Consider the following 55,916-nt stretch of genomic DNA (forward strand, 5'->3'; position numbering starts at 1 on the left):
ACCGTAGGGGCAATTTACGGCATCGACCAGGATAGACAACCTCTGCGCCGTCGTCACCGCCTCGACCGATACGCTACCCAGCAAGACGTTACGCCCCTGCGAGTAGACGTCATAATCCGTGCCTGATGCCAATGCAGGCAACAGGTACAGGTCCAACGTTTTGTCGGCTGTGGGTGCCGTGGCAAACTGAAAATCTATCTGGATCACGCCGCCTATGCTCCCTCTGAAATCCACCTCTTGAGAGAATGTGGCGGCGGCTGTATTAGCCACCGTCTCCGAGCTGGACACTACTACCGTCTGGTTCTCCGTGATCTGGCTCATGTTTTCGTCCTCCTACTTCTCGATGTGTAACTGCCAATGGGACAGTGCTATCGTTCCCGATCCACCCGTAACCTTGCCCTCGATCTTTGCGGACATGATCGCCGAGGGAACTGACGGAAACGGACAATGTATCTCCACCACTCCGCTGAATGCGACCGCCTGCGTCACGCTCTCTGTGCCTATGGTGATACGGATATCGGCTCCTGTAGCGGTCCCCAGGTCCACATCGGCCAGCAGGATCACCCCGCCACGACCGTCCACGTCCAGCCAGGTCGGCAGGAACGTCGAGGTTCCGAGCTCTGCCCATGAGGTCGAGTTTGTGCTGTTGCCTGTACCAGACCCCACCAGTGGGGGCGCAAACTCATTAACAGGATCGGCCATGATCTTGAGCCGGTCTACCGTCACCGTTCCTGTCGTGGACAGAGCCTCGACGGTCAGATCCCAGGCCACGCCGTCGATCAGCGTCGAGGTGTCTAGCGTCAGCTTGTTCGTGCCCACACCGGCAAACACCGACGTCTCCGCCGTGATCGTGGTCGTACCGTCGGATAGAGATAGCCTGACTTGGCCAGATCCAGAGCGACGCAGGAGTACCGATAGCTCAGGCATGTACCAGTCCGACCGCCCTACGATCTGTCCGGTGGCCAATACCTCATAGGCCGTAGCCGTCGTACTGGACGGGATAGTCGTGTGGACCAGGGTGAGCATGACGGAGGAGCCGCCGGAGCCAAGTGCGTCCAGCTTAGTCTTGTCCTCTGCACTCATGAGCCCTTTGCCTGCCTGAGTGGCTACGGGAATCATCCCCGCCAACTGAATCACGGTCAGGTCCTCTGGATCACCAGCCCCAGCACTTACTCTACCCTTGACCGTCTGCGTCGCCATGTCAGCCAACTTGGCATTGGAGACTTTGTTATCCCCTATCACCGTCACGCCATCTCCGGTGCTGGTAACATCACCTGAGTGGTCAGGATGGGCATACTTATTGGCCTCTGCCTCTATGCCGTCCATCTTGACTTTGTCGGCGTAGGACATCAGCCCGTCCTCGGTTAGGGTCGCCACGTCGGTCTCTGCTTTTGCGTTCCAAGCCGTCTTTTCGTCGTCAGTCACAAACCGGTGGTCTGCATCCTCGGTAATCATGGTGGCTGGGTGATCGCTAGGGTGAACGTATTTGTTGGCATCTATATCTATGCCATCCAGCTTGATCTTATCCGTAGCGCTCATTAGCCCATCGTCGGTAACAGTGACAACATCAACCCCGGCCTGACTGCTCCAGGCCGTCCGCTCATCGTCTGTTATGAAGCGATGGTCTGCATCTTCCACAATCATCGTGGCTGGGTGAGTGAGAGGGTGAACGTAGCTACTCCCCCCGCCGCCCCCACCTCCCTTGCGTCTCAAAGGCATTACTCTACCTCCTCTGCCAGCACCCTAAAAGTACCTCCGAGGGCACTGGACAGGGTGAGCTTTGGAGCCCTCCCCCAAGGGATACGCCCCACATAGTCGGCGTGCTCGTCCAAGGGGATAGGATCGCCGCCCATGATAGAGACCGCTCCTACTCCAGCGATGGCGATTACTGACAGGTCGTATAGGTCTCCAACCGGGGAGGGGATAACGATGTCCACCGGTACGCCTCCAGTTATGTCAACGTCCTGACTCACCAGCACCTGAGGGGCAGGGGCCGGATCATCTGAGGTCTTAACCAGCCCGAGGGCCGCAGGCATAAAAAAAGGCACCGGCTTTTCTTCGCCAGGTGCCCAAAGCTTTGCTCCCCATGACACGGGATAGTCTTTGTCGTTTCTGTATGTAGGCATGGCAAGAACACAATCCTTTCCTATCATCTCAGCTTCTCTTCGTGTGCTGACTCCGCCTCTGCTCTGAGCTCGTCAAAATCAGCCGCCTTGACCGGGCCAACCCAGATCATTTTTTCTACCGCAGGGTCATGGTCCCAGTCCCGGTCTCTTCCGTAGGTAGTCCCCTCCAAAAACATCTTGGCCTGAGGAGGATATGTGGCCCCTACGGGTAACGACTCTTCTGGAATGTGCATATTTACTCCATAGTTGTGACCTCCCAGTTCAAAGATCGCCATGTGTGGAGAGAATTTATTCTCTAGGTACGGTAAAACAGGATAGTAGTACGTGGTCTCCATAAAGGGGGCGAACCATCCCACATCACGCCCCGCCACAAGATAACGACTGGTTGACGGACGCTCTATTATTAAAGTGAGGTCGTTCCCCTCGTAGGCCATCGGACCTATCATTTCCTCTTCACTGAAAAGAGTTCTATGGACTCCATTGATACGGAACTCGCCGGGAATCACATAATTTAACCCCGAGAACTTAACACCAAACCATGCGGCAGTAGAAACTATCTTCTCGGGCGCCCATTGCGAAACCTCTTCTAAGGTCACTGGCAAGTATCCCCACGACGCCCTCTTCTCGTTCAAAAGCTCCACTAACCTCGGCAGTTGACTAGCATCCACGGAGAACTCTGCCTTGTCTAGCCTTTTGTCCCATGCAGACCAACACTCCTCCGCAGTGTTGAACTGAACCCCGGGGGCCCATTCCGCAAAATTCATTTGCCATGTTCCTTTGTCCCAATACCACCATGGACAAAGCTCTGGGATTTGGGCATCGATTTTGATAGAGGTTCCACCGAACGCGCCTCCCCAAGCTATCTGTAGCGCCCCAATACGGAGGGACGACCCCCAAGGGATCTTTAATCGTACCTTCGACACACTCCACGAATCAGACTGGAGGACGTTGTTGAGCTTGCCCGTCTTCCACCATCGAATGCCGTCCCGTTCTTCCACAAAGGGGTACAATGTTCGGAAACTTCTACCCTGTTGAGAGGAAAAGGGCCAAGGCGCGGCTGTATTGATGTAAAGGGGCTCCTCTAGGTCGTGGCTATCATAAACAAAGCTAAATGTCTTGGGATGAAAGGTGCTTTTACTATAGGTTCTATGATCGAACTCTAGGTCATGCGACCTAGACATGACTACCCAACACTGTGGTGTGTCTAAGAACTCCTCGCCCCAAGTCCCAGAAAAAACCGCGAAGAAAGAAGGGGGATAGACTCCGCTCCCCCACCTATCCCAATGGGCTCTTACCATCAGAGAAACCGAGGCAGAAGAGGAGTAGAGAGAGTCGGCGCTCGCAGAGACGGTTTTGCTCTCCCACTCGATCTCCCCTTCTTCATCCCGAGAAAGAGAAGACAAAAAAGAGAGTTTGCCCTCCGGGAAGTTGCTTTTTTTCGTCATTCCCACGTGAACAGTCACGGGGTCTCTTGGCAAGTACTTTGATGGTTTAAAAGGGCCTCCAGTCGCCACAATAGGGAGAGGGCCTGATTGTCCAAACGCAAGCGCGTCTCTCCATTCGGGGAGATTGGGCCCTCTGGCTGAAATAACAGGGGATATAGTTGCCATTAGCCGATCAGTCCTCCTCCGGGGTCCTCTGGTTCAGCAGAGCCCCCTACTTCTGTAGATAAAGCCCATCCATCCACGAGGGGGGAGACTAAGACCTTATGAGCCCCGGTCAATACAACCCCGCGCAGTACTGGGTGGCTCGGATCATCTATTTTTTCTATTGGGATTTCGACGGGGTCTCCTACTGGCGGGGGGTTCTCCCCTTCGGCGATGGCGTCATCGGGGACGTTATACCCTAGCCTAAACCCCGAGACGACAAGAACATACCCCAAGATCTTGCTGGCTCCCCTTTTGACCTCCCAATCAAGATCAACTACCATGGGGTAACACTGGGGGTCGCCTCTCGGGGTTATGTTTAGCGGGCCTAGCTCCACTTCTAGAGAGGGATCTCGTGGGGTCCTTTCCACAGAGCCAAAACTGACCGCCGCCTCTTGAGGTCTTTCTAAGATCGTCCAAGTGATCTCCCTTCCTGACGGGCGAGCTAACAAAACGGTAGCGCCAACAGGGATATTATCGCGTCCGGAAGCAAGTCCCCGCTCGGCGCGAACTTTTCTCCCGCCCCCTAGATCTACCAGGTATCTCCCTTGGCTGATAAGCCCTGCCACCTTCCCCCTGTCGACGTTAGTCGTAGTCCGCCCATGTTTTTTGATTAGATCAATAACAGCCTCCGCTACCTTAGGAACTCCAAGTAGGGCTTTTTTTGTTTCTTCTAGCCGGGGTTCTGTTTCCAGTTCAACAAACATAGTGTTCTCTGGTAATCTTACCTCTACGGCAGACACCCACCACTTCCGGTTACGCCAATGAACCTCGTACCCCGGGCAGGTGGAATAGTCTGGGGCCCCTTGCCCCATCGAAATTTCTAACCGAGCCTTTCTGATCCGCGAACACTCCGCCAATTCCCCCCGAGCGTATCGCTTCAACGTCTCCATGTCCGCTATCCCTACCACTGAAATCTCTTTACGAATTTCGCCAAGAGCGCTAATAGATTCACTGTCCTTTGCTGTCGCCTCTAAGTGTACCGAGTGTATCTTTTGTGGAGGCGCTTTTATCAGCGGTTCGACGGATGCCCCCCCGACAGTAGCCCCTCCGTCAGGAACCCACCGCCACGCAATATCTTGGGCACGATTGACCACGTACCAGTCCCATTTCCAATGATCTGAAACAACTCTTTCGTCTGGCAGGACTCCCTCTTTCACCGATCGATAGACACGAGTCCTTGTTTTTGAGACATTAACCATCGGTCGCTGTAGAGGGGACTTTGTTTTCTCTTCCTCTTGGATCGTCGTCGTTACCTCGGAATAACCAGCCAAGTTGACGCTCCCGCTAGTCTCCTCTATTCGTTTTTGAGACAACCCCCATTGCAGGACGTCATCTTCAGGATCATCCACCCACCAATCCCACCGAGACAGGACTACTCTTTTCGTGTAGCTGTACACGTTGTCGCTTGAGACGGAAAAAAGGATTTCGGTTTCTTCTCTCTCTTGCTTGTTCGGGTCTTCGTTGTCTGGAGAGAGGACAATTTTAGTGTACTTGGTGCAATATCCATAATCGTCGTACTCCCACCGCTCCGTCTGGTCGATCCCTGACTCCGAATCTTCTTCCTTCCGGAAAGTCATCTGATCCCCCGTGGCCTCCCACGAGATGGTAAGCCCCCCTAGCTCTTCCTCCCCTGAGGTGGAGGACAGCCCCTGCGTCTGTACCCACTCGTCATGTACAGAAACTGTAACTACATTTGCATACCCCCCGGGGTCGTCCTCGACTGTAGCAGACAGAACCCAGCCGTCGTCTATTTCGACTTGAGAATCAGAAGAGGGAAAAGCCCCCCACCCTGTCCCGTTAAAAAGCAGAACTCCACCAGAAGACAGCAAAACTATTCTCACAAGGTCTTTCCAATTTACCTCTGATTCGGGGGGGTATCCTCTCCCGAAGAAAACCCCCCCATAACTGACTGAGAACCCTGTCCGTTCCAACACGGAGAACATTGTATCAGCAAGATAAAACTCTTCAATTCCCCCGTCAGTCGGCCCGATCAAAACCTCTGCCAGTATAGCCGTTGCAGGGTCTGACACAGAGAGAGTGTAGATCCCCGTCGCTTCGTCAAAGGTTCTCCCTGATACATAGCAAGCATAAGGCAGGGTTATACTTGTCCCTACGGGGATATCTTCCAAAGTCGTAATTTCCCCCGAGATAATCCCGAATCGGTTCGCCCTTGCGTTCAAGGCCAAGCACTTTGACATATTCAGCTCGATTGCCACCGGCTCTCCACCTCCTCCAAGGTGATCTCGTACTCTCCGATTAGCGCCGTCGGTTGGCTTATCTCAGAGATCCCCGTTATGTAGACATTCGCGCGTTCTCCATCCCTGTCGGTAAAGGATATAGGGGTTACCCCCTTGTTCAGGAGTAGGGGCATTATGTCTCCACAGGGGGCGACAACCCTCCATGTCCTTACAATTCGGGCCGTCCCTATCGCCAACAAAGTCCCGTCTAAAGCCCTTTTATAAGAGGTCAAAACCTTGGGGGTCATTGTGCAATTCCCCGGTGTGGGCTGGTACAGGGGGACAAGCTCGTCGAACTGTATCTCCTGCATCACAAGCCTCCCCCTTTCTCGGCCAATTCTTGGGCAAGCGTCCCCGTCGTCCCGCTAGTAGCGGCTTGGGAAGAGCTGTTTTTTATCGACGACTGCATCCCCGCTATTTTTTTCTCTAATCTTGCAAAAGAGGCCGAGAGAGATCTATCTATCCCCTTTGCCATGGCGTTCCCCATTGCAGTTCCCAGTATCGTGCCAGAGGCTTCCAGCGCAGGGGCAGACTTTTGAAGAATCTGATTTATCCCCCTTACAATGGTTTCCCCCATAACTCCGGCAGAAACAGACAGACTTTTTGTGATTCCCGAAAGGGGAATTTCCATAGAGGACAACCCCCGGGATAACACTCCCTGGATCTCTCTCACGACCACGGTTGCCTCTGTTGAAAGAGTGGCCCCGACCGATTTTAGGTTTTTCATGGGCTCTCCTCCATCAAAACCTATTCCTACGGGAGAAGCGGGGCTCGCCGCCCCGTCTGCTTTTTTGGAGGATATGCTGTCAAAAAGATCTACCGACTGCCTCCGTATAGTTGCAAAAGTCTTATCAAAAACCTCGGTAACGGCTTTCCCGTTCTGCGTCCAGGAGGTAACAATTTCTTTCTCGTTCTCTTCGTTCATTTGTCGATATCCTGCCGAGACGAGCGCCTTTATCCTTTGGACCTCCTTGTCTATTTGAGCGAAATCGCCCCCCTGGAAAAGTGTCTTTTTGCCGTCGATCCAGCTCTCTTCCTGCGACGTCTTAGCAATCCCCGAGAGTTCTGCTTCCCCTGCATCTTTCGCCGCTTTCAAAGCCTTTGAAATTTCTTCAAAGAGCTTTCCTCCTCCTCTTTTCCCTGCGTCGGTCAACGCCCGTACAAAGGCGTCTGCCAGATGCGGGTTTTTATTCTTGAGCTCCGATTCCAGATGGGAAGCCTCTTTTATCACCTGCTCCCGGAACGTCTCCATTGCGTTATCTCTTGGGGTCCCAAAGCTGGAAATAGCTTCTTCCGCTTGCTGTCGGGCGACCAGTATATTTTTATCCAGGTTTTTTAGAGCTTGTTTTAACGCCTCTCCATCTGTCATTTCCTCTAAGGGCGTTCCGATTCCACCTCTGAGCTTGGATGAGACTGCCTTTATAAGGGCATCTCCTCCAGACATCCCCATCTTCTCCATAGCAGACACGAAAGCGGTAGCCATATACGGGCTACTTTCTTCGAACTGGTCTTTTATCCCAATGACCGTCTTCAAGAGCTCTTCTTTCATGACGGCCCCAGCCTCAGAAGACGATAGACCAAAGACCTCCATAGCCTTTTTCCCCTTGGCCTGGACCTCTTTGGACATCGCCCGGACCTTTTCCAAGGCGGCCCCCAGCTCGTCTACGCCGAGAGGAGAGAACCCCTTCTGTAGGGCGTCATTTCCTCTCCCCAGCTCCTCGCCCATCAGGTCCACCGCCTGGGCTACGACTTTCCTCGTCGACTCCGGCATATCTCCCAGCCCCTGGAGGACGTAGCTCTTTATGTCTTGCCCTGCTTTTCCGGCTTCCTGGGCCAGTTGCTTTATCTTGTCTCCATAGACCGCCATGACGTTCTCGATCGAGAACGTCCCAGCTTCGGCCTGTTCTTTCATCTTGTCTATGTTGCGCTGAGTCTCTTCTGCCGACTTTTTGGCTTCCTCTTTCGCCTTGATGGACGCATCCGCCATTTCCCGATAGTACGGGGGGAGTTTTGCCAGGGCCTCGGCGTTCCCTTTGACCGCCTCGGTATAATTACGGGCGTTTTCCTCCATCTGGTCGGCGCTCTCTTTTGCGTCCCAGGCTTCGTCTTGAGCTTTGGAGAAGTCATATAGCTTTTTTGTGAGTACCCCCACAGTGACTCCCAGCGCCGCAAACAAGCCGCCCAGAGGGGTGGTCATCAGGGGGATGATAGCCGCATTCAAAAGCCAGATAAGCTTTTCCCCCAACAGGGCAATGTTCCCGCAAACAGTAATAATTTTTCCCGTTGCCCAAAGTCCCGTGATGGCAAGGGCAAGGCCCTTGAAGTTGTTTATCAACCAGCCCCAGGGGATCATGTCTCCTAAATCCTTCAACGCCCCCACGAGCTTTGAGACTCCCTCGCCAAAGTTCTCGAACCCTTTGGAGATCTCTTCAACGTCCAGGCTGTTCAGTTTGTCTTTGAACTCATCGACCGATCCCATGCCGGAGCCGAGCCCGTCGAAGAACGCCTTTACCGAGTCGCCGAGGACTCCGGTCTCTTTCGCCCACGTGTTGAAGGAGTCTATGATCTCCTTCACGGTCCCGATAACGCCCTTGGCGTTTTCCTTCATGCCGTCAAAGGTAATCATCATCGTCTCGCTGAGGGCAGACTGGACCTCTTTCAGCTTGTTGTTCCAGCTCTCCATCTGCTTCGCCAGGAGCTCTTGAGTCGTGCCAGTCTTGCCCATCTGGGCCTCTAGGTCCTTGAGCTTATCGGCCATTCCCGCCAGAGTGAGCCCCGCCGTAGCCCCCTCTGTTCCGAAGATACGCGCGGCATCGGCGGCGTCCATGCCCGAGTCTTTCAGCTGTCTAAAAATCTCGTCCAGGGGGCGGAGCTTCCCTGTCGCCGTGTCGTATGCTTTCACTCCCAACCGACTTAGCACCTTGGCCGCTTCGTCTGTCGGGTCGATCAGTTTCAGCATGACTGACCGGAGGCTCGTCCCTATCTGGGACCCGTCAAGCCCCGCGTCGGCAAGAGTGGACATGGCCGCCGCTGTAGTCTCCAAAGACAGCCCCAGCTTTGACGCCACGGGCCCGACGTATCTTAGCGCGCTCTGGAATTTCTCCATGGTCATCATGGATGATGATATGGAGTTGTTGAACACGTCGGTAACTCTCTCCGACTCCGACGCCTCTAGGCTGTAGCTCTTGAGTGCCATTACCACGGCGTTCGCCGACTCTCCCAGGTCGTAGTTCTGCGCAATGCTAAGGGATACGACGCTCTGGACCGAGTCCATGACCTGCCCGGCGTTGAACCCGGCAGAGGAGAGGGAATACATGGCAGACGCCGCGTCGGAGGCCGAAACAGGAAGGTCGGCCCCCAATTGCCTGGCCACGTCGGTCATGCTCTGGAGCTCCTCCGCAGTCGCGCCGGAGACCCCTTGCACCTTCAACATGGCTTCCTCGAAATCTCCACCGATGGAGAGAGAGGCGGCGGTCAACCCTGCAACGGTGGAGGACACAGCCGCGACTCCGGCGGTGAGCCCCTTCATGAGAGGGTCAAAAACCGTCCCCATGCTCTTGCCCATCCCAGAGATCTTTTTCCCCATGGACCCGACGCTATCGGCGAGCCCGTCCAGGCTCTTGACTGCCCCGGATACTTCCGCACCTATCTTGATCCATATTTCTCCGCCACCCGGCATACCGTCACCTCCCGTCTCCTATCAATCCCATATCCACCAAGTCATCGGAGGACAGCCCCTCCCCTTGGGGCTCTTGTTCGTCCTCGTCCTCCTCTGACACCCCAGACAATGCCAAGAGGACCCGTGGAGCCGCCGAAGCGTAGAGCCAAAATTTCCAGGCCCACCAGCGATTTAACGCCGTGTCCTCGTCGATATGGAACTTGGCCGACAAAAACAACAGCATTTCCACGAGTCCTATGTCGTCTTCTATCCCTGCAACGAGGCGGGGAGCTTGTCCTTGAACCTCTCCGCCAGCTCCGTAAAATTTTTGAGGAGCCCCGGGATGTCGTTTGACTCCCATATCAGCTCGATCATGTAGGGGATCTCCGCTTGAGGGAAGCTCTCCCAGCCATCAAAAGAGGGGAAGGAGGTCCGCAGGATAAAATCCAGGGCCTCCCCCCCCCTCTTCAATATCAGCATAGGCTTTCCGGTCTTCATCGCCTCCGGATCTATCAACCCCACCAGTTCCATGAGATCGCCAAGACTGAGCCGCTTGAGCTCGTGGACCTCCCCGAAAATGTTCTGTTTGATAGCATCAGGCCGGAGGATCTCCCGTACCTTCATGCCTACCAACCTCCATCAGGGGCGGCAGTGGCGTCAAGGTCCATCTGTACTCCCAGCTGTTGCCCTGCTGGTTTCGTGCTGTCCGCCAGGGCCGTCAAGGATACGTCGATGGGGCTGTCTTCCGACTCCTTGAAGGTAACGGAGAAGTTCCCGTCTACCTGACACTTCCAGAGCTTGATACAGCGGTATCGCCCGTCGGTCCTCTTGTGCCAGAACTCCACACGGAACGTCTTATCACTTGATCCGGAGCCGCCGAACCCGATCCCGGAGCCCTCAAAGGTCTCATAGTCGTACGTGACCTTTACGTCTTCCCCGTCCGTGACGGCGGTGGAGGAGCCCACCCTGTAGATCGTGCCAGCCAGACGGTCGATGTAATAGTCCGTCCCCTCGACCAAGGACGTGCTGTCATCGACGGTCACGACCGAGGTTATAGCCGAGATCCTGCCGTGGGCCAGGGCAGAATGGCTCCCCTCGAAAATGGAGACAACCTCGTCCGTAGCCGTGCCCGTCCCCGCGGCCTCCGTAACCTCCGAGTATTCGGGCATAAGTCGGCGTATCGTGTCCAGGTTCGCCTCCAACAGTGCGAACTTGCTCGTGTAGGTCTCCCCGGTCAGCACCTTTTTGACGGTCGTAGCCGGGAACCCGGACTTTTTCTCGAAATACTCCTTCCCGTGTTCAAACTGGAGATCTCCATCCAGCTGTCCCACGTCGTAGCCATCTAGGTAGAGCCGCCCAGTCCCTATCAGGATATCGTTAGCGTTCTTTACGTTTGCCATCCAAAACCACCTCTTCCTATTGAGCTATCGAAACGGAGAAAGTCGCCGTCCAGAGACCGTCTCCGTCGTCCATCTCCAGACCCGCCAAGGTGACGCCCTGGAGCCTCATTCCCCTGTCTCCTCGTCCTGCCGCCTGGTATAAGGTCTCCCCAAAGAGATCCGCCACCGTACAGGCGTCTATTGCAGACAGAGAATCGAATAGCGGGAGGACCAGTATCACGGTTGCCTCGCAGGTGCCCCGTCCCCCGTTCAGGGGATACTCTCCCGCTGAGGGGACAACCACCACGCTAGGCGGGACCGCTTCCCTCGGGTTCGCCGTTATGACCAAGGACTTCCCGCACTTGCCCTCCAGGTAGTCCCTGAGATCGTCCATTTTGGAGATCCCCGCAAGCAGGTACTCCAGAGCCTCTTTCATCATTTCCACGCCGCCTCCTTTACGTGGTGCAGGATAATGCCCCGTATTCTATCCATCCCGGAGTCGGATACCCCAAGGTATGGACGGGCGGGGATGTGCTTTCCCCCTGTTTGGTGGACCTTGGCATAGGAGAGGACCGACCCCACCATGGCCGAGCCGTTGCTGTGTTTCGTGGCGATGGAGGCCCGGAGCTTGCCGGTGTCCATGAGGATCTTGGCCCCGGACTTGGACCGCATAAACGCCTTGGACTGATACCCGTAGATCTTTTTGAGCTTCTTCCTGTATCCTCTCGTCCTGCGATACGCCCGGCTCTTGAGCGTCCCCTCCGACAGCTTCTGCCACGGCGTCCCGTCAGGGGCCCTCTGCTCTCTGAAACATCGCAGAGACTCCGACTTCATCACCTGAGCAACGGCCTTCCAGACCTTTTTTGTCGATGGGGCCTTGGCGATCTCCATAATGTCCTTCCGTACCGCATCCGCTCCGATGACCTCCATGGTTATCTTCATGCCGTCACCAATCCGACATAGCGTCGTCGGTGAAGACCTGCTCCGCCCCGCCCCCTCGGATCAGCCCTCGGGGAGCCTCCTCTTGCTCGCCGGGCAAGACGCCCGATACCTGGAGATCCGTTAGCATTTCCTTGGCCGCCTTGTATTTGTCCTCCGAGAGTTCCTCTGTCTCGGAGAAATGCGCCGTGGCGAAATAAGCCGCCAGCTTAGCCGAAATGGTTACGACCACAGTCGGCGGCCTATCAAACGGCACGGTGAAGCTCCTGGATAGCCGGGCGTCGATATAGTCATCCGCCCTTCGTATATGCCCCTCCAGGTAGGAAGGCAACTCCTCGCCGAACTGCCTTTCCATCTGGGTGACGAGGGGGAGATATAGCTCCCCCCTCACGTCTGCCACCGTGCAATACATAACCCTATCCGCAGACCTTGATGACCATGATTCCCGTGTCGCAGGTCAGGACCGGCAAGGGGTGGGATTCCACGTACAGGCTCTTCGTCTTGCCGTCGGGAGAGACCTTGATCTTGCTGTATAGCTCCACCATCGCCAGGGGATTCTCCCCAAGGTCGAAGTCACTGACAGCCCCATAGTGCATTTCCCAGAGGGAAGGATGGGTCAGAATGACGCAATCCTCCGGGATATAAGGGCTTGCCGGGGTAGCTCCGTCAGCCGGATAGGAGGCCGCATATTCGACCATCGTCCCGACTCCGGGGATCTGAGCGACCGGAGTAACGAGGTCCTCTTTGATGCCCTGGTTGATCTGGAGGAGCTGGACCCCTGCGCTCTTGAGCCAGCTCTTGACGTTGCTGTTGGCTCGGAAAGCATCAGCGGCGGCGGTCCCGGCAATGATTACCGTAGGGTTGACACCGTTCTGGGCCGCAAAGGTGCGCTGGAACTGCGGAAACTGTGTCAGAGGATCGCCAGCACTGGAGGAGGCGTCCCACTTCTCCGATACGGTGAACTTGTTCCCGGCAGGTACGCCGAAGTCCACCGAGAAGGAGCGTCCGGAGGAGGCACACGTATAATCGATCCCGCCAGTGCCGAGAGCCTGAGAGAACATCCACTCGATCCGCCTGGCGATAGACCTTTTTAGGTTCTTCTGTTTCTTGGCGATCATATCGTTAAACGCCGCGACTACGCCGTCACTGTTCCCAGACCCCAGGATGATGGGCGACTGTCCGGCCATGCGAAGCTTGGCCACGTCCGACGCCTTGATGGTATCCTCCAAAAAGATCTGAGGAGGGGTGACGGTGTAGGTCTTGTAGCTTTCCGCAAAGTCGACTTTGGTGGCGGGGTCTCCGTTGTTCCCCATGGGGGCGAGATCCCTTCTGCCGTGTTCGACGTCAAACATAGCCGTCTCGGTAGGAGATTTCACCGAGACTCCCTTGCCGAGGATCTTTGATAGGTACAGATTCTCCGGCTTGATCCTATTGATCGAGTGCGTGAGAGTTGCCGGGGTATAGAGCTCCAAAGGGTCCATAGGTATTCCTCCTTTATCTCTTTATCTCTTTATCGTCCTGGGGATGAGCCCCGACCCAAGCAAGAGATTTTCAACCTTCGCCTGGACAGCGGCTTCAAGCTCCTCGAACGCCGTGGACTCCAAGAGGACCAGATCTTTAGCGATCTCTGCCCTCAAAACTACCTGCGCGCTTACTTCCGACGTAGCGGCGATCGTGACCGGTTCCTCCAGGAGAGCGAAAGTCTCCCCGGGGAAAGCCGCTATAGCCGTGTCGAGATCTGCCACCGCCAGGAGGGTATATTTTCCGTCCGACCCCTTGGCGAGGATGGCTCCCTTCTCGAAGGAGACCTCTGTCTCTCCCGCGTTGGCTACGATGCCAACCGCCCTTGTAGCCGCGTCCAGGGCCCCAACGATCAGGGCCTTGATCCTGGGGGATTCCCCTACTTTTCCGTAGTTCGGTACACCCATGATTATTCCTCCTCCTTCGGCCCGTTCGCGCAAGCCGCTATATTGTCTCCCAGCTCAATCGCTTTCGTAGCCTCGACCTTCGCCTCTGCCGCAGGGTCGCCCATGGCGGATAGGGAGATCTTCGGTACAGATCCCAGGACGTCGTTCAACAGGGTCTTGAGATCCGTCTGCTTGTCATCGGATAGCTTGATAACTTTGCTGTCGTCAGCCATCAGCACAGGACGGATCTTGTCCATGACGACCGGAGGAACGCCTTTCCCCACCCAGCCGTCGCAGAAAGCCTTTACATCTGCCTCGTGCTTTGCCTTCCGGAGCCTTTCCGCTTCCGCCTCCGAAGCGTCCGCCAGCTTTTTGCTCTCCTCCGCCTTATCGGACAGCTCCTTGTTCTTGGCCTCCAGCTCTGCCAGTTTCGCCTCTAGCTCTTTTATCTTCTCCGGGTCCATGTTTTTGCCACCTTTCTCGTTGTCGTCAGGGGCCGGAGCCGGGTCGTTCATCGGTTCCGTAGATTCCCCCTGCTCCCATGCTCCGCTGTCGCTCAAAAATAGGGGCTTCACTCCCGGATGTCCTGGTTGGTTCACCAGTGCGACACCGAGGAGAGCCGCCCCCACCTTCTTGCCCGTCTTCTTGTCCGTATAGTCCGGCGTATATTCGGCGCTCATGTACCGATATCGCCCGTTCCTGATCTCTTCTGCCGCTTTGTCGTCCACCTCCATCCGGAGGTACAAACCATCCGGTTTCGCTATAGCTTCCTTCACCACTCCGGGGCTCGGTGCTCCGTCGCCGTGTCCGATCTTGACAGGAGGAGGATACGAGGGGGCTTTCCCCATGTTTGCCGCCAAGCCTGTCACCAAGTCCGGTGTTATGTTGACCTCCCCATATCTCGGATCGTGAAACTTCCCTATCGGCAAGGCGTTGTACAGCAACTCCTCCGACAGAGATATCGCCTGTGTCGTCAATAGTTCCGGCATATGCCGACCCTCCTTTTTTTTGCACAAAAAAAGAGCCGCCTCTCAAAGAAGAGGAAACAGCTCTTGCGTAATAGATATTTTATTTAGAATCCTGCGAGGATCTGCGTTATATAGCCGATGAGGAATTGTGAAGCAACGTTATCCACCAGCTTTTCTGTCACCTTGCGCAGCTTGTCATATCGGCGAGAAGATCTTTCTATCTCAAAAAGCCTTTCGACGTATTCGATTCCAGCATTGGTTATCTTAACCTTAGAGGTTCGGACGACTACTGGGAACGCTTCCTCCCCCGCAAAAACCATAACAGCGTCCCTGATATACTCCTCATTCTCGAGTTTGCAGATCGCCACGTTAAAAACCTGAGAATCGATCCCAATAGACTCGGGGCTGATGTTCTCCATTTGAGGCAGGTCTTTTTGGTACTCTGCATATATCGCCGCCAGGACAAGCTCTTTCGTTTCAAGCTTCATTGCGACTCCTCCTCTTTAGAACAAAAAAAGCCCCTCATGAAAGAGAGGCTTTATCACTCAGTATGAAAAGGCGTCTATCTCCTTTTTAGAAAGAGAACTCGTAGCCCTCCCTTGACTTTCACACCATCGAGCAAGATCTCGAACTCGTATGTGTGGAGCAGCCCCCCGAGAATCCATGGTTAAACGCCCATCGGCAAGTACTTTGTCCAAAGTACCATATTCTTTTATGTACTTGACAACTTTTGTGTCAATCATCCTGGACCCTCCTTCCATGCATATACGTATCTATCAATTTTCTGGCAGAAGATTCGTCGATAAACATCCGAGTGGAGTTACCGAGCTGCTTCGCCCCCAGCTTATCACGATAATGATCGATAAGATTCGTCTTTGATTCAAACGCAACGAATCCCTCAAATCCTTTTTCTTCGCTCAGCTGAGCCGCTATCGCAAAAAGATGCGCTCCTACCCCTTCCATTTTACCATTTTTACCTATGTTGTGAGGTGCAGACTCAGCCAGATGCACATAAACGCACCCTCCGCTTGGCTGAGGTTCCAAAGAAACTAATCCCTGGATCTCATATTCACCTTCCAACGTGAGCTGAATAACCTCTCGGCCTTCACCAAGTTCCTTTTCCCAATTGAACTTCCAACCTTTTTTCTTCAAAGCCTTCAGGTTAGAAGGGGTCGCCGGGGAGAACTCGGTTTCTACCTTTTTGCCTGTAGCTCTAAACAAAAGACACGACGTCAAGCTATCGATCACGATATCGATATTCTTCATACCAGTCATTTTACCATTAAAACTTAGCACGCTCCTAACTGCCTCTATATCTATCGGTCGCTGTGTGGAATCCGGCAATCTATCTATCCTGGTGTCTTCCTCTATCCCATCCGGGAACTCCTCCGCCGTCAGGGGGAGGAGGACACTCCGACAATTGGGATGGAGAGGCGGCGTGTTGTGTGCAAGCCGTGGGTCATTTATGCGGAAGCGCATTCCTTCCCTGGCGTGGCATATCTCCGAGGTCCGGCTATCCAGTACCGCAGAAAACTCAAATCCAACCACGGCCTCCGAGTCTATCGCCGACCGGAGAGACCCCATGGAATAGGCCCTCATCGCCTCGGTCCTGGATATGCACTCCAGTCGACTTCGGGCGAACCTTGAAAGTTGGCGGTTGACTCTCCCCAGTTCCGTCGCAGTCAAACTATTCGTCACGCCTTCCCGCAAGGATCTGGAGATAACCTCTCGGACCTCTTCCAGGACGGCGTTCTCGTATACTCTCGCCAGCTCTGGAACATACCGGTCAAGCCAAGACAACGCCTCTTCCGGTAACACATCGTTCCAGTCGTCCGACAGGGAGACAGTCTTCGTTATCTCCCGGATTGTTCTTTTGCTTTGTCTGTATCCGGCCTCTACCGCGTTACGCATCCCGGACATGAGAGCTTTCTCTATCTCTGGCCCGTTGTCCCCCATGGGGATGCCTCCGTCTTTACCTTCCTTGACTGCCTTATCTATCCAGGGCTTTACCGCCTTCCATGCTTTCGCCGTGACGTGCTTCCATAGCCTGGCATGGGTTCGCCCTGTCCGTCGGAGGGCCTTTACTCTGGCTTCGAGGGTGTCATTTCGCTCTCCTTGCTTCCAGCGAGAGAGTTGTTCCGCAAAAGTCTGGACCGCCATGGTACCGCCTCACCACCCTCCGGCTCTTCAGGGAAACCAAGACGCTCTCGCATCCATTCGGCATCCCCTTCATCAGGGTAGATGTATCCGCCGTTGACGGCGTTCAAGAACACCTCGGACATGATCTTCTTTTCGTCCGGAGTCCCAGAGTCCGATACATCCAGCTCACCGTAGCTTTCTTGAGGACCAAAGTTCCACTCGATGATCGGACGCCATAGTTGCTCTATCTCCACCTCTGCAAGCTCACGAGCAAGCCAGAGGCAAGCGTCGTTGAACATCCGCCAGTGTATCGCCCCAAGAGAATAAGATCCTCCGCCCTCGCCGCCTTCCAGGAGGGAGGGGAGGAACATCGCTCGGTAGAGCATCTTGTTGCAGAAAGATAGCGCCTGCTCGTATCCTGTCCCCATCGTCGTACCGTTCCCTGAAGTTCCTCCGTTAAGCGTAGAAATCTCGTCTTCCAGCCCTATGGCAAAATGTGATTTTGAATGAGCCCCGCTAAGGATCTTGTCCATCTGCTCCGTATCCTCAGATTTTCCTACAAGCGCGGGCATTCCAAACCTTTCCAGAGCCACCGCCCAAAACTTCGGTATCGCTCGTTTGAAGGCATACCACCTCCAGCACCGTCGAAGCCGAGATCTTCCGTAGGGGGTACTCCCAGTCCCGTGGCGGTAGACAACACATTTTTCGACGGGGATATCCAAGTCCTTGCCCCCCGCCGACTGTCTGATCTTCGCTATTCTGATAGCGTTATCCTCCCCCTTGCCGAAGATAAATTTCAACGTCTGGGGATCGTATGACTGGAGGGACGATAAAGACAAAGCCCCGTTATTCTCAAAAAGAGAAAACTCGGATACGCCGAATCCGTATCCGAGCCCGTTTTCTAAAAGGCTTCGCCTGGCTTCCTCCAATGTCCCCCTGAGTGACATCTGGCAGTTATCTATCAGGTCTTTTATCTTTTCGTCGGGATGGGAGTAGCCCCGGATCTTGCCGACGATGGAATAACATAGGTATTCCATTCCGGTCCCTATGGTCTCGTCGTTCAGCATCTCCTTGTACTGAGATGCCTTGTAGTCGTTGTTCGCCACAGGCTGATCCATAGCGCTCATGAGTTGCATCGCCAGATCGGAATACCCGAACCCAAATACCTTGGATTTCTCTTTCACCTCTGCCAAAAAGACACCTCCTTTCTATCCGAAAAGGTTGGGAGCTATGCGAGAGCCACCGGAGCGAGGTTTACCTTTAGCCTTTCTCCTACGCAGGTCCTCGACGCTGTACCTTAAAGCCGCCATAGCGTCGTCGAAGAACTCCACCGGCTCGTCGGCATAAAGTCCGGTTCTTCCGTCCTTCCTCCATCTCCACGACTGGATCTCCTTCAAGGTCCAGCGACAATCGGGGTGTATGTGGATCTTCAGTCCCTTCAAATAATCTATCTGGGCCCTGACGCTCCCAGACTCCTTCTTTACGGCTAGTGCTTTATATCCAGCCTTCCGCCACATCTTGATCCGATCCGGCTCGGCTGAGTCACACCACATACGAAGATGCTTATCCAATCCCCTTTTGCGGGCTATCTCGATGATCTCCGTCGTGTCGTGCTCGTAGACGTAGATCTCGTCGCAGATATAAAGCTCGCCGTCCCTGAACCCTACCGTCAGGATTGCATTGGCATGGTTGAAACCGAAGTCCTGAGAGTGGACCATAAAGTCGAAACGACCCTTGTCCCGACAGAAATCTTCCACTACGTAACGAGAGAGGATCAGGCCGCCAGTTTCGCCCCACTCGCCCAGCCCATACACCCGATAGCCGTCGGGATCTTGGACCTGACGGAGCTCCATGCGGCGGTGATACGCCTCATCGATGAATCGGTTGTCCAGATACGTAGAATGGTGGGTGAAGATATCCGGCGAGGTGATGTCGAAGTATTTCCGTTTGATCCAGTGAGAGGCACTCACCGGGTTAAAGGTGAAGGTGATCTGATAGTAGAGATTTGGATTATCCAGGAGACCCCTTAGACGGTCGTCCAGAATGTCCACGTCCGACTCCTCCAGCTCTGTTGCCTCCTCGATCCAGATCCAAGTGAGCTTACCTGTCGGAAAGGTAATGGACTTGACCTTCTCCCTCTGTCTGGCGTCGTTCATACCTCGGAAAATGATCCGGCTTCCGGTGATCCGGCAGGTCATCTGGAGAGGGTTTGTGGTGGTGTCCCAGATCAGGTCTGCTTTATCTCCACAGGTGCGAGAGATCGCCCCAAGAAGCTCGGCATAGGTGGAGTCTTTGTTGGAGCCCTCCACCTTCCTGACCACCAACAGGTTCGCTCCCTTGTACCGAGGATCCATCAGTTTTAGGACGTAGTCCTGAGCTATATTGACGGATTTCCCCGACCCGGCTGACCCCTTTAGGACCCGATATCGCTTCCGGCAGTTGTTTGCTACCCGAAAAATCGAATTGAACTCAATCGTTACCCTTTTCATCGCCATAGCTCACATAGATCTCCAGCCCCCCTTCCACGTCTATCTTGGACCGATCCACGAACATCCCCAGGTGCTTGCCGAGCAATTCCAGGGCTCGAATCCTGCCCACGTGCGACGCACCCTTGCCCTTCAACTCAGCCTCCGCTTTGAGTCTGGTGAGGACATAATCCTGCGTAACCTCAACCCGCTCCCGACGCTCCGTCATCGCCTCTTGGATAGCCGCCTGGATATGGGGCAAGGTCAGCAGGTTTGCGCCTATCTTCCTGGCACTTCTCTCAGAGTAACCGGCCCGGATGGCCGCCGCCGTGGCGTTCAGGTCGACGAGATACTCAGAGACAAACGCTTTTTGTTTAGCAGTGAGCTTCTTCTTTGCCACGGCGGTCACCTCCTAAAAATTCTTCTGGAATCGATTTGTTTTTTCCGCAACTACTCCCCTACAATATGCCCATACCCTAATAAGGAGAGGATAAAATGGACAAAGAGTCTTACAGGCAACCTCACGATCGCTGTCTAAGCAACACTAAGGAAGAATGCCTTCCAACATGCGAGCATGCAAAATTTCATGAACCCAAAGGATGTAAAATAAAAGACGCTACCAAATGGGAGTGCGACAATGATTACGAAACTGAGTCATCAATTATTTCTCAAGAACCTTCCTTAGGCGTTTCTAGCGAAGTAAAGGAAGAGGAAGAGAACAGAAAAAAAGAAGATAAGCGTTTAAAAGAAAAACAAGATCAAGAAGGGGCCCAATATCAAGCGACAATCCAACAAAGCATCAGCGATGATCTAGTCAAAAAGAAGAAAAAGACCGTGGAAGAAAGAAACGAAGAGGAAGAAGAGGAATCTCAAAAAAAACAAAAGGACGGCCTAGACGACGCGAATTTGCCAGAGAGAGACGAAGGCCCCTACCTGTGATTGGTAAGGGCCATCTATCGGGCAAGTCGGGCCTGCACTCCCGAGCTGACTTTCACGTTATCATCATACGCCGATATCATGCAATATCAACGCTCCTAGAGAGTACGTATGAAGCATTCTATAGTCACCATTTCATGGCGGCCTGAAACCCGCTGAGGGCGTCACGGGCTATCCTCCTCGGTATCTCTTTGCGCTTCCTGGACACCGTGTTCGGAGATAGCCCCACCCGGCGGGATACTTTCTGAAGGGAAGAGGCGTCGCTTATTCTGGACTCTCCACGAACAAAGCGACAATGGAGACAAAACACCTTCCAGTCCTCGGCGAAGAACTCCTTTATCGCCCTGGCCGCTTCGGTGATGGACTCCCAACCAGTAGCGTCGATAAGCCGGTGGATCTCATCCAGTTTTATGACCTCCGAGAGTATCCGATCAGTGTATGGATTTGTCCGAACCCGAACACCCAGATCATCAGGAGCAACACGAAGCATCTCCAGCCACTCATCGTCGGTCGGAGGAGGCACTACTCCCAGCAAAACATCAGCCGGTCGCGGATGTCTCTGGATCAACAGCTCTATTATTCCAGTCAGCCGTTCGACCTGTCCCATACTGGTCATCGCCTCCTCACAGATAATGCCGCCGCTCGATCATCCCCGATCGCACGGCGGCTTTCGCCACCCCAGGCTAGTGTTACGCTAAATCACCTCGTTCACTTGACATCTGACTACATCCGAATAGGCCTACTTGACATCGATCGTGTAAAGTAGCTCGTATGCTTTCGGGTTTTATGTCAAGTAACGGGGCACCCATCTACATCGCCTCCTCAAACAACCTGCCCTGCAACGCCACGCCTGGGCTCATCCAGATGCACTCGGTTCGCTCCACAGCCCGGTCTGCCATTGTCCTCCGCTGATCCATCGTCCAGCCCTGATACAGATCCTCATAGAGAGGACAACGGTAGCCCGAGACGATCACATTACCCTGCAACCTATGGAGAGCCTCGGCCAATTCCACATGATCGTCGTCGGTCAGCTCATGGCGATAAGCCTTTGTCCCGTTGTCCGTCCTGGTACTGTGAGGATATGGAGGATCGATGTAAAACAAGACATCTGGACCGTCGTATCTATCCAGGATCTCTAAGGCTGGACGGCTCTCTATGACCACGCCTTTCAACCGGCTAACGACCTTCCGGATATGAGGGGGAATACTCACCCAGTCATGTGCCGGGTTCTTATCTCCGCTCCGTTTGGACCGAAACCCGTTGTTCTCGTAGAGGATGCAATATCCCTGCCCCATGAAGGAACGGACCAATAACCTCCTAGCCTTTTCTGCCGGGTCAGCTGCAGTCTCATGAGCCTCGTCGAACTCATCCCGTGCGAATGGCGTAAGCTCCACCTGCCGAATCAACTCCCTGGACATGTCGGACCTGAGGACTCGAAACAGGTTCACCACGTCGGCATCGAGGTCGTTCAATACCTCGCCGTGCTTCGCTCGGGGCTTCCGGAGGAGCACTGATCCGGCCCCTCCGAATGGTTCGACATAGACGTTGTGTCTCGGAAAATGGGAGATGATCCACGGGGCTAACCGCCATTTGCCACCGGGATAGCGGAGGATGGGCCGGTCAGGGGGTGCGGTCATGGCGTAGGTCCTCCTTTTGGATAATCTGCCCCTCGTCATTGACTTTCAGCCCGGTCCATTCGGGAATGTGCTTGGCAAGATGTAGGTAACCATCGTTGTCAATCCCGAGGATCGGCATTATCTCCCCAGAACCATTTTCGAATCCGATCGTTATACCGTTCTTTTGATCTCTCATAACCATGTACAGGAAGTCGCCGTCTGGTGTTGGTCTCTCTATACCGGTCATTCCTCGCCCCTCGCTTTCTTGATGGCATCCTCTATTTTGGAATACCCAGCTACGACAGGGGTCTCTATACGTGTGTCTATAATGCTTTTCGCTATCTCTAGCGCCTCCAGGAGCTCGGCTTTCTCCTTCTTGAGCCGTGCTATCTCGTCTCGCATCTCAAGAGCTGTAACGATGATCTGTGAATTCCCCTCGACAAACTGATCCGACGGCTGAAATGTGCAGATCCTGTGCCCTCCGCTTCCCTCAATCTTCGAGACATGGCCCTTTCTGTTTCTGTAAATTACCCACGGTCCCGGTGTGTGGCTCATCACGCCACCTCCAATCACATAAAATCGCCGAGGTTGTCGTTGACGAAAACCAGGTTGACTGTCTTGGGGTGCCAGTCTGATTCTGGCTTTTTTGTCATTTCAAAGTTAGGCCACATAATCAGAGCGTACCCATTATGTGGGTCGTCCCCATTTTCATCTGGCGGATAGATACTATGCGCCTCCACCTCTGCATCTAGCCAACTCTCATCCTTGTCTATCAGTTTTTGGAGTCGCTCCATCAAGTCCCGTACTGTCTTCATCACGCTACCTCGCTTTCTCTAGTCATCCAGCTCAACATCCGCGCCGAGCTCTCCCCCGGCGATCCGCTTGAACACGATGATCGAGGACTCGTTGAAGCCATTTTTACGGTCCCATTTCCTGGTCTTCCTAGCGCACCTCATAGCCTCTTCCTCAGTATCGAAATCCCCGATAATCTCGCAGTCCAATTCAGCCTCATAGACGATGTATCGCCCGTATCCAGGCACTCGCCTCTTGCCCGAATGTCCACTTTTGTCTATCATTTTGCTCATGAGAACAGCTCCCCCTGTCGCTCCTCGAGGACTCGCCGCTCGGCGGCTAACTGCTCCTCCAGGACGGCGATCTCTCGACGGAGTTCTGCACGTCTGGAATCCATATATTCCTTATCCAGTCTTTCTCTTAAGACGAATATAGAGTCTTTGAGACTGTTAATACTTGTCATTTCAGCGACCTTCCTTCTCGTCTTCTGAATTATTTTTCCCAAGTGATCATGTCAGCCTCCGATACCGTGACCGTGACCGTGACAGCGTGACACCCCTAAAGGGGTGTTGTCACGCTTGTCACGCTACAGGCCGTGACTTGTCACGCTCTTGTCACGCTTGTCACGCTATATTTGACCTCTGTTTTCCTTCAAATACAGGACAATAGTTGAGACCTCAATTTCGTCGGTTGGCCTGTAAAAATCGTTAGATGCGATTAAAATTCCCTTTTTAACAAGCCCGTCTCTACCCCTCGAAAAGGCCTGTCTTTTTGCCGTTGAATTATCTTGAGGCGACCTCTCGTAATAAACCTCTCTCCACTCTTCAAGATGGACGCCGGAAAATCCCTTTGAGGTTAGTCTGCCTTTTTTATAGGCTGCTTCCCTATAGGTATTCATTGCGAAATTCAACGATTCAGGGAGCTTCTTTTTTGGTTCTATGTCCGTTTCTTCTTCTCTCGCCCTCAACACGACCGTAGTAACCTGATCGCCGTCCTCGTCTATCCAACCGGGTACATCGATCTCCTCTTGTTGCAGTTGGATCGGCTGTGCCAACTCGGTATCCTTGGACTTGGTCTGTTCCACGGTGATAGCTCCACTACCCTTGTTACAGACGCTTATTTCGATGTCCTGGGCCCCTTTCCATGCGGAAGACCCCCTAGCCCTCTTTTGAGCTTCCTGGGCCACTCCCGTGTGGTGTACGAGCAACACGGAGCAATCGAACTCCCTCATCAGCCTCGAACAGGCATCCAGCATCGTCTTTGCGTCCTGGGCGGAATTCTCATCGCCCTGAAGGAATCTATGTAGCGTATCTATCACGATCAGGGATACCGGCATTCCAGTTTTGGAGATGTTTTCCACCGTCCGCCGATATCCCTCTGCGGTGTTGAGGTCGCAGCCGTCCCGACTAACCCATAAAGATAGCGTCTTGGGAGCTACTCCGAAGTAGGATAGCCAGCCGGCTATCCTCGCCTTGAGGCCGTAATGCCCTTCTCCTGCCAGATAGATCACCCCTCCATGTCTGACCCTGTTGTCTTGCCAATCATCTATGTCGGAGGCTATACGGAGAGCCATGTCGATGGCCACGAAGGTCTTTCCCGATCCGGAGGGACCGAACATCATCATGCAGGCGTTGGCCTGTACCCATCCCTTTATGAGCCATTTGATGGGAGCTGGCTTCTTTACGAACTCGGAAACGGGAATCAGCCAATCGGGCTTATCCGTTCCCTCGAGGAGCTCTTTCAGATCATGACCGGCCATGTGGTAATCGTTGGCATCCCCGAGTTCCGGAGGGATAATTACCGTCGCTCCCGATCTATCTGCCGCCTCTTTTGCGCATTTTTGCCCCGTCCCGGATTCGTCGTTGTCTCCGACAATCACCAGGGGGTTATTCGGATATGTCTGTCGGATCGACTGAGCTACTGGGATGAGGTTATTGGCGTTATACCCTATGATTACCGAGGCTCCGGTCACCTCGTGGATCGTGGCCGCCGTGGCGTAGCCCTCGGCCATGTAGATTTTGGAACCTTCGCCGGGGATCATGAAGAAGCATCCTGAAACCTTGCCCCCCGGGTGGAACTGTTTGTTACCCTCTTTGTCAATGTACTGGAGAGAGACCATCTCGCCTGTGGAGTCGTAAACAGGGATGATCAAACGCCTATCCCCGTTCGTCATTTTCAAGCCGTGGTTCTTGACTCCCTTTCTGATCAAATAAGGGTGATTCTCGGTCGCATCGGAGGCACCTTCCCAAATCTTTTTGACCGTAGCCGCCGCCATAGCTTGAGACCTAGCAAGCTCCGCCTCTCTGATCTCTCTGGCTTTCCGGATGTTCTCTCTTATCGTTTGTTCTTCTTCAGGGGAGAGTTCACGAGATATTTCGGCTCTCCATGTATAGCTATATTCTTCTTTCCAATCACCGAAAGCTCCCGCAGGAACTCCGTCTCCAAACAAGATGTACCATCCGCTTTTATCGTGTTTTTTGCCTGATCCAGTATGGAATCGGTTGATCTTGCCGTTCATCCTCACATCGGAAGGCGACGTAAGCCCCGCCCGTTCTACAGCTTGCCTGAATTGCTGCTCCGGAGGGTCGTTGTTGGTTCTCACCGGCTGCTGGAATGGGATAACGGCCACGCTCGCACCTCCTTCGCTCGGATCTCGGCCTCTTGAATGGCCTCGTCCATTCCTCGACAGACGACGGCTTTATGTCCAGATTCGTTGAGGTATTCGAGCCAGTCTTTCTGTTCTGGGCTCAGGACACCTCCCTTCCTCCGCTTCATCTCTATCCAGAAAGCCCACTCGGGAATACATAGATCCGGCACTCCCTTCGAGACTCCTTCGGCTTTCAATCTCCCCGCCGTGGCCTTCCCTCTCGCTCCTCCGTTAGGCACCGCGAAGATTCGTACCGACGGAAATCTTCTCCGGAACCACTGGACGAAGTAACGCTGTTCGTCATGCTCCGACGGGATCACTCCAGGATCTTTCGACAACCCGGTCGTACTTGCCGTCTTTCTTGTAGCGTATAAACCTTGGCGGGGTGGCATTCCCCATCACCTCCGCTAATTGTTCGATGTCCCAGGCCTGGGATATATCCGCCCCCGCCTGCTTTGCTATGCTTTGCAGGGTCCTGTTGGCCCGATGTCCTGCATATCCGCCGTGTAGGACGGTAAGATATTCGTCGATCTTGCTTATATAGAGAGGCCCGTAGTATCTCGCCTTCAAAGTCTCTATTCCCGACTTGGCCATGTGGACCGACCATTCCCAGTCTTCTATCTGAAGCTCCTGCGGTTCTATCCCCATGATGTCGTCTCCGTGTAGACTGACGGGGGGGGTCTTGATCTCCGGAAACGGAGCCCCGCAAGCTGGGCATATCTTTGCCGACAGATGGCAGAATTCCTGGCATTGCTCGCAGACTTTCACCGGAGCCTCTCCCGTTCCATCGCCCTTCCGTCTCGGCGGTGCGACGCTCGTTATCGGTCCATGGGAGGATACGACCCCGGCGAAGTCCAGTACCAGACAGTCACCGCCTTGAGGTTTTACCCTCATGCCCCTCCCTGCCATCTGGATATAAAGAGAGGGGCTTTTGGTCGGGCGGCACATGGCCAGAAGATCGATGCCCGGATGGTCGAAACCGGTGGTCAGTACCGAGTTATTGGTGACCGCCCTTATCTCTCCGGCCTTGAACCTTTGCAAAATGATCGCCCGCTCGTCCTTTGGCGTGTTGCCCAGGATCGTTTCTGCGGTAACTCCGGCGGATCTCAACTCGTCTCTCATCGCTATGGCGTGATCCACTCCGGTGCAGAAAAAAAGCCATGACTTCCTATCCCGACCCCATTTCAGGACTTCCTGGACGATGTAGCCGTTGTCCGTTTCGTTGTTCACCGCTTTTTGCAGCTCCGATTCCACGTATTCGCCGCCTCGTGTGGCAACCCCTGCGGTCGAGAGGAGCGTATGGGTCAGTTTCGATCTGAGAGGGGCAAGGTGTCCTTGATTTATCAATTCCTCGATGGTTACAGGTTCTATGAGTGTGGAAAAGAGAGCCGGTTCGTCGGTAATGAGACCGTGTCCAAGCCGGTAAGGCGTCGCCGTAAGACCGATCACTCGCAGGCTGGGGTTGCTCTGGGTCAGGTCCTCTATGAGGCGGCGGTATCCCCCTTCCTTCTTGTGGGAGATGAGGTGGCACTCGTCGACGATAACCATGTCGATATGTCCAAGCTGCTCCGCCTTGTTTCTGACCGACTGTATCCCTGCAACGGTGATGGATCGCCCCAGGTCTCTTTTGCCGAGCCCGGCCGAGTAGACCCCTAGTGGAGCCTCCGGCCAGGCGTTGAATATCTTGTCCGCGTCCTGCTCCAGGAGTTCTTTGACGTGGCTGAGTATGAGGATTCGAGTCTCCGGCCAGCCCTGCAAAGCATCGAGGCAAAGACCGGCTATGACGTGGCTTTTACCCGAGCCTGTAGGCATTACTACGCAGGGATTACCGTCGTTCGCTCTCATCCATTCGTACAGCAGGTCAAGAGCTCTCTGCTGGTAATCTCTTAGAATGGCACGTCCACCTCCTCTATAGTCTGACTACCTTCCGCTATGCCTAGGAGTTCCTTGGAGCTGTAGACGTTGGCGTCCGGTTCGCCTACCGCATATTTGACGCCGTTGATAATGTAGTTTGCGCATAGTCCGTCCTCCGATCCGCCGAGCCATTCCCAAGGAACCAGATCCGGGTGGATCACGTGATAGGCGCACCCCTCTCTCTGGACATCAAGAGGGATCTCGCAATTCCCGCCTCTAGCGCAGGTCCACGTACCTTCCGGCGTCGGCGTAACGTGGGCACAGGTCCGACAGTTGACTTCCTTCGTCGTCTTGGAGCCAAAGCAAAAATCGTGGCAGGGACAGAATCGGCACTGGTACCACGATGGATCTGTGGACAAAGGTTCTGGCATCCGTTCCACCAAGGCGATTCTGTGTCCTCTGTCGACTAACATCTGAGCCGCCTGCTTGTCGTAATGGACCCGCTCGGTGTAGATCTCGTCGTTGTCCTTGCATACGGCGTAATACAGCCCTCTGTCGATCTTGGTCCCGTGCATGTAGAGCTGCATCTGACACCAATGCATCGGCTTGGCCGCCTGGAGGCCTTTCGATTGGAGCGTTTTGAAGCTCTTGGCCCCGTGGGTCTTGCACTCCAGGATATGGCGGCTCTTGAGGGCTTCCGGCACACCGGACTCGATGATTCCGTCGACTGAGCCGGAGACGTGAGATCCGAAGTCGACCCGACTTTGCTCTCCTCCGGTCGAGTGGATTTTAAGGCCGATGGATTCCAGGTCTTTCACTATGACCGCTTCCTCCATCTGTCCCCGTCTGAAGAGGCGGAGGATTCGCCCGGGGAACTGTTCGATTACCGCCCATCGGAACGAGAGCCAGAGGAACCGATCGCAGGGATGTCCCAGGAGGGACGCCCCCAGATGGGGGCGCGGCCCTTCCCGGTGTTCCTGATGGTATTCGTCGATCAGCTCTGCTATGGACGGTCCTTTGGGGATCTCCATGGTTTACGCTCTTACCCAGGGAGGCGTTACGTTGCCGGTTTCGCTAGGGGGCGGTGGCGTCGAAGCGGAGCGACTGAAGCCGTTAGCGACCGATCTGTTCGTCGGCTTGTTTGTCGGAGATCCCGTGGGGGAGCTTCCTACCGGCTTGTAGTCCTTGACCACGTTCTTGGGACCAAATTCCTTGTCGTTTTTGACCTTGACCTTGATCTCCACATCGGCCCCGATCATCTGATCGGTGTCCTGGATGGTGGTTTCTCCGATAGCGACAGCTATCTTTTTCATGGTCGCTATCCCGATGTCCACCGCCGTTTGACTGGGATTCTGTACGTTGATGATGTCGAAGACCATCCGGCCTTGATAAGACGGTCCGGTTATTTGAAGGGATACGTTGAGATATTTGCCAGTACCAGCCTTGGTATCTTTGACTTCGACTTTTGTGATTTTCGCGTTGTATGTCCCTGCTGGGATCGGGTCATAGTTGTCGATTTCTTCCAGCTTGACCGCCGATATCGCTCTGGTTGTTTCAGGGGCTAAGAGTGCCATGATTTATACCTCCTTGATTTCTATAGATGGCTTCCCGGGCGTCGCTACAATCGCCTGAGCCAATACGTTGGTTACCTCGGGGCTTGCCTTATCCCATTCCCTCTTGTTGATATCCGGTTTCCATCGGAACAGCGTCGAAAGGTAGTCGAATAATCCCGCTTCCTGTGCGACCTTCTGGAGGGCATCGCCGTCCACTCGTCTGTTGATCTTGCCCTTCACCTTGATCGCAAATCGCCCCGCCTCCATGGAATGAGTTCCTTCAAAGTGTGAGCTGAGACCGGAAAGATCCCATATCTTCTGCTCGAGCTCATCCTTCCTTTGTTTGGCCTCTGCCATGTACGCCTTGATCTTCTCTATCTCCTCGGCCATAGATTCCAGAGTCTCGCCGTCGCCTCTCCAGTTCATTTCAATTGCCTCCGATCTTCTTGATGATTGCCCCAAGATCTGGGACTTCCCAGGGATCTAACCGACCGGATCGGTCTTTTGCCGTCCAGAGTCCGTCCGGCTCGCACATCAGGGCTCTTTGGGATACTCCATCGGCGTCTTTCTCCACCCGTAGGGCGAGGACTTCGTCGAAGAAGTACGGAAGCTGCTGACCGGTCTTGTTACCGGGCATCGAAGGGTAATACATGATGCGTCCCATCTCATCCTGGGCCTTCTCCATCTTTGCGGAGAAGTAGACGTGTTTCCCCGAGATATCCCGAAAGGCCCGAATCAGGTCGGTCATCTGGTCTTGCATGGCCCCGTAGGCTTGCCTCGGATCTTTGGCCGTTTTTTTCTCTGCCGATAGGACGACTTCGGCTATTTCCGATATGGAGTCCAGGGCGACCGAGGTAAATGTCTTGGCCTCGTCCGAACCTGTTACCCACTGGTAGGCATCACCCAGGTCTCCCATATTGGAGATCTCTATATATGGGATCTCCGTCCCCTGAAGAGATAAAAGGCCACCTTCCGCCGACAGGATGATCGGGTTAGGCAGTGTCTTGATAAGGGAGGTTTTCCCCGCTCCGGCGGCACCGTAGACCAGAACTTTTACTCCGTTGGCGCTTAAACTACTGGTGCTTTTCAGGCTTATCGCCATTACGACACCTCCTCCATGCATTCGTCTACGAGGTCCATGTCGTAGGCGTCCGATACCGAGATTTTCTCGCCGTTTAGGAAGGCACAGTGGAACGTCGCCTCTTCCAGAGGAATGTCCGGTATAGTCCTGCCCCGGGTTGAAAAGAGTTCGTCCAGCTGATCCACGGCAACGAAGACTTTTCCAGGCTCTTTGATGGACGCAACTCTGGCGTCTTCTATCTGAGCTACGACTTGGCTGTAGTGCAGTGTCCGTTCCTGCGTCTTGTATATGCTCGCGGCCCTTTGTTTTTCCGTCTTGGCTCCTTCGGCTCTGAGAGTCGCTTTCTCCAAGGCCGTCTGAGCTTTGGAGTAGGCTTCGTCTTTGTAGTCCAGAGGGAGCCCCTCCTCGGCAAAAACGTGTCCCTGCCCTTCATCGTCGAAGACCGCATCTACTGCCGTCGGTTGGTTGGGTACCGGCACCAATTTCATATTCGGGTTGTCGTCTGCAAAGGACGCCATTTGTCTGCCTCCATTCCTCTGTCCATCTCCTCGTAGATATGGGATTCCCGTCTTTCGTCTCTGTCTATTTCATTCGCCATGTCCCTGTAGTAGTCGTAGGAGCTGTCATAGTTCCGTGGATCGAGGTACATACTCACCGGCTCCTTTGTGTTAAAATGAGGTTCTGGTGCATCTTGCTTTGTCCCTCGCTCTCGGCGGCTACCGAAGCGGGGGATTTTTTGTATTCGTCGATCAACCTCAACCGGTTCGTCTCGCCCCTTCTGGCAGACTCACGCTTCATTTCGTATGGCAAAAAACAAAGGTCTTCGAGCTCTTTGAGCTTCATGCTTCCCCAGGTTCCGTTCATCTCCTTACCTCCCGGTACAGCCTCACCACCTGCCCCGGTGGCAGGACTTCTTTGATGGGGACCATTAGCCTGTTCATGTCGATCTCGTACCACCTAGGACCGAATAGACGCCGCCTTATCACTCTGGCGAGTTTACTTACCCACCACATCGGCTGTCTCCGCTATGGCTTGTAGAGATATCAGATCTCGTCTAGGGTCCCGCCGGTTTCCGTCCGCCAACGCCTCGCAAAGCTCCAAGATGGCTTCGTCCTTGCCTACGAGGCTACCGTTTTTGATAAGGACCTGCCCTGCACTCGTCTCAAATACCGCCGTTCCGCTTGCCTCGAATGCGCGCTTTGCCCTTTCTGTCTCTGTCATCATTACCTGAACCTCCTTCGTGATATGGTTGTCGAGTAGGAGAATTGAAATACTCCTTCACGTCCGCTGCCCTCCAACGGGTGATTGCGCCTTTTTCAAACGGAGGGGGAAACTTGCCTGCCTCCACACGTCTGTACAATGTCGAGATTGAGTAGGTGGTTATCTTGCTCACCTCTTCAGGAGTCAAAAGCATCGGCTGAACAGCGAAAGAAGCTATCCGTTTTTCCAAAGACGCTATCGACTTTTCCAGAGAATCTAGGCGATCCGTTCCTACTCCTGATTTGACGGCATCAATCAGAATTGGCATCAGCATCTCTGCAACTCGTGCCGTTATGGTCTCTTCCAAAGTCGCCGCCTGCGTGGGCATTTAGACACCTCCTTATCAAACTCGTTTTTGATTGTTCAGCTTGCCGCCCACATGCGGCGTCCGCCTGATCCTCGTCGTGGAATCCATCCGAGCTGTCTTAACGCAAATCCTGTGCTCGTCCTGCCCGGCGGGACTATTCCGTAATATGAGCACCACTCGATCAGTCTTTCCCTTATCTCGGAGGAACTGACCAACCTTCCTATCGAGTTTTCTTCCATGAACGCCGTGACAATGTCGAGAGTCCTTTCACTCGTAATGCCTACGCCGGATTTCGGCCTGGTCTTGATCCTCTTAGGCAAGACGAGATGTCCCGTGATCAATCCCGCAACCTCGGCCACCAAGGAATCCATCGGTTCGGAAGAGATGTGGTCTTTGGTCAACTGGATGAGGTTAAGAAGCTCCCTGCATTGGTTCTTTTGCTTGAACATGTCCTGAGCCGCGAGGTCTAAGTCGTTGTTCATCACTTCACCTCCTCCTCAAATCCGACATCGGCCAAAAGCCTGGCTACGGCCCTGTTTTCCTTCTGCATCGTCCTCAGATATTCCACCGTGCTTACGTCATCCGCTTTGCCATCTGCCAGATCCTCCAAATACCGCAGCACTTCTCCCGGCTCATTGCTCCTGAGATAGAGATTGGCGTGCAGCTCCACCACCTCGCAGAGTCCCCCTGCTAGAGACCTCCCTCCGGCCTCCGGGATCAGGCGGATGTAACCTCCTCCTTCTCCCGGGGGTGGGGAGGGTTTGAGATTTCTGCCGCCTCAAGAGGCGTAAGTATCTCCATAAGGTCTAATGCGACAGCAATTTGCACCCGCGCCTTGTCAGAGATGCCTCTTTTCCCGTTTTCGATCTGAGAAATTTGATTTTGACGGAGCCCTACCATCTCTCCCAGTGATTCTTGGGAAAGGTTCCTTTCTTTCCGTCGAGAAGCTATTAAGGCTCCCCTTCTTCCCTTTGCGTCCACAGACAACCACCTCCCTTCTTGCCAAGAGAATATATCTCTTAAAGTGATATGTCAAGCACATAATCCCTAAAAGAAGTACAAAATATCTCTTTTAGGAGGTTCACTTATAGATCACAAAATGAGATATTGTGATTGGGGGTGGGGCAAATGGGATATTCAGAGATGGAGAAAAAACTTATCAGAGGAGATCGATTGAAATTTTTAAGGGAAAAGTTAGATCTGTCTCAAGGGGAACTGGGAGAGCTTGCGGGGATAGCACAAAATCACATCAGCTCTATTGAAACTGGCAAAAGAGGAGCTTCTGATAAAACTAAGAAAAGATTGGCCGAAGCACTCAAAACAAATGTTTCTTATCTCATTGGCGAAACCGACGATCCAGCCCCACAGGACAGCCCACCAGGCGATACCTTCCCGTTCAAAAAACTATTCGAGCGGGAGGAATGGAGACAATTTCCAGTACTGGAACCAACCGTCGTCGCTTGTGCGGGATACGGGAATGGGGGGATGACTACGATTTACGCCGACGCGGAGGAATTTATCCCTCTGCCAGCGTCCATGGTGGGGACCATCTCGGTAGATCCGGGGAAGTACCCTTTTGCGCTTCGTATTGAAGGAGACAGTATGGAAGATGCGGGGATAGTCGACGGGTCGTATGTGCTTGTCAACCCGGCAGAGGAGGTGTACGACGGAGATCCAGCACTTGTTATCTTTGGAAGGAACAGTAATTGCGCCGTAAAGTGGGTTTATTTTCACAACGACGGAGGCGTAGAGTTACGATCCGCTTCGTTGAAGTACCCTCCGAGGGCCTTTTCTGTTGAGGACATTGAGGAAGGGCTATTCCATATTGTTGGGAAAGTGGTTTGGACCGGAGGGAAGCCTCGATCAGGGGCGTAGCGAGGAAAAACACAGAGCAAAAATTTCAACAAAAAGAAGGTGATTAAGCTGTGGTTTTTTAAAAAGAAAAGACCAGAAACAGTTTCGATAGATTTTCCTGACTGGGAAAAAGAAAAAAACCGCAGAGACACAAAACTGGACAAGTTAAAAGCTAACTTCAAAGAAGCTCAGAATACACAAGAAGCCATTGATTCTATTCGAAAAGCGGTCTTCGATTTTATCGAAAACCATAACCAATCACCTGTAGAAATGATTTCCCTCTTTGACGATTTAGATCTACCTATAGACATCACAAAGAGAGAGCTCGCAATACGAAAAGAAATCAATCGACATTATAAACAAAGAGAAAACTATAAAGAAAAGGCGTTCTCTATATATCTGTCCTTACAACATATCGAACTCCTCTACTCGAACCCCGCCAGAGAATGGAGTAACTTCATGGGGCTCGGGAAACTACAAACAAATCTAAAATCACTGGAATACATGGATGCCTTGATTAAAATCATGTCAGAAGGGAAACGGCTTTTCTGCAATAATAAGATAAGCACCAAACTATCAAATGACATTCAAAAAATGTTTAAATTATGGAATTCGTTAAAAATAAAACGCGAAGAATATAGACTAAACTTAGGACTCATCCCCCAAGAAAGAGATCTCGCGAAAAAACATTTTTTGATCCTTCCTGTTGTTGAATATTTAGATCGTCGTTATAAGTTCAACCCCCAAGTTAGAGATGAACTTGTTCATTGGTGCAAAGAAGATATCCCCACATACGAGCAAGTGATAAAAGAAACCAACATTATAGATGATTTCTCTGAAAATGATTGTTACAGCTTGTTGGATAATCCAAGTCTTTCCGAGCAAAAACTACGCAATTTTTCGATTGAAGATGTAAAAAAAATGGATGATTTTTTCGTTCCTAATCTTCCTTCGTTTGATATTTTATGGGGAATTTACGAAGACGAGAAGAATAACGACGGGCTATCTATGCTAAAAAACATTGGAGAAAAAATTGGCTACGAGGAAATATTGACAGAAGAAGAATAGGTGGAACAGCATCGCCAGGGGTGGCGGTTTAGTAGGGAACAATAGGGGCAGGAGATGAGTCTCATGTTCATGTTATGGACTGCAATTTTTATTGTTTCTATGATAGCTATCCCAGTAGGGGCAATTATTGCCAAGAGATACATACAAAGCAAGCTACAGGAGTCTAAGAGGGCGCCGCTCAAAACCTATCAAGTATCTGAAAACATCAGTGTTCCAGAACTACTCCACATCGTCTATAAGGTCCGAGAGGCAAAAATAATCTCAGGCAAAAAATGCAAAGAGATCTCCCATATGATCACCAAAGAAGGGGCTACACCAGAAACCAGGGACTTGGTCCGCCAAATCCTTTATGGGAGAGATGATCAGGTCTCCTCTGGAGAGCTTCTTGGAAAAGAGCATATTTCTGTAGGAAGCAAAAGCGACTGGGCAATCGTGGCTGTGCTCATCCCACTCATGATAGCCGTGTCTTTTGCAACAGCAGACAAGCCCCAACCAGTCCAGGTGGAGCCTTCGGCAAGGGAGCAGCATAAGAAGCCATCCGTTCCCCAAAAAGACATAGGAGATGAAATAGGAGCCTTCATATGGTCTAAAACTTTCGTCAAAGACTACTTAAAAGCTCCATCTACTGCGGACTTTCCTTTCTTTGATAGAGAATCAACACAATTAAACGACTCCACTTGGGTAATAAAATCTTATGTCGACAGTCAAAACAGCTTCGGAGCAATAATCAGAACGCGCTATATCGCAACAATGCATTACAAAGGTAACGATCACTGGGAGCTGTTAGACATTCACTTTGTAGATCAATAATTTTGGATATTAACCTCAGAACCACTTCACGCCTCTTCCTCTAAGGCGTCCTTCGAGAAGAGGAAAGTGTCAGCTTGGATGAGACAGAAAGTAGATCGGAGGAGAGGTAGGCAATGGGATACGAAGAAACCGTGGAAGGGATACTCGACAGCTACTCTAAAAAGAAAGACAAGAAATGGTTCTGTAACTGCAAATGCGAAGATCAGTGGATTTCTGTAGAGGAGAAAAATGAGGGCTACGAGCTTACACCCAATGATAGACCAAGCCAGGAATCCGATGATCCGTGCTTCATCCTAATCCTCGAGTCGCCACACAGGAGAGAGTTTAAAACTTACGATAAAAAAAATAAAAAGCTTAAGACACTTAAGACACCCAAGCCAGCCAATGGGAAAACAGGCCGTAACATACAAGATCACTTCATAGATAGCATGGCAATACAAATGGATGGCAAGAAAAAATGCTACATATACCTACTCAATGCTATCCAATACCAATGCTCACTAGGACTAACACAAAACCAAGAGAACAAAAAAATAAAACTTGATATTTTTAATAAAACATGGGGAAATGAGGGAATGGAGAATTTTAAAGAAAGACTAAAAGGCGTATATGGTACCATCCCCGACAACAGACCTACATATATCGTAAATGCTTGCACTAATTTAGGCAAACTAAAAGAAGACATAACAACAAGAGCTAGTGAAGTTACAGAGAAAAAAATCTTTCAAAGGTGCCACCCTTCTTCGGGTTACTTTATTGTAGAAGCTAGGGCCTATCGTCAGGCATTGAATGAACTTAGGCCCGCCTATGACTAAACTCCATTCAACCCTATTCGCCATCCTAGCATCTATCCTCCTTCTCGCCACCCCCTCCTTCGCTCTCTCTATCGGCACTTTCAACATAGAGTACTTCAACGTCTCCGGGAAGAAGGCCTATTCCCCCACCGACTGCGCCGCTCTGGCGAAGACAATCCGGGGATCCGGTGCCGACGTCCTCGCTCTTCAGGAGATCGAGGGCAACACCACCATGAGGTACTTCGTCACCAAGTTCATGCCGGGATGGGCTTACGCCGGAAATGATACGGGAGGCAGGCAGGATCTCTACTTCCTTTGGAACAAGAAGGTGATCAAACTCCTGGACGGTCCGCATGTTTACGGTGCCAACGCATCCTTCCGCTTCGAAGGCAAGAGTTACAAGCTGAACGACCGACCGAACCTGGTGGCCACGTTCCTGGATACCTGGGACAACACCCGCTTTACCCTGGTGAACGTCCACCTGAAGAGCCAGAGTACCAGAGGGAAGGACGACAAGGCCACAGCCCAGAGATACAACGACACCAAGAGACGAACCCAGATCGAAGGGATAAACAAGCTGGTCTCGTCGCTGAAGGGCCCCGTGTTCGTCCTTGGGGACTATAACACCGACTCCCCCACCGGAACTGCCTTTCCTCTCGTCGGGCTCCACAGCGGCCATTACAGCTACGATAACCGAAAAAGCAACCTGGACTATATCGGCTATATGGGCATCCAAAAGACGGGCTCCTGGAAGCTCTACGAGGTGGAGAGCTCCATAGCCTCCAGATCCACCAGAAGATCTCAGTATCCCGACCACGATATAGTCGTCCTGTCGTTGGACGGCGACGGCCCCCATGCCGTATCGGGTGGCATAGCGGCCCCTCAGGTAGTCAAGCAGAAGAAGGTAATAGCCTCGGACTCGCCTAATGATTCGGGAGCTTCGGGAGACACGATTGTCTATATCACCAAGACGGGAAAGAAGTACCATGCGGATGGATGTTCATACCTAAAGAAGAGCAAGATACCGATCACGCTGAAGGAAGCGAAGGCCAAGGGATATACGCCATGCTCCAAGTGCCATCCGCCGAAATAAGGATAAAGGAACTGAAGGCTTCCGCCGTGCGCACCGGTGACTGGGGGAGCGGGGGGGAGTAGTATAAACTTTTGATTTTACATAAAGGGGCTCGTACGCAATGCAGACAAGCAATATTATTTCAACCGTTGCTTTGGTCATGTCAGGAATATCCTTATATTTTTCCTATCGGTCATATAAACTAAATAACGAAAAGGAACTTAGAATCCTAGCGTCATCTCAAAAAGCAAATATACGCGGGGAAATAATATCAGAATATTCACAATCGGGTTCAAAAAATTACAAGGCCCTGATTTGGAATGACGGGAAAGCTACTGCAAGAGAAATAACCGTCGACGATATAAAAGAAAAGGGAAGTCTCCTAACCCAAAAGGAAATCAATGATGCCTTCCCAGTAGAGAGCCTCGAACCTGATGGACAGGTTCGCATGCCAGTATGTGTTTTTTTAGGATCAACACTAAAACAAAAAATCACGATAAGATGGTCTGATGATTTTAAAGAAAAAAACGAAAAAAACATATACCTGCGAGTGCAATAACCAGGGGAAGAGGGAAATACTCATGGGAAAAAAGACGCCTAAAAAAGAACACGCAAATCCAAGGGTTTTATCTCGTACTATCATTAGAGAAGAGGTCCCTAGATTGACTCAAAAGGAATACATCCACGAACGCTTGAAAGATCAAATAAACTGGTATGGCTCCAAAAGCGAGTGGAACAAAAAGTGGTACGTAAGACTGAAAAAATGCGAGCTTGCCATGGCCGCAACTATCCCTGTGATAGTCTCGTTCATGGATGGGCCGCTGTGTCTAAAGCTCATCATAGCTATTCTCGGAGCATGTCTCGTCGGGATAGGCGGACTTCACGGGCTCCAGAACTACCACGAAAACTGGATAGAGTACAGGAGTACCAGCGAGGTATTAAAGCATGAGCTTTACTTTTATCAAACGAAGACAGGACCGTATAAAGACGAAGATGACCCCTTCCCCCTGTTGGTGCACAGGACGGAAGAGATCATCTCTCACGAGAATATCAACTGGAACAACCTATGCGGACAATCAAAAAAAGAGGGGAAGAGCCCTACGATGGGCCGTTGACTTCTCGATAAGACCTGACAAAAACATCTGGTTTACAGGGGTACTGCTCCCCTCGTAAGCCGGTGATAATCCAGTCCCCAATGGAGGCGTGAAGTGGTCCTTCTAGGGTGTCTATGACCATCTCTTTGTCGGTTTGATAAGCCCTTATTCGTACCGGTAGTTTTTCGAACCAACGCATTTCCTGCATTTCAAACACCTCTATTCGATTCGATCTTAAAAAACGAAAGGAGCTACAGCAATGCCAAGTTTGCGCAATTATAACATCTTCATCAGTCATGCTTGGAGATATTCTGAGCGCTACGAAAAGCTGTCTAACATGCTGAACGAAGCCAAATATCTAAGGACAATCGACTATTCGGTCCCACAGTGGAAGCCAGTTATAGACCCAGAACACCCCTGTAATAAATCCGATCTAAAAAATGCGCTGACAGAGCAAATAAGTCACGCCAGCGTAGTAATCGTCATAGCGGGGATGTGGGCCAGTTACAGCGAGTGGATACAGTACGAAATAGACGAGGCCCAACGTATGTGGAAACCAATACTCGGCATAAAACCCCGGGGACAAGAGCGTATTCCGAGCGCCATCACCCAAAACGCCGATGAAATGGTCGGTTGGAACACCGAAACAATAGTCAACGCCATCCGGCGGTTAGCAAGATAGCACAAAGGGCCAGAGCATCCAGCTCCGGCCCTTAAATTATTTACTAATTTATTCATACCCATGAGGATGGACAAGAAAAAGTGGACCCTGCTACAGAAAAGACCTTTGGGAAAAGAGCTTTTTTTAAATGTTGTTCTTTTATTCGCATATGCCTGAACTTATTTCCAACACAAACCTTTTCTAAATGTTTGGCTCGTGCCCCGGGAGGAAAAAGAACTGATATTTCCACGGCAGGTTTCAATGTCTTTATGGCTTGCAGCGCTGGCACAAAATCGTTATCTCCGCTGATCAAAAAGACAGAATCACACTCGTCGTTTATACAGGCCTTGAGCATATCAATCGCTATATTGACATCAGTTAATTTTTCTTCATAAGTGACAAAACTCTTGTTGCAAAGTCCATTTTTTTTACCTTGAGAACAGGTAGCTTGACAAGGAACCCTACTCCTCTTGGTTTTTTTTAAAAAAGATCCCAATATAACCTTAACTCCAGTTGCCTTCAGAAGATTAATATATACCTTGTGACGGTCCATCTTCCCTTGATCCCATTTTGCATAAGCTGAAAAATAGTGGACTTCTTTTAAATCTTCGGTCTTATTCAAGAACTGAGTAGAAAGATTAGTTAGGTTAAGCCATTTGTAGCAAGAGGAGGACCCATTTCTTGCTACAAGGGTATTTATTGAGTGATACAAATTGAATCCGTCGACAAAAGTAATCACTCTACGCATCAAACACGCCCTCCTAAAAAAAATCCCGTAGCCTCGGCTACGGGAGGCCATGCTGGTCAAGAAGAACCAACATGGGGCTTATTTGCTTATATTATACATAGCTTCCCCGTTTACGCAACCCCCTAGAATCTCACCCCATCCAACCAATCCGCCCACCACTGCATCATCTCCCTGCGCTTGTCCAGGTATTCGGCGTGGTTGTAGGCCGCACGCACCGTATTCTTCTCCACGTGGGCCAGCTGCCTTTCGATCACGTCCGGCGGCCATCCGTTTTCGTTTAGGATGGTGCTGGCCATGGCCCTGAAACCGTGGCCGGTAACTTCTTTTTTTTCGTATCCCATGCGTCTAAGAGCGGCGTTTACGGTTCCGTCGCTCATAGGACGCTCAGACGTGCGTATGGACGGAAAGACATACTTACCCCCTCCGGAGAAAAGACGGACCCTCTCCAGCGAATCTACCGCCTGTAATGACAACGGTACGAGATGGGAGCGACGCATCTTCATCTTTTCCGCAGGAATCCGCCACAGATCTCCGTCGATCTCGGACCACTCCATCTTTCTAAGCTCTCCCGGACGAACGAAGGTATATATACCGACAAGGAGTGCATGGCGCACCACAACGGACGAGAGATCCCCAACCGCCCTGACAAGTCCTCTTATTCCCTGCGGGTCTATTATGGCCGCCCTGTGAGTTACCTGTGGTGGCATCAAGGCTCCTCGGAGGTCGGCTGAGATATCTCGATCGCACCGACCGGTGGCCACACCGTAGCGCATCACCTGCCCGACAAGCTGGTGGACCCTGTGCGCCGTTTCGTGCAGCCCTTCTGCCTCGATCTTCCGTAGTACGGTAAGCAACGCCGGAGCAGAGATGGACCGTACATCGTTGCCGCCGATATAGGGAAACAGAAAAGTATCCATCCGGTACGAGAGATCCCTGATGTATTTGGGAACGCAGGTGGGCTTTTTTCTTTTCTCCAGCCATTCCTCGGCAAGGTCCTTGAAGGTGACCGTACCACCGGCAAGAGGACCGGAAGACTTTATATCGTCCCTAAGCTGCCTGGCTTGTGCAAGGCTCACGGCTGGGTATTCGCCCAGGGATTTCTTTTTCTCCTTGCCGTCCTCCCAGCATCGCAATCGCCAGAATCTGCGCCCAGAGGGCCTTATCTCGATGTAGAGCCCTCTCTCGTCTTTGATCATGTACGGTTTTTCCTTTACCTTGGCTTTTCGTATGGCCGCATCGGTTAACGCCATGAGCCCGCCTCCTATCAGGGGTTGTACGGTGAAACCGTATTATCGGCAACGTTGTACGTTAGATTGCACGGTTTGGTTCTGCGCTTGTACGGTTCCCTATGATTTTCCCTGACGTAAGTATAGCAAAAAAGCCCGCTGTTTAGCGGGCTTTTGAGTCTCTATGGCGTTCTATGATTCTTGATGAAATTAGGCATTGGCTGCCCCGCCTGGATTCGAACCAGGATCGACGGAACCAAAATCCGTTGTGCTGCCTTTGCACCACGGGGCAAAAAACACATCGCAAGGGGTATTATAGGGTAGAAACGGCTAAATTTCCACCGTCTCTCTCATCTTCTCTATCTCCTCGATCAGAGGAGCCTCCACGTCGGACTTCAAATCGAGTTTTACAAGTCGACCATCTCTCACTACCTGGGAGGCTCCTACGAAAAGATGAACCGTATTTCCGTCTCTATCGTCCACCCTGAAATCGCATAGACGGCCCGGCCTGAGAGGTCCGATCTTTCTATCTCCGAAGGCAAAGGCCCCCTTCCCGATCTCATCGATCACGGGACGTGAGACAACCCCATCGTATCGATTCCTAAGGAAGGATCTCTCTTTCTCCAACGACAGATCGTCGTTGCTGGCCTCTCCATCGGTTCCGAGAAACAGGGGAATAGAGGAATCGACCAGGCCTGGAAGGTCGGGAAAACCGACTCCCACTCTATCGTTCATCCTGGGATTCAATACTGCGGAAAGCCCTCTATCGGCCATCAAGGCCCTCTCCGTTTCGTCCACCCAACAACAATCGGACACAATCATTTTATCCAGACCAGGGACCTTGCCGGAACTCACCAGAGAATCCAGGAACTCAACAGGACGACATCCGTAATTATTTAGAGATATGTCGACATCTCCCTTGTCCTCCGATAGGTGAAACTGAACGGGACGATCCAACTCGTAGCCGATACGAAGGGCGGTCACGATAGCGTCCTCGGTGGAACCGTGCATGCTGTGAATTGCCGGTGCGACCACGACATCGGATCCCTCAAGCTCCATAAGCTCCCTGAGAGATCTCTCTCCGTCCTCAACGGTCTCGTAATACCCCTCTTGGGACCTTCTCTTTCCCTCATAGGCACCCTTGGAAATAACATCGTAGGTCATCCTGCCGAAGATAAGCCTGATCCCGACGTCCCTTGCCGCCGCTATGACTTCTCTATCGTACAGGTTTCCCCTGCCGTTATGCAGGTAAAAGGAGGCCATGACCGTAGACGTACCATAAAGGGCCATTCTGGAAAAAGCCCTTCGGCATGCCAGTCGAACCTGCCTGGGCGTGAGAAAGGGACTGTAACGGTAGATGGTGTTACGACACCAGGTTCCCAGATCCCAGGTGGGATCGACCATATCGACATATATGGACTGTTCCGGATGAGAGTGAGCGTTGAACTGTCCCTGCCGAATCACGGCATCGGACTGAAAGACCCTTACTGGCACCGACCCGGAAACGGTCAACTCTCCCCATCCTACCGCCTCTATCCTGTCTCCATTGGCCAATACGTAGCCACGATCGATACGTCCATCAAGCTCTAGAGAACCTACAAAAAGTCGTCTATTGTTCAAAATCATTCCCCCATCTCCATCAGAAGATAGGTACATTATACCGCTAGAAGGGAAAAAGTTCTCCCGAAAATTTTCTTGAAATCCGTCATATCCCTCTCGACGGCCCATCTCTCCAGTTCCCACTCCTCCGGTTCTCTCAGACTCAAGGATAGACGAATCCTCTTGCCCTCGTTCTCAAATATGGCCCCTTCGATGATAGACCGATGGCTTCTGTCCATGCTCTCGGCCATCCTCAAAAAAACGCCGCATTTTCTTACTACCGCGATTCCCCAGCCATCGAGACCGGAGATCATTGGGTCGCTTTTTTTGGGCCTCTTTCCTCTGTGGTAGTTGACCAAAGACGACATAATCTGAAGCTCCATGTCGGTAAAACCCAGCAACTGCGCGTTTCTAACGATATATGCGCCGTGGTGATGGTGATCGCTGAAGGAAAGGAACATGCCTATATCGTGCAGCAAGGAGGCATAATACAGGAGTTCCCTGGCACCGATCCCTAAATCGTGGAGCCCCAATTTCCCGGAACTGTCGAACAGATCCAAGGCTAGTTTGGAAATATGCCTTCCGTGTCGTTCGTCAAACCCACACGAGCGCCCCAATCGGAGTACACTCTCCTCCCTGATGGAAAGTCCCTCGATCAGACCGTGTTTCACTAGATAATCCTCGAGCATGCCGTTTCTAAGGCTCCTGTCGGTCACGGTAACCCTGTCTAGGCTAAGCTCCTCCATAACGGTTTCCATGATGGCCGCACCGGTTATTATTATGTCCTTTCTTCGGCTGGACACTCCCTTTACCTTTTCCCTCTCGTCGGCGGACATAGGACATAAAACTCGAGAAACCTTTCTCAACGCGTCCAGGGACAGCACAGGACCGTCCACGGGAACGTCTATCAAGTCGGGAAAAAGCCCGGAGGCGATTTCCTGTAAATGTCTGGCCGTTCCGGACGACGCGAAGACTCTCTTGAACTGAGACGATCTTATGTGTTTGAGAGAACGGACTCCCCGCCCCCTTACGTAGCGCTTCATGTCCCTGTAGAGCTCTCTCGAGACAGGGCCAACATAGTCAGAGGGGAAAAAATCGTTGTAAAGCCTTATAGTTCCGGCCTTTAGGGAATCCAGAAAGGAAAAATCATTCTGCCCCCCCAGGATAAGCTCGGTGCTTCCTCCACCGATATCTATGAAGAGAGCTTCGTCATTACCCAGATGGTAGCCTCTGGCCACTCCCAGATGTATAAGTCTGGCCTCCTCCAGCCCTGATATAATTTTCAGATCGAGACCAGCTTCTTTTTTAACCCTGTTGATAAAGACATCGGCGTTTTCCGCGTCCCTCGTGGCCGAGGTGGCTACGGCCATAACGTCCGAGACTCCCAGGCTCCGGGCCAACTGAGTGAAACGGCTCAACACCAGGATCGCTCTGTCCATAGCATCTGAGGTCAACATATTCGTCTTGAACTCGCCCTCGCCGAGACGGACCGATTCTTTCTGGTCCGACAGCACGTGAAAGACTCCGTCGTTACGCAAAGAGACGACCAAGACCCTGGCGGAGTTTGTCCCTAGATCTATAAAAGCGGCTCTCCTGTCGCTTCCCTCTCCCGGCCCCATCGAACCACCTCCTCCTTAGATTTCGTCTCCTACCAAAACGTTCCAAAACCGGTCTTCCGAAAGTCCTTGCCACCATTCCATAAAAACGACCTTCTCGGAGGAAAAACGGTCTATCAACGAATTCCGAAAGGCGTTCACGTCCGATTCGATCTTGCGAAATCCCCTGACGTGGCCGAAATAAACCCTGGTCCTCTCCTTTTCCTCCTCCAAAAAGACCGGCAGCCACTCGATCCAGAGATCCAGATCGTGGATAAGCCCAAGTCTATCCTGCATCTCCTTCAGGATAGAGATGGACTTTTTGAAGCCTCCCCCTGTGGCAGGATCGTATATCTCCATGGTGTAGCGAAGTCTTTTGCCGTCTTTTCTCAGGCGATGCCAGGAATCTCGATTGTATCCGCTCCGCACGAAGGCATCGTGACCGACGACCCTCAACGTCCTGTCCTCCAGAGCCGAGTCTATCCACTCCCTGGGGAAATCGTCTTCGCTGCCGTCGTCCAGGTAGCTTTTACCCATCAAAGGCCTCAGGCGTTCGCTCACATCATTCCAGAGGCTCCACCGAAGGGAACTTTCGGCTATACCCAGTAAAAAAGGATTCAAGGCCTCTCTCCTCTGCCTCAGTCTGAGAGAAAGCCTATCGCCCCCTACTGTTCCATCATAGCCGCATTTCCCCTGGTCGGATAGAAACTCCATCCTCACGTCCAGGTCCCTGGCCTCTCCCAAGCCTCTGCCGAGATCCCTGATTCTCCTTCTCCATCCCTTGATATCCGATTCGGAGAACAGACCGTCCATTAGCTCCAATACCGATCGAATCCTTCTGGTAGCCACCCTGGCCTTATGGAGCCACTCTACATCGGCATCTCCTGATATAAGCTTTCCCGAGCTTTTCCTCAAAACCTCCATGTGGGTCAGCAGGATTCTGCCGCAGTACGAGTCGTGTCTCTCACGCTCTTTCACGTCACTCATCCTCCAAAACGGGATTCCAACCCTCTCGATGATCCATCATCCACCTCTGAGAATCGAAGGCATATCCCCCGTCCGAACAGGAAACCTTGACGTAACTTCCGTCGGGAAGGAGCTCCCAGGCGTTGGCCGTGTCCTCCAGATGTCTCATCAATAGATCGTCCACAAGAGATCGACGGAGATTCGGATCCTCTATGGGCGTAAGAACCTCAACCCTTCTGTCCAGATTTCTGGGCATTACATCGGCACTTCCCATAAAAAGCTCGTCGTCCCCTCCGTTTCGGAAATAGAACATCCTAGCGTGTTCGAGAAACCGCCCCACCAGGGATGTAACCCTGATGTTCTCGCTGATACCGGGCAACCCGGGCCTAAGACAGCATATCCCCCTCACCTGGAGATCCACCTTGACCCCTGCGATGGAGGCGTTGTAAAGGGCCCTGATGCTCTTAGGATCTACCAGTTGATTCATCTTAAAGGCGATATACCCGTCTCCGTCGCTCTTCTGTCTCTCTATCTCCCTGTATATCCTGCTGATGATCCCCTTTCTGGTCGTCATAGGGGAGACCAGGATCTTCCTGTAATCCTGCTGGTGGGAGAAGCCGGTCATGGCGTTGAAAAGCTCCGTGACATCGGCGCATATGGCAGAACGAGAGGTAAAAAAGCCCAGATCGGCGTATACCTTGGCGGTCCCAGGATTGTAGTTGCCCGTACCTATATGGACGTAACGACGAAGCCTGTTCTGTTCCCTTCTTATGACCAGACATAGCTTGGCGTGAATCTTAAAACCCAGCAGACCGTAGACGACGTGTACACCGGCGTCCTCAAGCGCTTTAGCCCACACTATGTTCTGCTCCTCGTCGAACCGGGCCTTTAGCTCCACAACGACCGTCACCTGTTTACCGTTACGACGGGCCTCCATCAGAGCCGCCACGATAGGGGAGTTGGATCCGGTCCGATAGAGGGTCTGCTTTATCGCCAACACGTTCGGGTCCGAAGCGGCACGCCTTATGAAATCCAGGACGGGGGAGAAGCTATCGTAGGGGTGATAGAATACCAAGTCCCTTTTCTTTATCTGAGGAAGTAACGGCTCCACTCCCGATAGAGGATAGGGAAGCCTAGGGCGAAAGGGCTCGTCCTTCAAGTCAGGCCTATCCAATCCGGCCAACTGCATTATACGGGACATCCCCATCTGTCTCTTACATCGGAATATCTGCCACTTCTCGAGATGGAGCCGTCCCATCAGGAAATGGCGCATCTCCTTTGGCATATCGGAAGAGATCTCGAGCCTCACTACGTTGGCGAAATGACGTCGTTCGACCCCTTCCACCACGGCCTCCATGAGATCGCCTGCATCGTCCTCGGCGATCTCTATATCGGCGTTTCTGGTGATACGGAACAGATGGGCCTCCAAAACACGGTATCCGGGGAAAAGCGTGTCTATGTGGGCTTTTACCAGCTCCTCTATCCAGAGGGACTCTCCGCCGCTCCTGAACGTGAGCCCCAACTTACGGTAGACGGAGAACTCGCTGCCGGTAAGAACCGCGACGAATGGCTTAAAACTATCAGGGACCTTTACCCTGGCAAAGTGAATTGCCTCGCCGGGGTCCTGAAGCATAACAAGAAAATTAAGACTCAAATTGGAGATCTTGGGAAAGGGCCTTCCGGGATCTATGGCCATAGGGGTTATAACCGGGAAGATCTCCTTTATGAAGTACCTTCTCAGACCTTCTTTGACGTCCTCGGAGATCTCGGCGTAATTTTTTATCGGAATTCCCTTTTCCAGCAGCTCGGCCTTCAGATTATCCCAACAGCTGTCCGCCCGATCCAACAGATAGGATAGCCTGGAACGTATCGCCATCAGCTGATCAGCCGGGGACATCCCATCCACCGAGAGCTCCTTGACCCCTTCTCTGTATTGCTGCACCAATCCGGACACTCGGACCATGAAAAACTCGTCCATATTGTTGTGAAAGATGGACAGAAACTTGACCCTTTCCAGAAGAGGGTTATCTCTGTCCATGGCCTCTACCAGGACCTTCTCATCGAAATCTATCCAGTTGAGCTCTCTGTTGATGTATAGACCGGAATTGTGTAAATCGGGCAGATTTTTCGAATCGGACATGTGTACCCTCCCTCTCTCGTCAAAAGGACGATAAAAAAAGCTATAATGAAAATATCGCTATAAATAGAACTAGGCGATCGAGCTCTCTGTGTCAAGAGCTGGGACCTTAAAACAGTCTACAGCCACATCGATAATCTCAGAGTTACAGAGAGGTAAAAACGAAGGAGGTGCCCTGTATTATGTTGGACAAAATGGATCTTTCCAGAAAGCTGAATAAAGAGGATTTCTCAGACACGAAAGACGACCTCACCAAGAGGCTGGGAGAGCTCCAGAGAAGACAGAGAGATGCCGATATCCCGGTAATGGTGGTTTTCGAGGGATGGGAGGGATCCGGCAAAGGGGCACTCATGAACGAACTCATATTGCCCCTGGACCCTAGAGGCTTTTCTGTATATAACGTCACGGACACGATAGTATCCGATAGATTCTACCCCCCTATGTACCACTTCTGGAAGATGCAGCCTCCGGGAGGGAGGATGGCCATCTACAACCGCTCGTGGTACAGAGAGGCGATGGACTCGTGGCGGTTGAACGAAAAGGACAGATCGGAACTTATAGCAGAGAAAATGGAGGAGATAAGATCCTTCGAAAGCCAGATCGTAAACGGCGGAACCCTGCTGATAAAGCTGTTTCTCCATATAGACAGATCCGAACAGAAGAAAAGGCTTAAACGGCTGAAGAAAAACGATCTGGCCCAGGAGGTCCGGGACAAAGAGGGTCTCAACGCCTACAAAGACTACGACCAGATCATGCCTGTGATGGAGACCATCATAAGAGAGAGTGACCGAGCCTACGCTCCATGGACGATAGTGGAGGCACATGACAGACGATTCGCTACGGCTAAGGTCCTGTCCACCGTAGCCCGGGCGCTAGAGGAGCACCTGAACAGGGAGAACCCCGTCCCCGTTCACCCAGAGCGGACCGAGGCCAGCGACCTGGAGGAGAAAATCGACACCCCGACGGTTCTATCTAAGGTCGACCTCTCTCTGGACATCTCTAAAAAGGAATACTCTAAAAAACTCTCGTCCCTTCAAGAGAGGGTAAGAGAGATGGAATACGCCCTATATCGGGAAAGACGACCTATGATAGTGGCGTTCGAGGGATGGGACGCAGCGGGAAAAGGGGGCTGCATAAAGAGACTCACCCAGAAGATGGACCCCAGAGGCTATCAGGTAATACCGGTAGGCGCTCCCAACGACCTGGAGAAAAAACACCACTATCTATGGCGGTTTTGGGAGGCTTTTCCCAAAGCCGGTCACGTGGCCATATTCGATAGAACCTGGTACGGCAGGGTCCTGGTGGAGAGGATCGAGGGGTTCTGCTCCCCTATAGACTGGAAGAGGGCCTACAGCGAGATAAACGAGATGGAGAAACAATGGCACGATTTCGGAGCGGTGATCGTGAAATTCTGGCTTCAGATAGACAAAGAGGAACAGCTGAATCGTTTCCAGGCGAGAGAAGAGGACGAGGACAAACAGTGGAAGATAACGGAAGAGGACTGGAGAAATAGGGAAAAATGGGATCAATACGAGAAAGCAGTAGAGGAGATGCTGTGGCGCACCAGCACCACCTACGCCCCCTGGACTATCGTCGAGGCCAACTCGAAATTACACGCCAGGATAAAGGTCCTCCAGACCGTTCTCGACGCCGGACTAGAGACATTAGGACCGAAGGCCCTGTCGAAAAAGACAGAATCGAGATAACATCCATCCGAACCTCATCGAGGACAAGACAAAGGAGGTAACCCAGTTGAGAAAAATGATCATATCCATAACCCTGCTGATATTCGTTCTGATAGCGACTTCCGCCCAGGCGGCGGAGTACTCGGCCACCATGGTCACGAAGAGTTCGGAAGGGACCTTCAAAGCCAAGATCTTCGTCAAGGGGAAATGGCACCGGCACGAACAACCGGAGGCGGTGATCCTTTTCGACGAGGAAACAGGCAAGACCTACTCCATAGTACCGGCAGAGAAAATCTACATCGAGATGGGAGAGGACGAGGAAAGCGAGGAGAGCCAATCGATTCTCAACTCCCCAGAGGATCTGAAAATGGAGGTAGGACAGACCATGTCCGACGAGGACGGAAAGATAGAGAGGCTTCCATCGGAGACCGTCGGAAAGTATAGATGCGACGTATACAGACATACTCCCCAGGAGGAGGATTTCGGACCTTCCACCATATGGTTCTCACCCAAACTCAAGACCGCCGTCAAGGCCGTGTCGGAGACGCCTATGGGGACGATCACAATGGAATACGTCGATATAAAGGAAGGACCTCAGGACGAAAAACTGTTTACTATACCCGAGGGTTACAGTAAAATGGAGCTCAATTTCTGAGATAACCGGACCGGAGCCTAAGGCTCCGGTTTTTTATCGAAGCATTTCAGACCAGGTACTATGAATAGGCGCTTTTTATCGTATAATGATAACTCCCTGCAGGCCAAGAGGTTAGAGACAAGAGTAAAAAAGGAGGAATCATCGTGGAGAGAAGAGAAGCCGCGATAGCTCATGTAAGTTACCATTTGCCGGAAAGAAGGCTGACGAACCGGGATCTGGTGGAGGAATTCGGTACCTGGACGGAACACAAGATAAAGAGCAAGACCGGCATAGACGAAAGGCCCATAGCCGGAGAAGACGAGACGGCGTCGGTCCTCGGGGCCGCCGCCGCGGAGAGGCTTTTCCAGGAATCGGGCATACCTAGGGAATCGGTGGACATGCTCCTTCTCTGCACCGAGACGCCGGATTACATAATGCCCTCCACCGCCTGCATCGTCCACGATAAGCTGGGTCTAAGGAAGGACTGCGGCGCCCTGGATTACAACCTGGGATGCTCCGGCTACGTCTACGGACTCTACATGGCCTCGTCCATGGTCAAATCGGGTATGGCCGAAAAGGTGCTCCTTATCACCGGAGACGTCCTTACCAGATATGTCCATCCCGGAGACAAGAGCACCAGGACGATCTTCGGAGACGGCTTTACTGCCACCCTGGTGTCCTCCGAACCGGAAAAAGTTCCCGGAACAATAGGCAGCTTCGTCCTCGGAACCGACGGAGCAGGACACGGCAACCTTATAATTCCAGCCGGAGGAACGGTCTCTCCCTGTTGCGAAGAGACCAAAGAGCTGCACACGAACCGATACGGAAACTCCAGGACCAAGGAAAACCTGTACATGAACGGACCGGAGGTTTTCGCCTTCGCTGTCAGGGAGGTTCCACCGGTGATAGAGAGGTGTCTCTCGGACAACGGGCTCACCATGGAAAAAATCGACTTATTCGTCTTCCATCAGGCGACCCAGATGATGTTGGAGAAACTGCGAGAGATAATGGAGATACCGGAGGAACGGTTCGTCGTGGACATGGAGGAGACGGGAAATACCGTCAGCTCGTCGATACCCCTAGCCTTGAAAAGAGCGCAGGATTCAGGGAGGTTGAAAAAAGGCGACACCGTCCTCGTCTGCGGTTTCGGAGTAGGCTACTCCTGGGGAGCCACGGTTATCCAAATGTAACAGATAAACGAGGCGTGGTTCCTCGGAACCACGCCTCGTTTATCTATCGAAAAGACAGCGAGAGGCAAAACAGGGATCGCTGGTGAGGTTCACCCCCAATTTACGGAAAGCGACCTCGTCTCCTGGCAAGGGAATATGGGAGAGGTGAACCTCGCAATTCTCCAATTCCCTGAGTTTCTCCACCGCCTCGGCCGCGACAGGATTGGTGGCCGCACAGATGCTGAGGGCGATCATCGTCTCCTCCAGATCCAGCCCCAACATCTTGTCACCCAGAATATCCTTCTTGAGGTGCCCCAGAGAACCTATGACGTTTATAGAGAGAAGGTCGATCCCGTCGGGAATGCCGGCCAGTATCTTCACCGCGTTTATCACTAGGCTGGACGCGGCGTGAAACAGATGGGAGTTCTTTCCAGTCACGATCGTGCCGTCCGAGAGCTCCATGGCCGCACCGGAAAACACCCCGTCGGCTCCCTTCCCCTTGGCCTTTGCGTCCCGAGCTGCATTCCTGGCGGGGACCACCACCGAACGATCCTCCGGCTTCACCCCTAGTTCCTCCATCAGGATGGAGACCTTCTGCACTGCCGCCTTTTCAACGGCCCCGGACTGGTAGTCGCAGGAGTAATGAAAATATCGGCGTATTACCTCCTGGGTCGCCGCCGCTCGAACCGCATCGTCGTCGTCTATGCCGAAGAAAATCTGGTTGACCCCCATGTCGGTAGGAGAACGATAGCGGGAGCGTTCTCCGGTTATCTTCTCCAGTATATGCCTGAGAAGGGGGAAGGCGTCGAGATCTCTGTTGTAGTTTACCGTCCTCTCGTCGTATTCCTCCAGATGAAAATGATCGATCAGGTTCACGTCTCCAATGTCGGCAGTAGCGGCCTCGTAGGCCACGTTGACGGGATGCTTCAAAGGCATATTCCAGACGGGAAAGGTCTCGAACTTGGCGTAACCAGCCCTGACACCCCTTCCGTGCTCGTGATACAACTGGGAAAGGCAGGTAGCCAGCTTTCCGCTTCCCGGCCCGGGAGCGGTGACCACCACAACCGGCTTCTCCGTCTCGATATAGGGGTTGGCCCCGTACCCCTCGGGGCTCACTATGGTATCCACGTCGGTAGGATATCCCTTTGTGGACCTATGGACGTACACCTTGACCCCTCTGTGTTCAAGCTTATTTCTGAACATGACTGCCGCAGGCTGATCGTCGAAACGGGTTATCACGACGGCGCCTATCGATATATCCCTCTCGGTGAGGTCGTCTATTATCTTGAGAACGTCCATGTCGTAGGTGATGCCGAAATCGGCCCTCATCTTCTTTCTCTCGATATCCCCGGCGTATATACATATCACGACCTCGAGCTTATCTCTGAACCTCTCAAGGAGCTTCATCTTCACGTTCGGTTCAAAACCGGGCAGAACCCTGGCGGCGTGATAGTCGAACATGAGTTTCCCCCCGAACTCTATGTAAAGCTTGTTGTCGAACTCCTCCATTCGACGTAGGATCGCGTCCGTCTGCCGCCTGAGATATTTCTCCGAGTCGAATCCGTACCTGACCATAAAGAGCCCCCCAAGGTCCTTAAAATAGCGCCTAGCTCCTACGCTTTTCGTCTATCGTTACGACACAACCAACGAAAGAGGACAGACGAAAACGCCTGTCCCCTTTATATTTCCCCATCCCTCAGTATATATCTAGAGTTTCTCCTTTTTCAAGGCCGCCTCCACTTTTTCTATCCTGGAATCGTTGGCGATGGGGAACCAGTTCTTCCACTGATCGGGGTAGTTTTTCAAGAACCAGATAGCCCCTTTTTCTATGGAGGTGTCGTTTTCCTCCACATAGGCCAAAGCCGCGTTTGTCTGACCTAGAGTAGACTCGTAATTGGCAAGTATAGTGACTGCCTGAGGGCATTTCTCGATCAAAGCTGTGCTGACCCCTATGTGTACCTTAGAGGGGGGGAAAGCACAATCGTAGGTCTTCTCGTCCCATTTTACATGCTCGTAGGCAGGCTCCTCCAACATGGTCATATCCAACATCCCCATGAGAGGAGTGGGCTCCCAGTAGTAGGCGAAAACCGGCTCGCCCTTCTCGTAGGCCGAGAATATGGCGGTAGCCAGAGCGGCGGAGGAACCGGCACTGAAGTTCTCGTAGTATTCGTCAAGTCCATAGGCCTCCAGCTTGACCGTGTTCACCGTATAGGTAACCCATCCGGTCGGACCGTTGTAGAAACGTCCCTTGCCCTTTTCTCCTCCAGCCTTAGGAGCAAAAAGATCCTTGTATTTCTTCAGGTCCTCGACGGTCTTAAGTTCAGGGGCCATCGGCTCTATCCCTCTCTCGGGATCCCCTTCGACGACATAGGTAGGCACATACCATCCCTGAACGGCGTCGGGATAGGTGGTCCCGAGGTCGAGAACCTTGCCTTCGTTCAACAACTTCTCCCAAGATTCCTTTATGTTGTCGGACCAGATCTCGGTGGTAGCGTCGATGTCGCCTCTGGACATGCCCATCAGAATAGGCATGGTCTCGGCGAACTCGTACTCGACCTTCACACCAAGAGCGTGTTCCAGGACGAAACCAACGATCCTGTTATGAAGCTGAACGCTGTCCCAGCTGAAATCCCCCATCTTGATGGTGGGGGCCTTTGCCGCCATGGCGGGAAGGGACATGAAACACATAAGGGCCACTAGAAAACCTATCACGTAACGATTACGATATGGCATTGCATACCTCCTTTGGGGCTATGGCCGCCTAGACGACCTTCGTAAATACCGATTGAAAAACATTAAGGGAAAAGGGAATTGATTATAGAGATGATAAGTAAACTCTGTTTATTGTACCATCGAGACGGTGAGAGGTCAAAAAGAGGCGTCCCGTCAGGACAACGGGGCGCCTCTTCTCAAGTCAATCCAGGGTAAGTCTCCTGGTCTCCAGGTAATACCTTTTTTCCGGGGCTTCCCCTATGGAAAACGTTTTTCTGGGATAGGGTCCAACGTTGCGAATTCTGTCGAAGAAGCTCTTCTTGTCCACGTCGGGCAACAGTATCCCGAGGTTGCCATCCACTTTTGAAAGCTGGGACACCACGTCCTCACCGTGAATGTAGTCTAGAGCGACGTCATCACGACCTTCAAGATAGTCGTCCAAAAAAGCCTGGACGTGCTCCACCGTCAACTCCGGGCCAGCCTTGACGAAAGAGAGATTTCCCTCGGTCGTTCCGTAGGAGATCCCTATCCTGTGATCGTCTCCATCTCTTCCGGTAAAAGGAGCACCAGCCTGAAATCTTCCGTCCAAGGCTTTAGCCATCTCCTCCACGAAGCGCTCCGGGTTCAGGCCGAAGAGGACTCTGTGGATCGGATGAAACGGCAGCCCTTCGTCGTGGACGTTCTCCACCTCCACGAGAGCCCAACGGGACGGGTGGTCCATAGGGGCTCCAGCGGCCTTGTTTTCCTCCCAGATGCCTTTTGCAGCAGCCAGAGAGTGGTTTCCGTCTCCGACGGCGAAAAGCAATCCCTTCGATACGAGTCCTTCCAACGCCTCGGCTATTGAGTTTTCCATCTCGCTAGGCACCCTCCAGCCGGAGATGTGCCCGCCGTTTTGGATCAGCTCAAAATCGTAAACCTTCTCCATGTCGTCCCGACGACTATACAGGGTTTCTATCAACGTCCCCTTCGGGTCGTCCACCAACAGAAGGATGTGAGGCATGTCCATGACAGCACCTCTCCTGATGTCCATTCTGGGAGGGATCCTCTCCAAGACGGTGCCCTCGGTCGGGCGAATCATGGCCTCCGCTCCTTTGTCGAAGCTGTAGTTCTCCAGATCGACCGCCATGATCAGGCCCTTTCGGGACGAGACATAGGGAGTGGATCGATCGACCAGGATGAAGCTCTCGCCCGCTTTGGCCAGAACTCCTCTGTCCAGATAGCCCTTCATAGTATCGTTTATGGCGGAGATTCGGTCCTCGATCCTTCCCTCCTCGAGATAGGCCTCCGGCAGAATCATCCTGAGAGCCGAGGGAGAGTCACCTACCAGTTTCTCCGTCTGTCTCCAATAGTCCGGCTCGGAGGTGAACTGGTCGCAGGCCACCACGGACCAGGTCTCGAGGGATACGCCGTCGCCGGGAAGATATACCTTCGGAACGGCGACGCCCAGGGCAGACAGTCTGTCTCTGGCATCGGCCATAGTAACTTACCTCTTCTCCTTCATGAAGGCCTTCATGAACTCGGCCAGTTCCCCGGCGCCCTCGACGGTCATGGAGTTGTAAAGCGAGGCCCTGCAGCCTCCGACGCTTCTGTGTCCCTTGAGCCCCATCATACCCTTCGACGTGGCCTCGGCGACAAATGCCTTCTCCAGATCCTCCGAGGAAAGACGGAACACGACGTTCATCTCGGAGCGGTATCTCTGGTCCACAGGGCAACGGTAAAATCCGTCGCTGCCGTCTATTACGTCGTACACGAGGGCAGCCTTGTCTCGATTGTGCTTGGCCATGGCCTCTATGCCGCCCATGCGCTTCATCCTTTCCAGGACCAGCTTCATAGCCCAGATGGAAAAGACCGGCGGGGTGTTATAAAGGGAGTCCTTGCCGGCGTGGATCCTGTAATCCAAATAGACAGGAAGGCCGTCGGCGCAACGCTCCAGCAGGTCATCTCTTACAATCACGACGGTAACACCGGCGGGGCCGAGGTTCTTCTGGGCTCCGGCGTATATCAGACCGAACTTCTCCACCGGAACGGGATGGCTCATTATATCGCTGGACATATCGCAAAACAGGGGAACGTCTCCCGTATCGGGCCAATCCTTCCACTGGACCCCTCCTATCGTCTCGTTGGAGGTGATGTAGACATAGGACGATCCGTCCGACGGCTTGATATCTCCGGCATCGGGCAAAGAGACATATCCCTCGGATTTGCCGTCAAAGAGGACGTTTACCGAACCGATCTTCTTGGCGTCGTCGTAGGCCTTTTTCGACCATGAACCGGATACGACGAAATCGCAATGGCCATCTTTAGGAAGGAAGTTCATCGGTATCATCCCGAACTGAAGTGTAGCCCCGCCTCCCAGAAGAAGAACCTTGTAGTTCTCCGGAACTTCGAAAAGCTCCCTTATAAGCGAGATGGCTCCCATGTGGACCTCGTCGTAGGTGGTGCTTCTGTGGCTGGTCTCTATGAGAGAGAGGCCCGAGTCGCCGTACTCCACCATGTTCTTCTGTATCTCCTCGAACACCTCCAGAGGAAGTACCGACGGTCCGGCGTAGAAGTTCAGTTTTCTGGTCATATTACAGGAC

The 55,916-nt window shown here is 52.6% G+C and carries 66 protein-coding genes and 1 tRNA gene (1 of these 67 running past the window's edge); 12 read left to right on the plus strand and 55 right to left on the minus strand.

Annotation, left to right across the window (positions count from 1 at the left end; genetic code table 11):
- The 21 genes from L2W58_RS08015 to L2W58_RS08115 form a co-directional block, all read right to left on the minus strand.
- Positions 1–321, minus strand: a 321-nt coding sequence (locus L2W58_RS08015; protein ID WP_236102829.1) for a hypothetical protein, incomplete at its 3' end; no start/stop codon positions are given.
- A gap of 12 nt (positions 322–333) precedes the next feature.
- Positions 334–1,539, minus strand: coding sequence for a hypothetical protein (locus L2W58_RS08020; RefSeq protein WP_236102830.1), 1,206 nt, complete (start codon positions 1,537–1,539; stop codon positions 334–336).
- A 179-nt stretch (positions 1,540–1,718) separates the two neighbouring features.
- Positions 1,719–2,153, minus strand: coding sequence for a hypothetical protein (locus L2W58_RS08025; RefSeq protein ID WP_236102831.1), 435 nt, complete (start codon positions 2,151–2,153; stop codon positions 1,719–1,721).
- Positions 2,150–3,736, minus strand: coding sequence for a hypothetical protein (locus L2W58_RS08030; RefSeq protein ID WP_236102832.1), 1,587 nt, complete (start codon positions 3,734–3,736; stop codon positions 2,150–2,152). Before L2W58_RS08030 ends, L2W58_RS08025 begins: the two co-directional genes overlap by 4 nt.
- Positions 3,736–5,991: a hypothetical protein gene (locus L2W58_RS08035; RefSeq protein ID WP_236102833.1), complete on the minus strand. Its 2,256-nt coding sequence runs from the start codon at positions 5,989–5,991 to the stop codon at positions 3,736–3,738. Before L2W58_RS08035 ends, L2W58_RS08030 begins: the two co-directional genes overlap by 1 nt.
- The gene (locus tag L2W58_RS08040) at positions 5,976–6,323 is read right to left on the minus strand and encodes a hypothetical protein (RefSeq protein ID WP_236102834.1); all 348 of its coding nucleotides are present in this window, start codon (positions 6,321–6,323) and stop codon (positions 5,976–5,978) included. Before L2W58_RS08040 ends, L2W58_RS08035 begins: the two co-directional genes overlap by 16 nt.
- A complete protein-coding gene (locus L2W58_RS08045) occupies positions 6,323–9,691 on the minus strand; it encodes a phage tail tape measure protein (protein ID WP_236102835.1) in 3,369 nt (1,122 codons plus the stop codon). The genes L2W58_RS08040 and L2W58_RS08045 overlap by 1 nt, the downstream gene beginning before the upstream one ends.
- Positions 9,692–9,695: 4 nt before the next feature.
- Positions 9,696–9,914 carry a hypothetical protein gene (locus tag L2W58_RS08050; protein ID WP_236102836.1) on the minus strand — a complete coding sequence of 73 codons (219 nt, stop codon included), beginning with the start codon at positions 9,912–9,914 and terminating at the stop codon, positions 9,696–9,698.
- A 23-nt stretch (positions 9,915–9,937) separates the two neighbouring features.
- Positions 9,938–10,294, minus strand: coding sequence for a hypothetical protein (locus L2W58_RS08055; protein ID WP_236102837.1), 357 nt, complete (start codon positions 10,292–10,294; stop codon positions 9,938–9,940).
- Between the two features lie 2 nt (positions 10,295–10,296).
- Complete coding sequence (locus L2W58_RS08060) at positions 10,297–11,070, minus strand: phage tail tube protein (RefSeq protein WP_236102838.1); 774 nt, start codon at positions 11,068–11,070, stop codon at positions 10,297–10,299.
- A 16-nt stretch (positions 11,071–11,086) separates the two neighbouring features.
- Complete coding sequence (locus L2W58_RS08065; protein ID WP_236102839.1) at positions 11,087–11,494, minus strand: hypothetical protein; 408 nt, start codon at positions 11,492–11,494, stop codon at positions 11,087–11,089.
- Complete coding sequence (locus tag L2W58_RS08070; RefSeq protein ID WP_236102840.1) at positions 11,485–11,991, minus strand: phage virion morphogenesis protein; 507 nt, start codon at positions 11,989–11,991, stop codon at positions 11,485–11,487. The genes L2W58_RS08065 and L2W58_RS08070 overlap by 10 nt, the downstream gene beginning before the upstream one ends.
- 4 nt (positions 11,992–11,995) lie before the next feature.
- Positions 11,996–12,388: a phage protein Gp36 family protein gene (locus L2W58_RS08075; protein WP_236102841.1), complete on the minus strand. Its 393-nt coding sequence runs from the start codon at positions 12,386–12,388 to the stop codon at positions 11,996–11,998.
- Positions 12,389–12,404: 16 nt separating this feature from the next.
- Positions 12,405–13,469 carry a major capsid protein gene (locus L2W58_RS08080; protein WP_236102842.1) on the minus strand — a complete coding sequence of 355 codons (1,065 nt, stop codon included), beginning with the start codon at positions 13,467–13,469 and terminating at the stop codon, positions 12,405–12,407.
- 21 nt (positions 13,470–13,490) lie between these two features.
- On the minus strand, positions 13,491–13,916 hold the full coding sequence (locus tag L2W58_RS08085) for a hypothetical protein (protein ID WP_236102843.1): 426 nt from the start codon (positions 13,914–13,916) through the stop codon (positions 13,491–13,493).
- Positions 13,917–13,918: 2 nt separating this feature from the next.
- Positions 13,919–14,884, minus strand: a complete 966-nt coding sequence (locus L2W58_RS08090; RefSeq protein WP_236102844.1) for a phage protease — start codon at positions 14,882–14,884, stop codon at positions 13,919–13,921.
- An 83-nt stretch (positions 14,885–14,967) separates the two neighbouring features.
- On the minus strand, positions 14,968–15,351 hold the full coding sequence (locus L2W58_RS08095; protein ID WP_236102845.1) for a YjcQ family protein: 384 nt from the start codon (positions 15,349–15,351) through the stop codon (positions 14,968–14,970).
- 247 nt (positions 15,352–15,598) lie between these two features.
- Entirely contained in the window at positions 15,599–17,023 is a 1,425-nt protein-coding gene (locus tag L2W58_RS08100) for a minor capsid protein (RefSeq protein WP_236102846.1), read from the minus strand.
- On the minus strand, positions 16,945–18,186 hold the full coding sequence (locus L2W58_RS08105) for a phage portal protein family protein (RefSeq protein ID WP_236102929.1): 1,242 nt from the start codon (positions 18,184–18,186) through the stop codon (positions 16,945–16,947). Before L2W58_RS08105 ends, L2W58_RS08100 begins: the two co-directional genes overlap by 79 nt.
- A 24-nt stretch (positions 18,187–18,210) precedes the next feature.
- Positions 18,211–19,497, minus strand: a complete 1,287-nt coding sequence (locus tag L2W58_RS08110; protein WP_236102847.1) for a PBSX family phage terminase large subunit — start codon at positions 19,495–19,497, stop codon at positions 18,211–18,213.
- Positions 19,472–19,867 carry a terminase small subunit gene (locus tag L2W58_RS08115; protein WP_236102848.1) on the minus strand — a complete coding sequence of 132 codons (396 nt, stop codon included), beginning with the start codon at positions 19,865–19,867 and terminating at the stop codon, positions 19,472–19,474. Before L2W58_RS08115 ends, L2W58_RS08110 begins: the two co-directional genes overlap by 26 nt.
- Positions 19,868–19,962: 95 nt before the next feature.
- On the opposite strand from L2W58_RS08115, the gene L2W58_RS08120 reads away from it, so the two are divergent.
- Positions 19,963–20,406: a hypothetical protein gene (locus tag L2W58_RS08120; protein WP_236102849.1), complete on the plus strand. Its 444-nt coding sequence runs from the start codon at positions 19,963–19,965 to the stop codon at positions 20,404–20,406.
- A gap of 124 nt (positions 20,407–20,530) precedes the next feature.
- On the opposite strand, the gene L2W58_RS08125 is transcribed toward L2W58_RS08120, so the two are convergent.
- The 22 genes from L2W58_RS08125 to L2W58_RS08230 form a co-directional block, all read right to left on the minus strand.
- Positions 20,531–21,019 (minus strand): hypothetical protein, encoded by a 489-nt coding sequence (locus L2W58_RS08125; protein ID WP_236102850.1) that lies wholly within the window; start codon positions 21,017–21,019, stop codon positions 20,531–20,533.
- 193 nt (positions 21,020–21,212) lie between these two features.
- On the minus strand, positions 21,213–22,040 hold the full coding sequence (locus L2W58_RS08130) for a DNA adenine methylase (RefSeq protein ID WP_236102851.1): 828 nt from the start codon (positions 22,038–22,040) through the stop codon (positions 21,213–21,215).
- Positions 22,024–22,266, minus strand: a complete 243-nt coding sequence (locus L2W58_RS08135) for a hypothetical protein (RefSeq protein WP_236102852.1) — start codon at positions 22,264–22,266, stop codon at positions 22,024–22,026. Before L2W58_RS08135 ends, L2W58_RS08130 begins: the two co-directional genes overlap by 17 nt.
- Positions 22,263–22,574 carry a hypothetical protein gene (locus L2W58_RS08140; RefSeq protein ID WP_236102853.1) on the minus strand — a complete coding sequence of 104 codons (312 nt, stop codon included), beginning with the start codon at positions 22,572–22,574 and terminating at the stop codon, positions 22,263–22,265. The genes L2W58_RS08135 and L2W58_RS08140 overlap by 4 nt, the downstream gene beginning before the upstream one ends.
- A 14-nt stretch (positions 22,575–22,588) precedes the next feature.
- Positions 22,589–22,834: a hypothetical protein gene (locus L2W58_RS08145; RefSeq protein ID WP_236102854.1), complete on the minus strand. Its 246-nt coding sequence runs from the start codon at positions 22,832–22,834 to the stop codon at positions 22,589–22,591.
- Between the two features lie 18 nt (positions 22,835–22,852).
- Positions 22,853–23,104: a hypothetical protein gene (locus tag L2W58_RS08150; protein ID WP_236102855.1), complete on the minus strand. Its 252-nt coding sequence runs from the start codon at positions 23,102–23,104 to the stop codon at positions 22,853–22,855.
- Entirely contained in the window at positions 23,101–23,316 is a 216-nt protein-coding gene (locus tag L2W58_RS08155) for a hypothetical protein (protein WP_236102856.1), read from the minus strand. Before L2W58_RS08155 ends, L2W58_RS08150 begins: the two co-directional genes overlap by 4 nt.
- A gap of 123 nt (positions 23,317–23,439) precedes the next feature.
- The gene (locus L2W58_RS08160) at positions 23,440–25,440 is read right to left on the minus strand and encodes an AAA family ATPase (RefSeq protein ID WP_236102857.1); all 2,001 of its coding nucleotides are present in this window, start codon (positions 25,438–25,440) and stop codon (positions 23,440–23,442) included.
- Positions 25,410–25,778 (minus strand): VRR-NUC domain-containing protein, encoded by a 369-nt coding sequence (locus tag L2W58_RS08165; protein WP_236102858.1) that lies wholly within the window; start codon positions 25,776–25,778, stop codon positions 25,410–25,412. The genes L2W58_RS08160 and L2W58_RS08165 overlap by 31 nt, the downstream gene beginning before the upstream one ends.
- Complete coding sequence (locus tag L2W58_RS08170) at positions 25,759–27,351, minus strand: DEAD/DEAH box helicase (RefSeq protein ID WP_338033079.1); 1,593 nt, start codon at positions 27,349–27,351, stop codon at positions 25,759–25,761. Before L2W58_RS08170 ends, L2W58_RS08165 begins: the two co-directional genes overlap by 20 nt.
- On the minus strand, positions 27,345–28,343 hold the full coding sequence (locus L2W58_RS08175; RefSeq protein ID WP_236102860.1) for a hypothetical protein: 999 nt from the start codon (positions 28,341–28,343) through the stop codon (positions 27,345–27,347). The genes L2W58_RS08170 and L2W58_RS08175 overlap by 7 nt, the downstream gene beginning before the upstream one ends.
- Before the next feature lie 3 nt (positions 28,344–28,346).
- Entirely contained in the window at positions 28,347–28,886 is a 540-nt protein-coding gene (locus L2W58_RS08180) for a DUF669 domain-containing protein (RefSeq protein ID WP_236102861.1), read from the minus strand.
- Between the two features lie 3 nt (positions 28,887–28,889).
- A complete protein-coding gene (locus tag L2W58_RS08185) occupies positions 28,890–29,291 on the minus strand; it encodes a DUF7173 family protein (RefSeq protein WP_236102862.1) in 402 nt (133 codons plus the stop codon).
- A 1-nt stretch (position 29,292) separates the two neighbouring features.
- Entirely contained in the window at positions 29,293–29,967 is a 675-nt protein-coding gene (locus L2W58_RS08190) for an ATP-binding protein (RefSeq protein ID WP_236102863.1), read from the minus strand.
- On the minus strand, positions 29,967–30,464 hold the full coding sequence (locus tag L2W58_RS08195; RefSeq protein WP_236102864.1) for a hypothetical protein: 498 nt from the start codon (positions 30,462–30,464) through the stop codon (positions 29,967–29,969). The genes L2W58_RS08190 and L2W58_RS08195 overlap by 1 nt, the downstream gene beginning before the upstream one ends.
- On the minus strand, positions 30,431–30,595 hold the full coding sequence (locus L2W58_RS08200; protein WP_236102865.1) for a hypothetical protein: 165 nt from the start codon (positions 30,593–30,595) through the stop codon (positions 30,431–30,433). The genes L2W58_RS08195 and L2W58_RS08200 overlap by 34 nt, the downstream gene beginning before the upstream one ends.
- 2 nt (positions 30,596–30,597) lie before the next feature.
- Positions 30,598–30,810 (minus strand): hypothetical protein, encoded by a 213-nt coding sequence (locus L2W58_RS08205; RefSeq protein ID WP_236102866.1) that lies wholly within the window; start codon positions 30,808–30,810, stop codon positions 30,598–30,600.
- Positions 30,807–30,959, minus strand: a complete 153-nt coding sequence (locus tag L2W58_RS08210) for a hypothetical protein (protein WP_236102867.1) — start codon at positions 30,957–30,959, stop codon at positions 30,807–30,809. Before L2W58_RS08210 ends, L2W58_RS08205 begins: the two co-directional genes overlap by 4 nt.
- A gap of 149 nt (positions 30,960–31,108) precedes the next feature.
- Positions 31,109–31,534, minus strand: a complete 426-nt coding sequence (locus L2W58_RS08215) for a helix-turn-helix transcriptional regulator (RefSeq protein WP_236102868.1) — start codon at positions 31,532–31,534, stop codon at positions 31,109–31,111.
- A gap of 35 nt (positions 31,535–31,569) precedes the next feature.
- Positions 31,570–31,995, minus strand: coding sequence for a hypothetical protein (locus tag L2W58_RS08220; RefSeq protein WP_236102869.1), 426 nt, complete (start codon positions 31,993–31,995; stop codon positions 31,570–31,572).
- A complete protein-coding gene (locus tag L2W58_RS08225) occupies positions 31,995–32,186 on the minus strand; it encodes a hypothetical protein (protein ID WP_236102870.1) in 192 nt (63 codons plus the stop codon). Before L2W58_RS08225 ends, L2W58_RS08220 begins: the two co-directional genes overlap by 1 nt.
- A 44-nt stretch (positions 32,187–32,230) precedes the next feature.
- On the minus strand, positions 32,231–32,494 hold the full coding sequence (locus L2W58_RS08230) for a helix-turn-helix domain-containing protein (RefSeq protein WP_236102871.1): 264 nt from the start codon (positions 32,492–32,494) through the stop codon (positions 32,231–32,233).
- Positions 32,495–32,641: 147 nt separating this feature from the next.
- Between L2W58_RS08230 and L2W58_RS08235 the strand changes: the two genes are divergently transcribed.
- The 8 genes from L2W58_RS08235 (at position 32,642) to L2W58_RS08270 (ending at position 38,887) form a co-directional block, all read left to right on the plus strand.
- Complete coding sequence (locus L2W58_RS08235) at positions 32,642–33,388, plus strand: LexA family protein (protein ID WP_236102872.1); 747 nt, start codon at positions 32,642–32,644, stop codon at positions 33,386–33,388.
- Positions 33,389–33,427: 39 nt separating this feature from the next.
- Positions 33,428–34,435, plus strand: coding sequence for a hypothetical protein (locus L2W58_RS08240; RefSeq protein WP_236102873.1), 1,008 nt, complete (start codon positions 33,428–33,430; stop codon positions 34,433–34,435).
- 63 nt (positions 34,436–34,498) lie between these two features.
- A complete protein-coding gene (locus L2W58_RS08245) occupies positions 34,499–35,245 on the plus strand; it encodes a hypothetical protein (protein WP_236102874.1) in 747 nt (248 codons plus the stop codon).
- A gap of 113 nt (positions 35,246–35,358) precedes the next feature.
- Positions 35,359–36,060 carry a hypothetical protein gene (locus L2W58_RS08250; protein WP_236102875.1) on the plus strand — a complete coding sequence of 234 codons (702 nt, stop codon included), beginning with the start codon at positions 35,359–35,361 and terminating at the stop codon, positions 36,058–36,060.
- Complete coding sequence (locus L2W58_RS08255; RefSeq protein ID WP_236102876.1) at positions 36,053–37,132, plus strand: endonuclease/exonuclease/phosphatase family protein; 1,080 nt, start codon at positions 36,053–36,055, stop codon at positions 37,130–37,132. Before L2W58_RS08250 ends, L2W58_RS08255 begins: the two co-directional genes overlap by 8 nt.
- Positions 37,133–37,232: 100 nt before the next feature.
- On the plus strand, positions 37,233–37,670 hold the full coding sequence (locus L2W58_RS08260; protein ID WP_236102877.1) for a hypothetical protein: 438 nt from the start codon (positions 37,233–37,235) through the stop codon (positions 37,668–37,670).
- A 22-nt stretch (positions 37,671–37,692) separates the two neighbouring features.
- Positions 37,693–38,226, plus strand: a complete 534-nt coding sequence (locus L2W58_RS08265; protein ID WP_236102878.1) for a DUF4231 domain-containing protein — start codon at positions 37,693–37,695, stop codon at positions 38,224–38,226.
- 238 nt (positions 38,227–38,464) lie between these two features.
- Positions 38,465–38,887 carry a TIR domain-containing protein gene (locus tag L2W58_RS08270; protein WP_236102879.1) on the plus strand — a complete coding sequence of 141 codons (423 nt, stop codon included), beginning with the start codon at positions 38,465–38,467 and terminating at the stop codon, positions 38,885–38,887.
- A 52-nt stretch (positions 38,888–38,939) separates the two neighbouring features.
- Here L2W58_RS08270 and L2W58_RS08275 read toward each other — a convergent pair whose 3' ends face one another.
- The 7 genes from L2W58_RS08275 to ppk1 all read right to left on the minus strand — a co-directional run bounded on the left by L2W58_RS08275 (position 38,940) and on the right by ppk1 (position 47,140).
- Complete coding sequence (locus L2W58_RS08275) at positions 38,940–39,614, minus strand: NYN domain-containing protein (protein WP_236102880.1); 675 nt, start codon at positions 39,612–39,614, stop codon at positions 38,940–38,942.
- 122 nt (positions 39,615–39,736) lie between these two features.
- The gene (locus tag L2W58_RS08280; protein WP_236102881.1) at positions 39,737–40,864 is read right to left on the minus strand and encodes a tyrosine-type recombinase/integrase; all 1,128 of its coding nucleotides are present in this window, start codon (positions 40,862–40,864) and stop codon (positions 39,737–39,739) included.
- 194 nt (positions 40,865–41,058) lie between these two features.
- Positions 41,059–41,132 (minus strand) — tRNA-Gln (locus L2W58_RS08285).
- Between the two features lie 38 nt (positions 41,133–41,170).
- The gene (locus tag L2W58_RS08290; RefSeq protein ID WP_236102882.1) at positions 41,171–42,466 is read right to left on the minus strand and encodes an amidohydrolase family protein; all 1,296 of its coding nucleotides are present in this window, start codon (positions 42,464–42,466) and stop codon (positions 41,171–41,173) included.
- Positions 42,467–42,495: 29 nt separating this feature from the next.
- On the minus strand, positions 42,496–44,058 hold the full coding sequence (locus tag L2W58_RS08295) for a Ppx/GppA phosphatase family protein (RefSeq protein ID WP_236102883.1): 1,563 nt from the start codon (positions 44,056–44,058) through the stop codon (positions 42,496–42,498).
- A 15-nt stretch (positions 44,059–44,073) separates the two neighbouring features.
- A complete protein-coding gene (locus tag L2W58_RS08300; RefSeq protein ID WP_236102884.1) occupies positions 44,074–45,021 on the minus strand; it encodes a CHAD domain-containing protein in 948 nt (315 codons plus the stop codon).
- Positions 45,014–47,140 carry a polyphosphate kinase 1 gene (ppk1, locus tag L2W58_RS08305; RefSeq protein ID WP_236102885.1) on the minus strand — a complete coding sequence of 709 codons (2,127 nt, stop codon included), beginning with the start codon at positions 47,138–47,140 and terminating at the stop codon, positions 45,014–45,016. The genes L2W58_RS08300 and ppk1 overlap by 8 nt, the downstream gene beginning before the upstream one ends.
- A 179-nt stretch (positions 47,141–47,319) precedes the next feature.
- On the opposite strand from ppk1, the gene pap reads away from it, so the two are divergent.
- From pap to L2W58_RS08320, 3 genes are all read left to right on the plus strand, one after another.
- Entirely contained in the window at positions 47,320–48,843 is a 1,524-nt protein-coding gene (pap, locus tag L2W58_RS08310) for a polyphosphate:AMP phosphotransferase (protein ID WP_236102886.1), read from the plus strand.
- A gap of 46 nt (positions 48,844–48,889) precedes the next feature.
- Positions 48,890–49,477, plus strand: coding sequence for a DUF4412 domain-containing protein (locus tag L2W58_RS08315; protein ID WP_236102887.1), 588 nt, complete (start codon positions 48,890–48,892; stop codon positions 49,475–49,477).
- 143 nt (positions 49,478–49,620) lie between these two features.
- On the plus strand, positions 49,621–50,646 hold the full coding sequence (locus tag L2W58_RS08320; protein ID WP_236102888.1) for a ketoacyl-ACP synthase III: 1,026 nt from the start codon (positions 49,621–49,623) through the stop codon (positions 50,644–50,646).
- A gap of 39 nt (positions 50,647–50,685) precedes the next feature.
- Here L2W58_RS08320 and L2W58_RS08325 read toward each other — a convergent pair whose 3' ends face one another.
- From L2W58_RS08325 to L2W58_RS08345, 5 genes are all read right to left on the minus strand, one after another.
- Positions 50,686–52,200 (minus strand): DUF1846 domain-containing protein, encoded by a 1,515-nt coding sequence (locus L2W58_RS08325; RefSeq protein WP_236102889.1) that lies wholly within the window; start codon positions 52,198–52,200, stop codon positions 50,686–50,688.
- 132 nt (positions 52,201–52,332) lie between these two features.
- Positions 52,333–53,358, minus strand: coding sequence for an ABC transporter substrate-binding protein (locus L2W58_RS08330; protein ID WP_236102890.1), 1,026 nt, complete (start codon positions 53,356–53,358; stop codon positions 52,333–52,335).
- A 181-nt stretch (positions 53,359–53,539) separates the two neighbouring features.
- On the minus strand, positions 53,540–54,814 hold the full coding sequence (locus L2W58_RS08335; RefSeq protein WP_236102891.1) for a DUF1015 domain-containing protein: 1,275 nt from the start codon (positions 54,812–54,814) through the stop codon (positions 53,540–53,542).
- A gap of 6 nt (positions 54,815–54,820) precedes the next feature.
- Positions 54,821–55,906: a phosphoserine transaminase gene (gene serC / locus L2W58_RS08340; protein ID WP_236102892.1), complete on the minus strand. Its 1,086-nt coding sequence runs from the start codon at positions 55,904–55,906 to the stop codon at positions 54,821–54,823.
- A 1-nt stretch (position 55,907) separates the two neighbouring features.
- On the minus strand, positions 55,908–55,916 hold the end of the coding sequence (locus L2W58_RS08345; protein WP_236102893.1) for an NAD(P)-dependent oxidoreductase. 894 nt of this gene lie beyond the right edge of the window; 9 of the gene's 903 nt are visible here — the last part of the coding sequence; its start codon lies beyond the right edge, outside the window; it ends in the stop codon at positions 55,908–55,910.

It is taken from the genome of Dethiosulfovibrio faecalis (genome assembly GCF_021568795.1).
GTDB classification, from domain to species: Bacteria; Synergistota; Synergistia; order Synergistales; family Dethiosulfovibrionaceae; genus Dethiosulfovibrio; species Dethiosulfovibrio faecalis.

What these genes read in the sequence shown, in the direction of transcription:
- L2W58_RS08110 (WP_236102847.1), bottom strand. Translation starts at nt 19,497, where the DNA reads ATGGCGATGAAAAGGGTAACGATTGAGTTCAATTCGATTTTTCGGGTA.
- L2W58_RS08210 (WP_236102867.1), bottom strand. Translation starts at nt 30,959, where the DNA reads ATGTGGTGGGTAAGTAAACTCGCCAGAGTGATAAGGCGGCGTCTATTC.
- L2W58_RS08335 (WP_236102891.1), bottom strand. Translation starts at nt 54,814, where the DNA reads ATGGCCGATGCCAGAGACAGACTGTCTGCCCTGGGCGTCGCCGTTCCG.
- L2W58_RS08080 (WP_236102842.1), bottom strand. Translation starts at nt 13,469, where the DNA reads ATGGACCCTTTGGAGCTCTATACCCCGGCAACTCTCACGCACTCGATC.
- serC (WP_236102892.1), bottom strand. Translation starts at nt 55,906, where the DNA reads ATGACCAGAAAACTGAACTTCTACGCCGGACCGTCGGTACTTCCTCTG.
- L2W58_RS08295 (WP_236102883.1), bottom strand. Translation starts at nt 44,058, where the DNA reads ATGGGGCCGGGAGAGGGAAGCGACAGGAGAGCCGCTTTTATAGATCTA.
- L2W58_RS08265 (WP_236102878.1), top strand. Translation starts at nt 37,693, where the DNA reads ATGGGAAAAAAGACGCCTAAAAAAGAACACGCAAATCCAAGGGTTTTA.
- L2W58_RS08275 (WP_236102880.1), bottom strand. Translation starts at nt 39,614, where the DNA reads ATGCGTAGAGTGATTACTTTTGTCGACGGATTCAATTTGTATCACTCA.
- L2W58_RS08130 (WP_236102851.1), bottom strand. Translation starts at nt 22,040, where the DNA reads ATGACCGCACCCCCTGACCGGCCCATCCTCCGCTATCCCGGTGGCAAA.
- L2W58_RS08185 (WP_236102862.1), bottom strand. Translation starts at nt 29,291, where the DNA reads ATGAACTGGAGAGGCGACGGCGAGACTCTGGAATCTATGGCCGAGGAG.
- L2W58_RS08070 (WP_236102840.1), bottom strand. Translation starts at nt 11,991, where the DNA reads ATGAAGATAACCATGGAGGTCATCGGAGCGGATGCGGTACGGAAGGAC.
- L2W58_RS08175 (WP_236102860.1), bottom strand. Translation starts at nt 28,343, where the DNA reads ATGGAGATCCCCAAAGGACCGTCCATAGCAGAGCTGATCGACGAATAC.
- L2W58_RS08270 (WP_236102879.1), top strand. Translation starts at nt 38,465, where the DNA reads ATGCCAAGTTTGCGCAATTATAACATCTTCATCAGTCATGCTTGGAGA.
- L2W58_RS08205 (WP_236102866.1), bottom strand. Translation starts at nt 30,810, where the DNA reads ATGAACGGAACCTGGGGAAGCATGAAGCTCAAAGAGCTCGAAGACCTT.
- L2W58_RS08120 (WP_236102849.1), top strand. Translation starts at nt 19,963, where the DNA reads ATGGACAAAGAGTCTTACAGGCAACCTCACGATCGCTGTCTAAGCAAC.
- L2W58_RS08325 (WP_236102889.1), bottom strand. Translation starts at nt 52,200, where the DNA reads ATGGTCAGGTACGGATTCGACTCGGAGAAATATCTCAGGCGGCAGACG.
- L2W58_RS08235 (WP_236102872.1), top strand. Translation starts at nt 32,642, where the DNA reads ATGGGATATTCAGAGATGGAGAAAAAACTTATCAGAGGAGATCGATTG.
- L2W58_RS08330 (WP_236102890.1), bottom strand. Translation starts at nt 53,358, where the DNA reads ATGCCATATCGTAATCGTTACGTGATAGGTTTTCTAGTGGCCCTTATG.
- L2W58_RS08135 (WP_236102852.1), bottom strand. Translation starts at nt 22,266, where the DNA reads ATGACCGGTATAGAGAGACCAACACCAGACGGCGACTTCCTGTACATG.
- L2W58_RS08060 (WP_236102838.1), bottom strand. Translation starts at nt 11,070, where the DNA reads ATGGCAAACGTAAAGAACGCTAACGATATCCTGATAGGGACTGGGCGG.
- L2W58_RS08085 (WP_236102843.1), bottom strand. Translation starts at nt 13,916, where the DNA reads ATGGGTGTACCGAACTACGGAAAAGTAGGGGAATCCCCCAGGATCAAG.
- L2W58_RS08150 (WP_236102855.1), bottom strand. Translation starts at nt 23,104, where the DNA reads ATGAGCAAAATGATAGACAAAAGTGGACATTCGGGCAAGAGGCGAGTG.
- L2W58_RS08255 (WP_236102876.1), top strand. Translation starts at nt 36,053, where the DNA reads ATGACTAAACTCCATTCAACCCTATTCGCCATCCTAGCATCTATCCTC.
- pap (WP_236102886.1), top strand. Translation starts at nt 47,320, where the DNA reads ATGTTGGACAAAATGGATCTTTCCAGAAAGCTGAATAAAGAGGATTTC.
- ppk1 (WP_236102885.1), bottom strand. Translation starts at nt 47,140, where the DNA reads ATGTCCGATTCGAAAAATCTGCCCGATTTACACAATTCCGGTCTATAC.
- L2W58_RS08125 (WP_236102850.1), bottom strand. Translation starts at nt 21,019, where the DNA reads ATGACCAGTATGGGACAGGTCGAACGGCTGACTGGAATAATAGAGCTG.
- L2W58_RS08245 (WP_236102874.1), top strand. Translation starts at nt 34,499, where the DNA reads ATGTTCATGTTATGGACTGCAATTTTTATTGTTTCTATGATAGCTATC.
- L2W58_RS08030 (WP_236102832.1), bottom strand. Translation starts at nt 3,736, where the DNA reads ATGGCAACTATATCCCCTGTTATTTCAGCCAGAGGGCCCAATCTCCCC.
- L2W58_RS08090 (WP_236102844.1), bottom strand. Translation starts at nt 14,884, where the DNA reads ATGCCGGAACTATTGACGACACAGGCGATATCTCTGTCGGAGGAGTTG.
- L2W58_RS08220 (WP_236102869.1), bottom strand. Translation starts at nt 31,995, where the DNA reads ATGAACAACGACTTAGACCTCGCGGCTCAGGACATGTTCAAGCAAAAG.
- L2W58_RS08040 (WP_236102834.1), bottom strand. Translation starts at nt 6,323, where the DNA reads ATGCAGGAGATACAGTTCGACGAGCTTGTCCCCCTGTACCAGCCCACA.
- L2W58_RS08280 (WP_236102881.1), bottom strand. Translation starts at nt 40,864, where the DNA reads ATGGCGTTAACCGATGCGGCCATACGAAAAGCCAAGGTAAAGGAAAAA.
- L2W58_RS08020 (WP_236102830.1), bottom strand. Translation starts at nt 1,539, where the DNA reads ATGAGCGCTACGGATAAGATCAAGCTGGATGGCATAGATATAGATGCC.
- L2W58_RS08195 (WP_236102864.1), bottom strand. Translation starts at nt 30,464, where the DNA reads ATGGCGTCCTTTGCAGACGACAACCCGAATATGAAATTGGTGCCGGTA.
- L2W58_RS08140 (WP_236102853.1), bottom strand. Translation starts at nt 22,574, where the DNA reads ATGAGCCACACACCGGGACCGTGGGTAATTTACAGAAACAGAAAGGGC.
- L2W58_RS08290 (WP_236102882.1), bottom strand. Translation starts at nt 42,466, where the DNA reads ATGATTTTGAACAATAGACGACTTTTTGTAGGTTCTCTAGAGCTTGAT.
- L2W58_RS08095 (WP_236102845.1), bottom strand. Translation starts at nt 15,351, where the DNA reads ATGAAGCTTGAAACGAAAGAGCTTGTCCTGGCGGCGATATATGCAGAG.
- L2W58_RS08215 (WP_236102868.1), bottom strand. Translation starts at nt 31,534, where the DNA reads ATGCCCACGCAGGCGGCGACTTTGGAAGAGACCATAACGGCACGAGTT.
- L2W58_RS08260 (WP_236102877.1), top strand. Translation starts at nt 37,233, where the DNA reads ATGCAGACAAGCAATATTATTTCAACCGTTGCTTTGGTCATGTCAGGA.
- L2W58_RS08100 (WP_236102846.1), bottom strand. Translation starts at nt 17,023, where the DNA reads ATGGCGGTCCAGACTTTTGCGGAACAACTCTCTCGCTGGAAGCAAGGA.
- L2W58_RS08055 (WP_236102837.1), bottom strand. Translation starts at nt 10,294, where the DNA reads ATGAAGGTACGGGAGATCCTCCGGCCTGATGCTATCAAACAGAACATT.
- L2W58_RS08145 (WP_236102854.1), bottom strand. Translation starts at nt 22,834, where the DNA reads ATGAAGACAGTACGGGACTTGATGGAGCGACTCCAAAAACTGATAGAC.
- L2W58_RS08250 (WP_236102875.1), top strand. Translation starts at nt 35,359, where the DNA reads ATGGGATACGAAGAAACCGTGGAAGGGATACTCGACAGCTACTCTAAA.
- L2W58_RS08200 (WP_236102865.1), bottom strand. Translation starts at nt 30,595, where the DNA reads ATGTACCTCGATCCACGGAACTATGACAGCTCCTACGACTACTACAGG.
- L2W58_RS08180 (WP_236102861.1), bottom strand. Translation starts at nt 28,886, where the DNA reads ATGGCACTCTTAGCCCCTGAAACAACCAGAGCGATATCGGCGGTCAAG.
- L2W58_RS08045 (WP_236102835.1), bottom strand. Translation starts at nt 9,691, where the DNA reads ATGCCGGGTGGCGGAGAAATATGGATCAAGATAGGTGCGGAAGTATCC.
- L2W58_RS08025 (WP_236102831.1), bottom strand. Translation starts at nt 2,153, where the DNA reads ATGATAGGAAAGGATTGTGTTCTTGCCATGCCTACATACAGAAACGAC.
- L2W58_RS08300 (WP_236102884.1), bottom strand. Translation starts at nt 45,021, where the DNA reads ATGAGTGACGTGAAAGAGCGTGAGAGACACGACTCGTACTGCGGCAGA.
- L2W58_RS08190 (WP_236102863.1), bottom strand. Translation starts at nt 29,967, where the DNA reads ATGGCGATAAGCCTGAAAAGCACCAGTAGTTTAAGCGCCAACGGAGTA.
- L2W58_RS08050 (WP_236102836.1), bottom strand. Translation starts at nt 9,914, where the DNA reads ATGCTGTTGTTTTTGTCGGCCAAGTTCCATATCGACGAGGACACGGCG.